The sequence below is a fragment of the Nonomuraea mangrovi genome (assembly GCF_042681425.1).
Taxonomy (GTDB): Bacteria; Actinomycetota; Actinomycetes; order Streptosporangiales; family Streptosporangiaceae; genus Nonomuraea; species Nonomuraea mangrovi.
This window is the reverse complement of sequence record NZ_JBHUFV010000005.1, coordinates 1-53,686: the sequence shown is the minus strand read 5'-3', so window position 1 is coordinate 53,686 and position 53,686 is coordinate 1. Positions and strand designations below refer to the sequence as shown.

Genomic DNA, 53,686 nt, shown 5'->3' with positions numbered 1-53,686 from the left:
GGCTTCGAGACCGATGTCCGGCACCTGACCGTCTTCGGCCGGTGCCGTAACTGCCGGGTAGCCTGACGACATGCGTAGCCCTCTGCTTGATCTCCCCGGCGCCGTGGCGGCCGAGGCCCCCGACGCCGACGTCGCCGCCCACTACGGTGACCTGTTCGCCGAGCAGCGCGCGCTGCTGAAGGGCGAGGCGGTCGTCGACCGCAGCAACCGTGAGATCGTGCGGATCGCCGGAGTCGACCGGCTCAAATGGCTCAACGACCTCACCTCACAGAAGCTCGACAACCTGCAGCCGGGCGTGTGGACCCAGACGTTGGTCCTCGACCTGCAGGGCAGGGTGGAGCACCACCTGACGCTGATCGACGACGGCGAGGCCGTCCTGGCGCATGTGGAGCCGGGGGCGGCGGCCGCGTTGATCGACTATCTCGACCGCATGCGGTTCATGCTGAGGGTCGAGGTGTCGCTCGTGGAGGACTTGGCCGTCCTGTCGAGCGCCGACGGAGACGTCCTCGTGCCGCGCGCCGAGCTCGCCGACCATCTGGGCAAGCCGCTGGCCGGGCTGTGGGCCTACGAGGCGCTGCGCATCGAGGGGCACCGGCCGCGGCTCGGGCTCGACACCGACCACAAGACGATCCCTCACGAGGTGGGCTGGATCGGCGAGGCCGTTCACCTCAGCAAGGGCTGCTACCGCGGGCAGGAGACGGTCGCCCGCGTCCACAACCTGGGGCACCCGCCGCGCCGCCTGGTGTTCCTGCACCTCGACGGCAGCGTCGACACCCTGCCTCCGCACAACGCACCCGTGGTGCTCGACGGGCAGGAGGTGGGCTTCGTCGGATCGTCGGCCCGCCACCACGAGCTGGGCCCGATCGCGCTCGCACTGGTCAAGCGGACGGTGCCGGTCGACGCGCAACTGCTGGCCGGTGGCGTCGCCGCCGGTCAGGAGGTCATCGTGCCCCCGGACGCGGGTCGCAACGTCGCCATCGACCCGGCCCTGCGCCGCCGCATCCGCTGACGCTTCCCGAGAGTCCCTGGGCCCGGTATCCATCCGGGGCGCCGCCTCTGCTGGTCCGGGGCGCCGCCGCGTCGGCTGCCCGTCTGGGGCAGGCGTCCCCACGTCTACCGGCGTCGCGGGAGGTTCCGCGCCCGCTGGCCGCCCGGTGCCTGCCCGGTCCGGGGTCCGCGCGTTCTACCGGCCCTCCTGGGCGGTCGAGCTTTCGCTGGCTGTGGGGGGCGTGGCCGCTTCTGTCTGGTGACGGTCCTGGGGGTCCGCGCGTCCGACCGACGGTCCCGGACGGCCGGGCGTTCGTTGGTTGTCGGGGGCGTGGCCGCTTCTTCTGTTAGGTGGCGGTCTCGGGGGGTCCGCGTGTCCTACCGACCGTCGTGGGCGGCCGGGCGTCGTTGGTTGTCGGGGTCTGCCCGCTTCTGGTGACGTCTCGGGAGTCGCCGCGTCTGCTGTTCGTCCCGGGGGTGTGGCGTCCGCTGGTCGGCCGGGGAGCCGTCGCGTCCGTTCGAGGCTCTCGCGCGGTACGGCCGGCGGGCCAGTCAGGAGTGCGGTGGTTCGGCGGTTCGCAGGTGTCTATATCCCGTCGCACATCCCGCGTGGGCAGGTGAGCGTTCGTGGACGGCCGGTCAGGAGCACCCTTGTGCCGTTGGGGACCGCGAGGGTGTAGCTCGCGCCACAGCCTTTCGTGGCGCAGACGAAGGTGGCGCGAAGCCAGCGGCCGTTCCATGACTCGCTCTGTTCGCGGGCCCCTTCGGCCCAGGTGGACTCACGCCTGATCGTCAGATTGCTGCTCTGGCCGGGAACGACCCTGATGTCGACCTCGCCCGCCACGTCCACGTACACCTCGGGTGTGGTGATCCTGTAGACGCTCTGGGTGATCTCCTTCGTGGCGGTGGAGACCAGGGAGGTGTCCGCCGCCTCGTCGGGTGGGTCGACCCCGAAGCCGAACCCCATCCCCATGCCGACGATCGAGATGAAGGCGAACGCCCCACCCCCGATGAGCCACAGCCTGCGCATTGTCGAGCTCCTTTCAGACCTTCAGGAACCGCAGCACGGCGAGCACCCGCCGGTGATCCTTGTCGTCGGCGCCGGACAGGCCGAGCTTGGCGAAGATGTTGTTGATGTGCTTGCCGACCGCGCCCTCCGAGACGACCAGGGCCTCGGCGATGCCGTTGTTGGAACGGCCCTCCGCGATGAGCGAGAGCACCTCGCGTTCCCTGCGGGTGAGCTGGTCGAGCGGGTCACTACGGCCGCGCAGCAGCAGCTGGGCGACGACCTCAGGGTCGAGCGCGGTGCCGCCCGCCGCCACCCTTCGCAGCGCGTCGACGAACTCGGCGACGTCGGCCACCCTGTCCTTGAGCAGGTAGCCGACCCCGGTGGTCTCGGTGGACAGGAGCTGGCTCGCGTAGCGCTCCTCCACGTACTGCGACAGCACCACGATCGGCAGTCCTGGCCGCTGGCGGCGCAGGACGAGCGCCGCGCGCAGCCCCTCGTCCTTGTGCGAAGGGGGCATCCGCACGTCGGTGATGACCAGGTCCGGTTTGTGCTGCTCGACGGCGCGCAGCAGCTCCTCGGCGTCGGCCACCGCCGCCACCACCTCCATGCCCGCAGAGCCGAGCACCCACGTCAGGCCCTCTCTCAGCAGGACGGAGTCCTCGGCCAGCACTACTCGCATGGAAGCTCCACTTCGATCGTCGTCGGCCCGCCCGCAGGGCTGTCGATGCGCAGCCTGCCGTCCACCGAGCCGACCCGCTGGGCCAGCCCGCGCAGGCCCGTGCCGCGCTCCGGCGCGGCCCCGCCTTTCCCGTCATCATGTACGGCGAGCCGCAACAGCTCGCCCTTGCGGGTCACCGTGATCGACGCGTTGGCCGCCTCGGCGTGCTTGGCGATGTTGGCGAGCGCCTCCGAGACGACGAAGAACGCCACGGCCTCGATCGTGGGCGAGGCCCGGTCCTTGACATCGACGCTGAGCCGTACAGGGAGGGGAGCGCGGGCCGCGAGCCCGGACAGGGCCGCGTCGAGGCCCTCGTCGGTGAGGACGGCGGGGTGGAGGCCGCGCACGAGGTCGCGCAGCTCCTTCAACGCCTGCTTGGCCTCCTCGTGAGCCTGGGCGATCACCTGGCTCGCGGGTTCGGGCAGGTCGGTGAGGGTGGCGCGGGCCATGCCGAGGTTCATGGCGAGCCAGACCAGGCGCTGCTGGGTGCCGTCGTGAAGGTCACGCTCGATGCGGCGGCGCTCGGCGTCGGCGGCGTCGATCACCTCGGCGCGGCTCTCCTGCAGGGTCTCCACCCGCTGGGCGAGCTCGTCACTGATGCTCGGGCCGAGCAGCGCCTCGCCCGCGATCACGTCCACCCAGGTGAAGGCCCTCGCCACCAGCGGCCCGGCGAAGAACAGCCCGAGGGCGATCACCGCGAACAGCAGGCCCAAGCCTTTGTTGGGCGAGAAGTCGAGGGTGCGGATCGACAGGACGGCCATGCCGACGGTGCCGCCCCACGTGATGAGCAGCGCGCCCGACCCGAGGCCGTTGAGCAGCGAGCACAGCAGGTGGTAGGCGATCTGCCGCCAGGTGCTGAGCGCCTTCGCCTGGCCGATCAGCCACTTGACCGGGTTGCGGACGGGCGGCGACGGCGGGAGGGGCGGAATCCGCAGGTCCAGATAGGCGGCGAAGCGGGCGCGCTGCAGGGCGGTGAAGTGCGGGATCAGCCAGAACAGCGCGGCGACCGCGACCACGGGCACGACCACGGTCCAGACCAGCAGCACCGCGGCGGCCAGCAGGGCGACGATCGCGCCGGCTGTGAGGAGCCCGGTGAGCAGGCCCATCGCCACGTGAAGCGTGCGCAGCCAGGTCGCCGCTCCCCAATGGGCGCGGATCCGATGCCAGATGGTCATGCGTCAACCGTAGAGAGGCCGGCGCGGGGCGGGGAATGGGCGGACTACCCCGGAAAGGGGTGGGGCTAGCACTACCGTTTCACAGGTCGATGACCAGGGTGATCGGGCCGTCGTTGAGGAGGGAGACCTTCATGTCGGCGCCGAAGCTACCGGTCTCGACATGAGCGCCGAGCGACCTGAGCTCGTCGATCACCGCCTGGACCAGCGGCTCGGCGACCGGGCCCGGCGCGGCGGCCTGCCAGGTGGGGCGCCGGCCCTTGCGCGTGTCGCCGTAGAGGGTGAACTGGCTGATGACCAGCAGCGGGGCGCCGACGTCGGAGCAGGACTTCTCACCGTCGAGGATGCGCAGGCCCCACAGCTTGGCGGCCAGCTTGCGTGCCTCGGCGGGGGTGTCGGTGTGGGTGACGCCCACCAGGACCATCAGGCCCGGCTCGTCGATCGCGCCGACCGTCTGGCCTTCGACGACGACGGAGGCGTGGCTGACCCGCTGCACGACTGCTCGCATGACACCCCATTCTGTCCCACCTCACGGCCCCCAGGTGACGGTCGCCGTCGCTTCGGGGCAGCACCGACTCGGGCGCGGCGCTCGCCGTCGACCCACGGGTGATCTCTGGTCGCGGATGTGGCGGTCGCCGTCGTCTTCGGGGGCGGTCCCTGGTTGCGGGGTGGCGTCATCCCGGTGGTGGCCGCCATTTTCGGGGTGGAGGTCGCCGTCGTCCCCTGGGTGGTCGCCGATTTCGGGAGTGGCGGTTACCGCCGTCCGCGGGTGGTTTCGGGGTGGCGGCCGCTGCCGTCTCCGGGATGCTCTCCGGTCTCGGGGTGGCGGCCGCTGTCGTCTCCAGGCAGCTTCCGGTCTCGGGGGCGAGGTCGCCGCCGTCCCAAGGGCGTCTCCGGTTTTCGGGAGCGGTGTGCCAGGATCCGGGGGCAGCGGTCGACGGCTCCGTCGGCTCCGGTTTCCGCCTCGACGGTCGCCGGCGGCGCAGGTCGTGTCCTGGTTCGGGGTGACGGTCGCCGGTGTCCCGGGTCGTGTCCTGGTTCGGGGTGGCGGTCGCCGGTGTCCCGGGTCGTGTCCTGGTTCGGGGTGGCGGTCGTCGTTGTCTCCGGGAGACTTCTCCGGTCTTGGAGGGTTCGGTCGTGCGGGAACGGGATGCCGCCTGGGGCCGGTTCTTCGGGGGTGCGAGGCGTCGGTCACGGAGTGCGGCCACGGCTAGACTCATCGGCGAAAGGGAGGGGAAATGTCGCTTGTTGTGGAGGTTGTCCGTTCCGGGTTCGTGGAGTCCACGCACCAGGCCCGGATGCTGGCGGTGTCCGCCGACGGAACGCCGGTCCGCGCGCACGGTCCCGTCGACGCGCTGGCCTCGCCGCGTTCCTCGATGAAGCCACTGCAGGCGCTCGGCATGCTGCGCAGCGGGCTAGACCTGGACGGCGAGTTGCTCGCGCTGGCCTGTGCCTCCCATTCGGGCGAGCCGTACCACGTCGACGGAGCCAGGAAGATCCTCGCCGGTGTGGGACTGGACGAGAGCGCCCTGCTCTGCCCTGAGGACTATCCGGAGGACAGGTCCGTGCCCACCAAGGCGCGGATCTTCATGAACTGCTCGGGCAAGCACTCGGCCATGCTCGCGACCTGCGTCGTCAACGACTGGCCGCTGGAGACCTACCTGGAGCCCACGCACCCGTTGCAGCGGGCGATCAGGGAGACCGTCGAGGAGCTGACGGGCGAGCGGGTGGCCGCCACCGGCGTGGACGGCTGCGGCGCGCCGCTGTTCTTCGTCTCGATGGTCGGGGTGACGCGCGCGTTCAGGGCGTTCCCGCTGGGGGAGCAGGGCTCGCCCGAGCGGCGCGTCTACGAGGCGGTGACCGCCCACCCCGAGTGGACGTCGGGTACCACCCGGCCCGAGGCCGCGCTGATGCGGGCGGTGCCCGGGCTGATGGTGAAGGTGGGCGCCGAGGGGTTCGACGCCTTCGCCTTCGCCGACGGCCGCGCGGGGACCGTCAAGATCGAGGACGGGTCGTCGCGAGCCCGCGTCTCCGTGACCGTGGCCGCGCTGCGGGCGCTCGGGCTCGACGCGCCCGAGTTCGACGCGCTTGCCGTCACGCCGCTGCTCGGCGGTGGCCACCCCGTCGGAGAGGTACGGCTGCGCGCCTGACGGCCTCATGAGAGCCCGCCACGCGCGGGCGGCCGACGGCCTGCGAACAGGGTGGCCGATGGCCTGCGAGCAGGGTGGCTGACGGGCCTGCGAGCAGGGTGGCTGACGGGCCTGCGAGCAGGGTGGCCGATGGCCCGCGAGCAGGGTGGCTGACGGGCCCGCGAGCAGGGTGGCGGTGGGTCGGCGCCTGTCGCGGGGCTCATGGGGCGGCTCAGGCGCGACGGAGGATCTCGGCGACCTCCCGCTGACCCTTCTCCTCCGCGTGCCGCAGCGCGGTCACCCCGTTCGCGTCGGCCAGGTCGGGGTCGGCGCCCGCGGCGAGCAGCAACCTGACGATCTCCTGGTACGGCCGGCTCCCGTCGCCGAGGATGACCGCCTCCAGCAGCCCCGTCCACCCCAGGTCGTTGACGTGGTCGACGGCGATCCCCGTCTTGAGCACCTCGCGCACGTAGTCGACGTGGCCCCGCTCGCAGGCGGGGATGAGGGAGATCCCGCCGTAGCGGTTCCTGATCGTCAGGTCGGGGTGGGCGGGCAGGAGGGCGCGCATCATGGCCACGCTGCCCGTCACGCCGGTGACCAGCCACGGGGTGTCGTGCTGGGCGTCGAGGGCGTTCGGGTCGGCGCCCGCGGCGACCAGGATCTCGGCGACCTCCACGTGGTCGGCGGCGCTGGCCAGGAGCAGGGCGGTGCGCCGCTGGCTGTCGCGCGCCTCCAGGTCGGCGCCCTCGGTGACGGCCTCCCTGACGGCGGCGGCGTCCCCTGAGGCGGCGGCTGTGAGCAGTTGTCCGTTGAACACAGTTGATCCTTTCATGCCAGGTCGCGCCGGTGACGGACGGGCTCCGGGGCCGGTGGTCCTGGGTGAAGGGTCCTGGGTCGCGCAGGCGGCCAGGCCGAGCTGGAGCGCCGCGGCCAGGATGATCCTGCGGCTGGGCTGCGTGACCGGGTCCATACCGTGAGCCTGCCTCTCCTGAAGCGGGAGGTCGTCGCACGGCCGGTGGAACTCGGGGAAGAAAACGGCTGAGCCGTACGTCAACCGAAGGGTTGATGCGAGGACAGGAGGAGTGGTGGAGCGCGTCTGGCTGAACAGGGCCATGCACGTGGGATTCTTCCTGCTGCTCGCCGCCTCGGCGTCCAGGCTGCTGTTCAGGCACGGGCTCAACCAGGAAAGCATCCGCAACGTGAGCCTTGCCGCCGGTCTCGGCGTCGTCTACGCGGCGGGCGTGGTGTTCTGGCGCCGGCTGGGTCATCGTGGGCGGCTCGCGTGGCTGGTCGTGGTGCTCCTGTTGTGGCTCGTGCTGGTCGAGCTCGCGCCGTCCTTCTCGTGGTGCGCGATCCCGCTGTTCTTCGTCTGCCTGCGCCTGCTGTCCCCGCCGCTGACGATCGTGGCCGCGACCGTGCTGACCGTCGCCGTGATCGTCGCCCAGATCTACCTGGCCGACAGCTTCGACCCGAGCCAGGTGCTCGCGCCGGTCGCGGTCGCGGCGATGACCGTGGTCATCTTCTGGGAGCTGCGTCGCGCGGGCATCCTGGAGGAGAGAGAACGGCTCAGCAGGGAGATCCACGACACGATCGCCCAGGGTCTGACCAGCCAGCGCATGCTGTTGCAGGCCGCCGACAGGGCCTGGGAGAGCGATCCGGGGCGGGCCCGCTCCTACCTCCGCCAGGCCATGGCCCAGGCGGGCGACAACCTGGAGGAGGCGCGGCGCTTCGTCAGGGACCTCGGGCCCGCCGACCTGGCCGGGCGGTCGCTGCCCGACGCGCTCAAGGCGATCAGCGACGACTTCCGCCAGGAGGGGGTGGAGTACCCTCTCGATCCGAAGACGCAGGCCGTCCTGCTGAGGGTGGCGCAGGGGGCGCTCGCCAACGCGCGCGAGCACGCCCACGCCGACAGGGTGGTCGTCACGCTGTCGTATCTGGAAGGCGAGGTCACGCTCGACGTGTTCGACGACGGAGTCGGCTTCGACCAGGCCGTCCCCGGCCCAGGGCGCGGGTACGGCCTGCGCGGCATGCGGGACAGGCTGGCGGAGGTCGGCGGCAGCCTGGTGGTGGAGAGCGTGCCGGGCGAAGGCACGGCCGTCGCTGCGAGGATTCCGTCGTGAAGCTCTTCCTGGTCGACGACCATCCCGTGGTGCGGGCGGGGATCGCGGCGCTGGTCGGCGGCGAGCCCGACATGGAGATCGTCGGAGAGGCGGGCACGTCGCAGGACGCGGTCAGGGGGATCGCGCTCAGGCAGCCCGACGTCGTGCTGATGGACCTGCAGCTCGGCGAGGGCCCCGACGGGGTGGAGACCACGCGGCTCGTTCGCGCGCTCCCGCACGCTCCGCAGGTGCTCGTGCTGACCACCTACGAGACCGACGCGGACATCGTCAGGGCCATCGACGCCGGCGCGACCGGTTACGTGCTCAAGGCCTGCCCTCCCGACGAGCTCTTCCAGGCGATCAAGGCGGCGGCCAGGGGCGAGACCGTGCTGTCGCCGAAGGTCGCGACGCGGATGATGCGCCGCATGCGCGACCCCGGCCCGGCCCTCACCACCAGGGAGATCGAGATTCTCGAGCTGCTGGCCAAGGGCGTGGGCAACAAGGAGATCGCCAGGGCGCTGTTCATCACCGAGGCGACCGTCAAGACCCACCTGGTCCACGTGTACGGCAAGCTCGGCGTCGACACCCGCACCGCGGCCGTCGCCGCCGCGGTAGAACGCGGCCTGATCCGGCGCTGACCCGAACGGCCCAGCCAGGGCCAGGCGGTCCTCCCGGCGCCCCCGTACGGGATGCCCCGCGGACACCCAGGACGCGCCCGCCGGGCGCCCGGGGATGTCCGAGGGACACCAGGGACGCCCGGCGAAGGAGGAGCGCAGGGAAGACGTCAGGTGCGGTAGCGGCGCAGGTACTCGCCGGTCAGTGACTCCGAGGAGGCCAGCAGCTCGGCCGGGGTGCCGGTGAAGACGATCTCGCCGCCGTTCTTGCCGCCGTCGGGACCGAGGTCCACGACCCAGTCGGCGTGCTGGACGACGTCGAGGTTGTGCTCGATGACCACGACCGTGTTGCCCGCGTCCACCAGCCGGTCCATCAACGCCAGCAGCGTGTCGACGTCGGACATGTGCAGCCCGGTCGTCGGCTCGTCCAGGACGTACACGCTGCTCGTCCGGTTGAGCTGGAGAGCGAGCTTGAGCCGCTGGCGCTCGCCGCCCGAGAGGCTGCTCAGCGGCTGTCCCAGCGTCAGGTAGTCCAGGCCGACGTCGATCAGCGAGTTCAGCTTGGACTTCAGCGCGGGCTCGGTGAAGAACGTGACGGCCTCCTCCGCGGGCTGGTCGAGCACGTCGGCGATCGACTTGCCGCGAACCGTGTGGGAGAGGACCGACTGCTTGAAGCGGCGGCCCTCGCAGCTCTCGCAGTGGGTGGTGACCGGATCCATGTACGCGACCTCGGTGATGATCACCCCGCGTCCCTGGCACTCCTCGCACGCGCCGGTGGAGTTGAAGCTGAACAGTCCCGGCGCGACCCCGTTGGCCTTGGCGAAGAGCTTGCGGATGGGGTCCATGAGGTCAAGGAAGGTGGCGGGGGTGGAGCGGGAGGACGCGGCGATCGCCGACTGGTCGACGAAGATGGCGGAGGGGTAGGCGGCCATGAACTCGCCGGAGATCAGCGAGCTCTTGCCTGAGCCCGCCACTCCGGTGATCGCGGTGAGGACTCCCGTGGGGATGTCCACCGAGACCTTCTTCAGGTTGTGCAGGCTCGCGTCCCTGATCGGCATGGATCCGGCGGCCTGCCGTACGGACTGCTTGACCTGGGTGGAGCGGCGCAGGCCGTGTCCTGTGAGGGTCTCGGCCTCGCGCAGCTCGGCGACCGTGCCGGTGAAGACGATCTCGCCGCCGTGGACGCCCGCGCGTGGGCCGACGTCCACGATGTGGTCGGCGATGGTGATCACGTCGGGGTCGTGCTCGACGACCAGGACCGTGTTGCCCTTGTCGCGCAGCGCCCTGAGCAGGTCGTTCAGGCGGCCGACGTCGCGGGGGTGCAGGCCGACGCTGGGCTCGTCGAAAATGTAGGTCATGCCGGTGAGCGCCGAGCCCAGGTGCCTGACCATCTTCAGCCGCTGGCCCTCGCCACCCGACAGGGACGTGGTCGCGCGGTCGAGCGAGAGGTAGCCGAGGCCGATGTCGGCGACCCGCTGCAGGGCCTCCTTCGCCCCCGCAGCGGCGGCGCCCTCGAGGCCGTCCAGCACCTCGATGAGGTCGGTGACCTGCATGCGGGCCCAGTCGGCGATGTTGCGCCCCTCGATGCGGGTCTCCAGCGCCGCGGCGTTGAGCCGGTCGCCCGCGCAGTCGGGGCAGGTGCCCTCGGTGAGGAAGCGCTGCACCTGCTCGCGGGTCCGCTCGCTCAGCGTGCTGAGGTCGCGGGTGACGCCACGCCTGGTGAAGCGGTCGACCAGGCCCTCGTACTCGGCGCTGAACGTGCCGTTCTTCATGGTCAGCTCGATCTTGACGCCGTCGCCGTGGAGGAGCGTCCGCATCTCCTCGGCGGTGTAGTCGGCGAGCTTCTTGGTCACGTCGAGCTCGGGGTGCTTGCCGTACATCTGCCACTCGAGGCCGCCGACCTTGTAGCCGGGCAGCAGGATCGCGCCCTCCTCCAGCGACTTGGCCGGGTCGAGCATGAGCGAGACGTCGGCCCTGATGGTCCTGCCGATGCCGTCGCACGACGGGCACATGCCCTGCGGGTCGTTGAAGGAGTAGGCCGAGACGTGGCGGCCGCCGGCCCTGGCGAACATCGCCCTGATCATGCCGTACACGTCGGTGATCGTGCCGACCGTGGAGCGGGCGTTGCCGCCGATGGGTTTCTGGTCGACGATCACCGGCGTGGTCAGGTTGTCGATCACGTCGGCGTGGGGCCGCTCGTACTTCGGCATCTGGTTGCGGATGAACCAGGAGTAGGTGCTGTTGAGCTGCCGCTGGGCCTCGACCGCGATGGTGTCGAAGACGATGGACGACTTGCCGGAACCCGAGACCCCGGTGAACACCGTGATCTGGTTCTTCGGGATGGTGAGGGAGACGTCCTTGAGGTTGTGCTCGCGGGCGCCGACGATCCGGATGCTGTCCATGTTCACCTGTTGAAGACGAGGTCGGCCGTGCTGAAGTCACCGGCCGAGTGGCGGTTCTTGGTCAGGGCGTAGGCGGTACGGCTGGCGGTGTCGGCGAACGCGATCGTGCCCCCGCTACCGTCCCATCCGAACATAGTGGCCGAATTCAGCGTCTGGGTCATCATTTTGATCGAATAGCCGAGAGATCGCGTCACCGGCACACCGATCACCTCGTCCATGCCGTCGACCGCCACCGAGGTGATCCCCCGCAGAACGGTGTCCGAGACCAGCCCGTCCATGAGCGCGGCGTACATGCGGGCGATCGCGCGCGCGGAGAACGTGCCGCCCGCGTTGCCCGGCTCCCACCACGGCTTGGCGGCGGCGATAGCGGCGCACATCCCGTCCCGGTCGCACAGGTCCTCCGGCGTGGTGCCCGCGGGCACGCCCGGCACGCCGGTGGAGTGGGTGAGCGCGTGCCGTACGGTCGCCGCCTGCTTGCCGTGCGCGCCGAACTCGGGCCACACCTCGGCGATCGGCGTGTCATAGGACAGGACCCCGCGGTCGACGAGGACGTTGACGACGGTCGCCGTGACGCCCTTGCCGGTGGAGGTGCTGTGGACGAGGGTGTCGGAGGTCATGGGCCGCCCGGTGGAGGGGTCGGCGGCGCCCGGCCAGGTCCGCGGCCGACGGCTCGGCCGGCCACTCGCCGCGCTCGGCCGGCAGGTGCTCCCTCAGCACGGGGCGGGCCGCTGCAGCGCGCTCTTCACCGCCGGCACGGCGATGTCGAGCGCGTCGGCCGTGGGGCGCCTCACGCGGTCGCGGCTCGCGTGGGTGCGCCCTGAGGAAGTCGAGGCAGGCGTTCGTGGCGATCGCAGCTCGCGCCTGTGAGGAGCTCGCCGAAGCCGTTCACGCCCTCAGTATGGTGTCCGTCATGAAGTACATGATGATCATCTACGGCAACAAGGAGCTGTGGGAGTCGGTCCCCAAGGAGGAGTGGCAGTCGACGATCGCCGCCTTCGACGCCTTCGTCGACAAGCACAGGCGGACCGGCGAGCTGCTCGGCGCGTACGGCGTGGCCGACGCGGCCCAGGCCAAGATGGTCAGGACGACCACGGGCGCGCCCGTCGTCACCGACGGCCCCTACCTGGAGTCCAAGGAGTACCTGGCCAGCTGGTACCTCCTCGACGTCGACAGCGAGGAGCGGGCCCTCGAACTCGCCGCCGAGCTGCCCGCCGACCAGGTCGAGGTCTGGCCGATCCTTCACGAGGCCTGAGAGATCCGCACGTCCTCCGGCCCCTTGTCCTCCCGCAGTCCGCGCCACGAGGGGTGCCTGATGCGCCCGTCCGCTGTCCACTCGGCGTAGCGGACCTCCCCGACCATGACCGGCTCCACCCAGTGCGCGCCGCGCGCGTGCTCGGGCGGCACCCCGAGCACCGATGGATCCGGCCTCTCCAACGGTCGCAGCCGCGCGCCCAGATCGGCCAGCGCGCGCTCGGTGAATCCGGTCCCCACGTGCCCCGCGAAGACCAGTCGGCCGCTCTCGTCGTGCACACCCAGCAGCAGGGAGCCGATCATCCCGGCCCTCCTTCCTTCGCCGGGCTTCCAGCCGCAGATGATGACCTCCTGGTTCTTGAAGTTCTTCACCTTGGTCCAGTCGGCCGAGCGCTGCCCCGGCCGGTAGGGCGAACCGAGCCGCTTGGCCACCACGCCTTCGAGGCCGAGCGACTTGCTCGCCTCCACCGCCTCCGTGCCCGCCCCGCGGAACCACACGGGTACCTGCCAGCGCGCCCCCGGCGTGACCGTCTCCTCCAGTAGCAGTCTCCTGTCCGTGTACGGCAGGCCGGCCGCGCTCACCGCGTCGATGTGCAGCAGGTCGAACAGCATGAACGTCACCGGCACCGACCTGACCAGCTCGGCGATCTTCACGGGGTTGCGCTGGTGCATCCGCGGCTGCAGGGCGCCGAACGAGGGCCTGCCCGAGGCGTCGAAGGCGACGATCTCGCCGTCGAGGACCACGTCGTGGCCGCCCACCGCGCCGCCCAGCATGAGCAGTTCGGTGTAGGCGACGGTGATGTCCTTGTGGTTGCGCGAGATGAGGCGGACCGCCCTGTCCTCGACGTAGGCCAGGGCCCTGACCCCGTCCCACTTCATCTCGTAGGCCCACTCGCCGGCGACCGGCAGCGATCCGGGCTTGGCGAGCATCGGCTCGTAGGAAGGCAGTGCCATCAGCACACCTCCTGCGTGGGCGCGGCCCAGGAGACGCGCGCTCCCGGCGTACCGACGATGAAACCTCGTCCGCGGCCGCGCGTACAGGGCCGCCGCCCGGCGCCGTGGTGTGCCGACAATCCCCGAACCATCACATTCCCCCTGGTCAGGGCCTACCCATTCAGAGCGTCTGCGCCAACCGCTACGATCGGCCGCCATGACGGGTATCAGGGTCGCCTTGGCCGTACTCCTGCTTGGAGCGCTCCCCATGACGGCGCCATCGGGGGCGCTCACCGACGAGGTGACGATGGAGCTCGGCAAGGGCGGCGTGCTCCACGTGAGCGAGAAGATCAGTGGGGCGGGCGGCGAGGTCAAGCGGACCTTCCTGAGCCGCACCCGCTTCGACGACTCCTTCGACCGGCTCTACCGGATCTCCAACGTCAAGGGCGGCACGCTCTCGGGCGACGTGCTCACGATGAAGGGCGACGGCACCGTCACCTACGACGTCACCGGCGCCGTCACCCAGGCCGGCGGCAACGAGGAGCTGCGCTGGTTCGCCGTCGGCGGCTGGGACGCCCCCGTGGAGAAGGCCACGGTCAAGGTCACGGGCCCCGCCTCGATCCAGAACCTCTCGTGCTTCGCGGGCGACCTGACCTCCGCGATCGGCTGCACCTCCGCGTCCATGGACCACACGGGCTCGCGCGCGGACTTCGAGCAGCAACGGCTCAACGCGGGCCAGGCGCTGACCGTCGTCGTCGGCTTCCCCAAGGGCGCCAGCGGCGGCGAGCCCATCCTGGAGCGGCGCTGGACGCTGGCCTCCGCCTTCACGGTGGACCTGGTGACGGGCGGCGCGCTGGCGGGCCTGCTGGTCCTGCTGCTGGGCGGGCTGGGCCTGCTGTGGTGGACCCGCGGTCGCGACGCCCGCGTCGTCGGCCACGAGCAGGGCGCGGTCGCCGCCGTCCAGGACGGCCACTTCACCCCGCCCGACGGGGTACGGCCCGGCCAGATCGGCACGCTGATCGACGAGCAGGCCGACGTGATCGACGTCACCGCCACCATCGTCGACCTGGCGGTGCGCGGCTACCTGCGCATCGACGAGCAGCCCCGCCAGGCCTACGACGCCCCCGACTGGCTGCTGGTCAGGCTGCCGAACGCGCCCGTCGGCTCGCTCATGCCGTACGAGCGGGCGCTGTACGACGCGATCTTCGACGGGCGCGACACGGTGCTGCTGTCGCAACTGTCCGGCTCCTTCCACGCCCACCTCGGCAAGGTCCGCGACGCCCTCTACACCGACGTCGTACGGCAGGGCTGGTTCGCCCGCCGTCCCGACGCCGTCCGCACCAGGTGGACCACCATCGGCGTCGTCCTCTGCTTCGTGGGCGTCGCGGCGACGGTGGCGCTGGCCTGGTTCACCACGTACGGCCTGCTCGGGCTGGCGGTCATCATCGCAGGGGCGGCCATGGCGGTGGGCGGGCAGTCGATGCCGGCCAAGACCGCCAAGGGCTCGGCCGCGCTGGCCCACACGCTCGGGTTCCGGCAGTACCTGCTGACGGGCGACCTCGGCAGCGTGCCCGAGCAGCACAGGGTCGAGTTGTTCTCCCGCTACCTGCCGTACGCGGTGATCTTCGACGGGGTGGAGCACTGGTCCCGGGTGGTCGCCTCGGTGACGGGCAACGGGCAGGAGGCCGACAACCTGTACTGGTACCACGGGCCCGCGGAGTGGGACCTGTCGAAGTTCGCGGGGTCGATGCGCACGTTCACGACCACGACCTCGGGGGCGATCTCCTCCACCCGCCAGTTCCGCTCCCTCTGAGCCGCTCCGCCCGAGTACCTCGGGCATCGGCCTGGTCTCCCCCGGCGTTCGAACCCGGGGGAGCCCGGGTGTCATAGGGTGATGGCGTTCTTCGCCTTCTCCACCGACTCGTCGGAGGCGGGGCCTCCGGGGTTCTCGGTGGCGAGCGCCTGGTTGAGCTCGACGAAGCCCCGCATCCGCTGCTCGTAGCGGTCGAAGCCGCCGTCCACCGACCTGCCCAGCTCCTCGGCCAGGACGTACGCCCCCACCATGGCCAGGCTGGTGCCCTGGCCTGACATCGGCGAGGCGCAGTAGCCCGCGTCACCCACCAGCGCGACCCGTCCCTGCGACCACCGGTCCATCTTGATCTGCGCCATCGCGTCGAAGTAGAAGTCGGTCGACTTCCACATGGCCTCCAGCAGCCTCGGCGCCTCCCACCGCAGGTCGCCGCAGTGCTCGGCGACCAGCCGCTTCTGCTGGTCGATGTCGCGGTGGTCGTACTCCACGGGCTGGCCGCCGAAGCCCAGGTTGACCTTCAGTTCCGTGTTGCCGCGCACGGGGAACAGCCCGAGCCCGGCGTCGCCGTCCCTCATCCAGATCTGCCAGTCCTCGAGTGCCAGCAGGTTGTCGGTGGTGAAGATGCAGAGGTGCATCCCCAGGTGGTGGATGAACCGCGACTCCTCGCCGAAGGTCAGGCGGCGGACGTTGGAGTGCAGGCCGTCGGCGCCGATCACCAGGTCGAAGCGGCGGGGCGCGCCGTTCTCGAAGGTGACCTCGCCTGTGGAGCCGATCGAGGTGATGGAGTCGCCGAAGACGAACTCCACGTCGCCGTCCAGCCCGTCCCGGATGATCCGGGTCAGGTCCTCCTTGAGCAGCTCGACGTCCCCGCTGTCGAACCGGCCGCCGCTGTACGTGCCCTCGGTGTCGCGCATGATCTCGTTGCCGTCGCCGTCGAGCATCGACATGCCGCGCCAGGTGGTGCGGACCCGGCGGAGCTCGTCCGCGATGCCCATCCGCTCGGCGACCGTGAACGCCGCTCCTCGCACGTCGACGGCCTGGCCGCCGGGGCGCAGGCCGGGGGCGCGCTCGACGATGGTGGGGTGGAGGCCGTGGCGGCGCAGCCAGTGGGCGAGGGTGAGGCCCGCGATGCTGGAACCGGAGATCAGGATGTTCGTCATGCTCTGAATGTACGGTGTATTGTGTACTAGTGCAGTCGCCTTATCTGGAAATCGTCGAAGACATCAAGCGCCGCATCGCCACGGGGAAGCTGAAGCCGGGCGACCGGCTGCCGCCCGTCCGGCAGGTCGCCAAGCGGTGGGGAGTGGCCCTGGCGACCGCGACCAAGGCCATGAACACGTTGCAGCAGCAGGGGATCGTCCAGGCGAAGCCGCGTGTGGGCACGATCGTGGCCACCCCCGGCTTCGCCGCCGCGCCCTCCGGGGAGCTGACCCGCGAAGGGATCGTGCGGGCCGCGATCGAGATCGCCGACGCCGAGGGGCTGGGCGCGCTGACCATGCGCGGCGTCGCGGCCAAGCTGGGCGTGGCGCCCATGTCGCCCTACAAGTACGTCGGGAGCAAGGAGGAGCTGATCCTGCTCATGGCCGACACGGTCTACGGCTCGCTGGTCTATCCCGACCGGCACCCTGCGAGCTGGCGGGCGGGGCTTGAGGAGGCCGCGCGCACCATGTGGGCGCTCCACAAACGTCATTCGTGGCTCGGGCAGGTCACCTCGCTCAACCGGCCGCTGGCGCTGCCCAACCTGGCGATCCACGCCGACCGGGTGCTCGGCGCGCTCGAACGGCTCGGCCTCGACCCGGTCATGACGCTCAACGTGCATGTCGTGTTCTACGCCTACCTCCAGGGGCTGGCGGCCAACCTGGAGCGCGAGGCCCAGGCCGAGGAGGCCAGCGGCATGTCGGAGGAGGAGTGGATGGACGTTCAGGAGCCGAGGCTCGTGGAGCTCGCCGCGTCGGGCGCCTATCCCGCGTTCGCGAGGGTGCTGGACACCCTCGACGGCGGATACGACCTGGATCTGGACGAGATCTTCGAGGTCGGACTCAGGCTGCACCTCGACGGTCTGGCCGCGATGATCGAGGATGGACGCCATGGACGTTGACGCCCCGATCGCCGTCGCCGTCGTGGCGGCCATCCACGCCGGTGACACCGCCGAACTCGACCGCCTGCTGACCGAGCACCAGGGGCTCGCCCGCGAGTGGCTGGAGGGCGACGACGGGACGATGCGTTCGCTCCTGCACGTGGCCACCGACTGGCCGGGCAACTTCCCCGCGGTGGGGCGGACGATCGCGACGCTCGTCGCGCACGGGGCGGACGTCAACGCCCGCTTCGTCGGCCCGCACACCGAGACGCCGCTGCACTGGGCGGCCAGCAACGACGACGTCGAAGCGCTCGACGCGCTGCTCGACGCGGGCGCCGACATCGAGGCCACGGGAGCGGTCATCGGAGGCGGCTCGCCGATCGCCGACGCGGTGGCCTTCGCGCAGTGGAAGAGCGCGCGGCGCCTGGTCGAGCGGGGCGCGTCCGTGGAGGCGCATGAGGCGGCGGCGCTGGGGCTGCTGGATCGCATGGCCGAGCCGTACGACCTGGATCTGGCCTTCTGGTGCGCCGCGCACGGAGGGCAGCGCGACATCGCCGAGTATCTCCTGCGCCGGGGCGCGGACCCCGCCTGGGTGCCCGACTGGGAGCCGCTGGACGCGGCGGGCGCGGCCAGGCGCAACGGGTTCGGCGAGGTGGCCGACTGGCTCAGTCGGAGATCGTGATCCGCAGGCGGCGGAAGCCCCTGCCCTTGCTCTCGATCTTCGCCACCTTGATCCGGCCGATCTGCTTGGTCGAGGCGACGTGCGTGCCGCCGTCGGCCTGGGTGTCGAGGCCCACGATGTCGACGATGCGGACGTCCTCCACGGTCTCCGGCACCAGGTTGGTGGCGGTGCGGATGATGTCGGGGATCGCGAAGGCCTCCACGCGGGGCAGCACCCGCACGTCGATGCGCCGGTCGGCGGCGATCTCGGCGTTGCAGGCGTCCTCGACCGCCTCCTTGAAGCCCGGCGGCACCTCGGGCAGGTTGAAGTCCATCCTGGCGGAGAACTCCTCCATGTTGCCGCCGGTGACCAGCGAGCCGTAGTCGCGGAAGACCACCCCGCACAGCACGTGGAGTCCCGAGTGGGTACGCATCAGCGCCGAGCGTCGATCGTCGGCCACGGCCGCGGCGACGACGGTGCCCACAGGGGGAACAGGGTCGCCTTCTGCCGGGATCAGGTGGAGATCGTCGCCTTTGCGCACCCCGACGATCCTGGTTTCCACCCCCTGCCAGAGAAGAACTCCGTGATCGGCCGGCTGGCCGCCGCCGCCCGGATAGAATGCCGACTTGCTCAAGACGATCCCCTCTGGCGTCGAGTCCAGGACGACCGCCTCGAAAGAGCGCAGGTTCTGGTCGGAGAGTTCGAGCCGTTGCGTGCGCCCGTGGAGATCGAAGGTCATGTCGGCAGCTTAAAGCCCCCTGAGGTGGTCATGCGCGGCGTGCTGCGTAGTCGTCTGCTCGCATCGGCCGCCACGATAATCGGGATTTGTCCCGCTATTGCGGGGTGCAACAGCGCTGCCGCCTCGCGACCGCCCGCGCGCGTGCCCGCCGTACAGAAGGCGGTGCCGGTGATCATGTTCGTCGGCGACAGCTTCACCGTCGGCTCGGGGCCCGTGCGGACGTGGGAGACCTACGCCACCGAGACCGCCAGACGGCTCGGCTGGCAGCCGGTGGTCGCGGGCGCGGGCGGCACCGGTTTCGTCAACCAGGGCAGGGTGGGGCGCACCTTCGAACAGTCGTACGTGGCGGAGCTGGCCTGGCGGCCCGCCCCCGACCTGCTGGTCATCTCCGGCGGCCACAACGATCGCAGGTGGACGGGCCCCACGGTACGGCAGGCCGCCGCCAGGCTCGTCTGGTCCGTCAAGGCCCACTGGCCGGACACCAGGATCGTCATGATCGGCCCCATCTGGATGGACGGCGCTCCGCGCCAGGCCTACGTGGTGCGCGACGCGCTCGCCGAGGTGGCCGGCCGCGAGCGCGTCACCTTCCTCGACCCGCTCAAGCAGCGCTGGACCTCGGGCGGCCGGGCGGCCGTGCTGCTGCCCGACGGGGTGCACCCCACGGCGGCGGGGCACGTCAGGCTGGCGCAGTGGCTGGTCAGCGCGCTGCGGGCCACTCCCGTGCCCTCTTGATCTGGCGCTCGTAGAGCTCGCGTGACTCCCGCAGGAACCGGGTGATCGCGTCGACCTGCTCGTCGGTGTACTGGGACAGGATCGCCTCACCTTCGACGATGAAGGGGCCGTACAGCTCCTGCGCCTTGGAGACGATCTTCTCGGTGGGCCTGACCACCACCTTGCGGCGGTCCTGGGGATCGGGGGAGCGGGTCAGGTAGTCGAGCTTCTCCAGCCGGTCGAGCATGGCCGTGACGCTGCCCGTGGTCAGGCCGAGCGCGGGGCCCAGGATGCCGGGGGTGATCTCGCCGTGTTGCAGCAGGATCTCCAGGCACCGGGTGTCGGTCCTGTTGATACCCAGCACGCGGGCCGCGGCCGTGTCGAAGTCGTCGACGGCGGCCTGGAAGGCCTGCATCTCGGGGCCGATCATTTCTCTTGACATTCAACCCTCTTGAAGTTCAAGTTAAATGCCAGGGTAGCAAACACCGGCGCACGCCACACCACCCGGACCGGCCAGACATGTCTGGGGCCGGGCCGGTCCTCGGTCAGGCGTCAACGGGTCAGTACGGCCGTCACCAGGGCCCGTAGGGGCCGTTGTTGCCGCCCTTGCCCATGCCCTGCACCGCGGGCTTGACGTCGGCGAGGTAGACGCCGGCCGCGATGACCGAGGCGATCGCGAAGATGTTGAGCCGCGCCAGACCGCTGGCGCCGAAGTAGCCCCATGCCGTGGCGAACGCGAACAGCGTGCCGAGGCCGAGGATCAGCAGCCACCATTTCTTCTGGAGCTTGCCCGCCGCGATGAAGGCGTTGGTCGGGGTGCGAAGGGCGTGGACGAGCGCCCAAACCGACATGCCGAACGCGATGATCGCGAGAATCGCGAAGATGAGGTCAAGGCCAAAGGTGATCATGTCCGCTCCGCCCAATGCCGCGATGTCGCAACCCACCCTAATCCATTCACCCTCAAACCTGTTTCCGTACGGCCAGCCCCCTTTGGCGCCTGCCTGGTCACGGGGTCCCCTCCACCGCGGGCGCGCCGCCCGGCGGGACTCCGCTCCCCGCCGTCACGACGTCCCCCGTACCCCAGCCTGCCCGCGGCCCTTTCCCGGCAAAGGGCCTGGGCAACCGCCGGAGCCGGCGTTTCGGAGGATCCGGGGAAACGCCGGAGCCGGTGTACCGGAGAGATCCGGGGAAACGCCGGAGCCCACGCCGTCTGGAGGGTTGGAGATACGGCGGAACCCCCGCCGTCTGGAGAGTCGGAGATACGGCGGAACCCCCGCCCGAGGAGATCGGGCGGGGGTTCCTGGTGCGCGGGTCAGGCCTTCGGGGTGGCCTTGGTGGTGCGGGTGGTCTTCTTGACCGGGGTGGCGACGGGCGGCTCGGCGGCCTCGGAGACCTCCTCCAGCTCCAGCGCGGCCTCGCCGCTCACCTTGCTGACGACCTTGCGGCCGCGGTTGGCGAACTCCTCGTAGACCTCGGTGGCCCTGGTGCCGAGGTGGTCGGCGTAGTCGCGCGCCTTCTCGGGGAACTCGCGGGCGAAGCCCTCGGCCTTGATGCGGGCCTCGCGCGCCTTCTCCGGCAGCTCCTTGGCGATCTCGGAGCGGCGCGACTGCAGCTTCAGCAGCTGCTCGGGCAGCTCACGGAGCTTCTCGACGGCGTAGTCGCCGGCCCCGGCGACGGCGTAGAACGGCTTGGACTCGGTGAGCTTCTTGACCTCGGTGGCGAGCGTCATGGGTTAACCTTCCTTGGTTTCCTGGGTGACGGTGCCGTTGTTCGAGGAGCTGGGTGGATCCGCCGCAAAAGGCGCGAGCGCGGCGAGAAATTCCTCTGGCAGCGGCTGCTCGTCGTCCGTTTCGGAGTCGCGCTGGGGATGAGCTTTCTGGGAGGTCTGCTCGTCCTCGGCGCGGTTCTCCTTGCGGAACGACTCGTAGATGTCGATCAACACCTGGCGTTGCCGCTCGGTGATGAGGTTGTCGGCCCTGATCGAGGCGATCACGTCGCTCGGCGGTTCGCGGTCCTCGATCAGTCCCGCTTGCACGTAGAGCGCCTGTGACGAGATGTGCAGGCCCTTGGCTATCTGGTTCAGGATCTCGGCACTCGGCTTTCGCAGTCCGCGCTCGATCTGGCTGAGGTAGGGGTTGGAGACCCCTGCCGCCGCCGCGAGCTGGCGCAGCGAGATCTTCGCCTGCTGCCGCTGCTCGCGGATGTATTCGCCGATCGATCCGACCTTGGGTAGTGCCATACCGATAGTCTGCACCCAAGGTGCTTGCAATTGCAAACGGAGTAGCTAACAGCTGCAAGCAGCGAATCGTGAGGTCAGAAGGGCAGCGCCCACAGGAAGGGCGCAGACGTGGCCAATGTCACACTCAGCGCGACCAGACCGTAGCGCCGCGAGCGCGACAGCTCGGGGGTCGGCTTGATCAGCCTGTCGACCCTGGCCATCACCTGGGAGTGGGCGGCGCCGAGCATGCCCTGAGGGGCAGGGACGGCGCCTGCCGTACCGAACCTGAGCAGGGCGGTGGCCAGGCGGCGCGGCGAGCAGTAGCGGCGGGCCCTGTCGTCGGCGGCCATCTCGACCAGCAGCTCGACCTGCGACTGCGCATCACGGGCGACCTTCGAGAACGGCAGCGCCCTGCGCAGCGCCCCGAACGGCAGCAGCACCAGGTCGTGGCGCTCGCGGACGTGGGCGGACTCGTGGGCGAGCACCGCGGTCAGCTCGTCCTCCGACAGCAGTTCGAGCGTGCCCGAACTGACCACGACGTGCGAGCGCAGTCCGGGAACGCAGTAGGCGGCGGCGCCGGGGTGGTCGAGGACCCGCACACCGGGGATGCGCGGCTCCTCGCGGGCGATCAGCGTGAGCAGCATGCGGTGGCGGCGCCTGGCGCGCAGCGTCTGCACGCCCGCGGCCAGCAGGACGACGACCAGGACGGCCAGCATGGTGAGCCCCGCGATCATCGCGAGCGCGTGGAGCAGGTCCCACCGCTCGTGCGGCGCCTCACCGGCGGCGAAGGCGACCAGTCCCTGGATCACGCCCCTGTCGTACGGCATGACGGCGAAGGCGAGCAGCGCGCCGGTGCTGGCGAGGCCCCACGCGACGCCGAGCGACTGCCACAGGGCGATGGCGAGGCGAGGAGCGCGGAAGGTCCAGCGCGCGGCGGTGAAGCGCCAGGCGCCGATCGCGCATGCCGCGGCGAGCGCTGCCAACGCCGCCGCCGTGATCACTCGTCCTCCAGCTCCGTGAGCGCCTTGCGCAGGATCTCCGCCTCGGTTCCAGAGACGGCCTGGGCGAATCGGGTGAGGGCGGCCGAACGGTCGCCCGTCATGTCCAATGCTTCCAGCATAAGCTCGGCGACGTAGCTGTCACGGGTTTCGGCTGGTTCGTATCTCCAGGCCCTGCCGTCCCTGGTCCGCTCGAGGAAGCCCTTGCGGGTGAGCCGGTCGAGAACGGTCATGACGGTGGTGGGGGCCAGGTCACGGTCTTCTATGAGCCTGCCGACCTCACGGGCGGTCAGGGGGACCTTCTGCGCCCAGAGGATGTCCATGATGCTGCGTTCGAGTTCGCCAAGACCCTTCACACGTACCAGCGTAGTACTACAGGCTGTCGAGCTGAGATCCGGGCCGCCGATGAGAGGGACGTCACGCGTTCTCGGGCAGGAACGTCACCATGTAGATCTCGTCGCGGTCGTCGCCCTCCGCCACTCTGATGGCGCGCGGCACCCGGCCGACCTCGCGGTAGCCGTGCCTGGCGTAGAACTGCTCGAGCCCGAGACCGCCCCTGGCCGTCAGCCTCAGCGACTCGAGGCCCAGCCGCGTGCCCGCCTCCGCCACGGCCCGCATGAGCTCGCCGCCGTAGCCCTCGCCCTGGTGCTTGGGGTGCACCATGACCCGCATCACGGTCCGCCAGTGCGTCATGAGCGAGTGGCCCGTCGAGACGAGGACCGCCCAGCAGGCCACCCGCCCGTCGTCGTCGAAGCCGACGACCAGCGTGTCGGGGCCGCCGTCGGCGCAAGCGGCGAACGTCGTGGTGGCGGTGGGCCCGATGTCGTCGGCCGACACGGGCGGCACCCATCCGACCGCACCGCCCGCGTTCGTCACGTCGACCCAGCAGTCGAGCAGGTCGTCGAAGAGCTCGGGCGAAATTTCAGGAGAAATCACGAAACGCGGCATGGGCGGAAGGTTATCCGCCGACCGGATGGACGGCCGACCAGGGGATCGACAGCTCACCCAGCCGCCACCTGGCGGTGCCGCCCAGCGGCGCCACGCGGTGGACGGGCCAGCCGCCCGCGAGGATCTCGACGGCCCTCAGCCACCGCTGCCGCAACCCGTGCGCCCCGTACGGCGCGGCCACCGCCCACGCCCTGTCGAAGTCGCGCAGGAAGGCGTGGACGGGCTCGCCGGGGACGTTGCGGTGGATGAGCGTCTTGGGCAGCCGGTCGGCCAGGTCGGACGGCCGCTCGAAGGCGTTGAACCTGGCCGAGAGCGTCAGCGTCAGCGGCCCTTCGGCCGACAGGCACGCCCAGACCGCCCGGTGCCCGATCTCCGAGCAGGTCCCCTCCACGACGATCCCGCCAGGAGCCAGGCGCGAGGCGAGGACGTCCCAGTAGTGCCACGCCTCCGCCTCGCCGTACTGCCTGAGCACGTTGAAGGCCCTGATCACCGTGGGCGGCCGGGGGACGGGAAGCTCGAAGCCGCCGAGCGCGAACGACAGCCCTTCACGCTCGTAGGGCTTGGCGAGCGCCACGCGGGCAGGGTCTATCTCGATGCCGACGACCTCCACCGAGGGCGACACCCGTCGCAGGCGGGTGAACAGCTCGAGCGTCGTCGTATGCGACGCGCCGTACCCCAGGTCGACCACCAGGGGGCGGTCGGTGGCGCGCAGCAAGCGGCCGTGGACGGCGGTGAGCCACCTGTCCGCGCGACGCAGCCTGTTGACGCCGGTCGTCCCCCTGGTGACGCTGCCGACCGGCCGGCCGGCGGAGGACGGGCTCATGGAACCGCCACGTTCTTCATGGGGAGGTGACTCGGTGGACCTTGTGCTGGGCGGCCTGGGCGCGGGGGCGGATGACCATCCTGTCGACGTTGAAGTGCGCGGGCCTGGTCACGCTCCACGCGATCGCGTCGGCCACGTCGTCGGAGGTGAGCGGGTTCTCGACGCCCGCGTAGACCTTGGCGGCCGCCTCGGCGTCGCCGCGGAAGCGGGTCACGGCGAAGCCCTCGCTGCGCACCATGCCGGGCGCGATCTCCACGATCCTGACCGGCTGCCCCACGAGCTCCAGCCGCAGCGTCTCCACCATGGCGGTCTGGGCGTGCTTGGCCGCCACGTACCCGCCGCCGCCCTCGTAGGAGACCAGTCCGGCGGTCGAGGTCAGCATCACGAGCACGCCGTCGCCGGATTCGACCAGCTTCGGCAGCAGCGCCTGCGTGACCCGCAGCGAGCCGAGCACGTTCGTGTCGTACATCCGCTGCCAGTCCTCGACACGCCCCTCCGCCACCGACTCCACGCCGAGCGCGCCGCCGGCGTTGTTGACCAGAACGTCGCACCGCTCCAGCGCGGCCGCGAGCGCGTCCACCGACTCCTGGGAGGTGACGTCGAGGGTCACGGGCGTGATGCCGCCGACCTCCGCTGCCAGCTTGTCGAGCCGATCCCTGCGCCTGGCACCCGCCACGACCTCGTATCCTTCGGCGGCCAGCCGCCGCGCGGTCGCCTCCCCGATCCCGCTGCTCGCACCGGTCACCACTGCCGTCTTCGTCATGGGCCCATCCTGCCAGGGCGGCGAAAGCTGATCTTGCGTCGGGGAATGTCGGAATGTTCTTGCCAGTTATAAACGCTCTGGAGGTGATGTCTGTTGAGGCGACGCGTCAACAGGGTCGCGACGGTGAGCATGCACACGTCTCCGCTGGACCAGCCGGGCACCGGCGACGCCGGCGGAATGAACGTCTACATCGTCGAGACCGCCAAGCGACTCGCACAGCTGGACGTCGAGGTGGAGATCTTCACCAGGCAGACGGCCCGCGATCTGCCGCCGGTGGCGGAGCTGGCACCTGGCGTGCTGGTCAGGCACATCACCGCAGGTCCCTATGAGGAACTGGACCGCCGCGAGCTGCCGGGACAGCTGTGCGCGTTCCTGTCAGGCGTGCTGCGCACCGAGGCGATGTACGAGCCGGGCCACTACGACCTCATCCACTCCCACTACTGGCTGTCGGGCCAGGTCGGCTGGCTGGCCAAGGAGCGGTGGGGCGTTCCTCTCGTGCACACCATGCACACGATGGCCAAGGTGAAGAACCTGCTCCTGGCGGAGGACGACAAGCCCGAACCGCAGGCGCGGGTGCTCGGCGAGGAGCAGGTCGTGGAGGTCGCCGACCGCCTGGTCGCCAACACGGAGGCCGAGGCCGGCGAGCTCGTCGACCTGTACGGCGCGCCGGCCGACCACGTCGCCGTCGTCAACCCGGGCGTCAACCTGACCGTCTTCCAGCCCGCCTCCCAGGGCGCCGCGCGCCACCGCCTCGGCCTGCCGCAGGACGCCCACGTGCTGCTGTTCGTGGGCAGGATCCAGCCGCTGAAGGCCCCCGACGTGCTGCTGCGCGCCGCGGCCAGGATGCTGATCGAGGACCCCTCGCTGCGCGATCGCCTGGTGGTCGCCGCCGTCGGAGGGCCCTCGGGCAACGGCCTCGCGCGCCCGTCGATCCTCACCGAGATGGCGGCGGAGCTCGGCATCTCCGACGTCGTACGGCTGGTGCCGCCCGCGCCCCAGCGCGAGCTCGCCGACTGGTACCGCGCGGCCGACGTGACGGTCGTGCCCTCCTACAGCGAGTCGTTCGGCCTGGTCGCGCTGGAGTCGCAGGCGTGCGGCACGCCGGTGGCGGCCGCGTCGGTGGGCGGGCTGCGCACCGCCGTGCACGACGGGGTCTCCGGGGTGCTCGTCGACGGCCACGACCCCGACGACTGGGCGCGGGTGCTGCGCAGGTTCGTCACCGAGCCGCTCTGGCGGGACGAGCTGTCGCAGGGGGCCAGGGCCCACGCCAACGCGTTCGGCTGGTCGGCCACGGCGGCGCGGCTCATGGACGTCTACGGCGGTGCGGTGTCGCATCTGCACGCCATGTCTAGGCTTGCCGTATGAGGGAAGTGGTCGAAGCCGCGCTCAAGGCAGCCGATGTCTCCTACGACGAGCCCCGCGAGGGCGCGTTCCTGGTGAAGCTGCCCGGCCAGCACAAGCTGGCCACGATGACCTGGCTCATCGTCGGCGACCACGCCCTGCACGTGGAGGCGTTCTTCTGCCGGCAGCCCGACGAGAACCACGCCGAGTTCTACAAGTGGCTGCTGAGCAGGAACGGCGGCATGTACGGCGTGCACTTCGCCGTCGATCCCGTCGGCGACGTCTACCTCGTCGGCAGGATCCCGCTGTCGGCCGTCGGCGACGAGGAGATCGACACCGTGCTCGGTTGCGTCCTCACCTACGCCGACGAGTGGTTCGACCGGGCGCTGGAGCTCGGTTTCGCCTCCTCGATCAGGCGGGAGTGGGAGTGGCGGGCCAAGCGCGGCGAGTCGCTGGCCAACCTGCGGGCGTTCGCCCGGTTCGCCGATCCTGATCGGTCGCCTCAGGACGCGGCACCACCCGCTTCCTGATCGGTCGCCTCCGGACGCGGGACCACCCGCTTCCTGATCACCAGGCCGAAGGCGGCCACGCACATGCCGCTGCGACAACCCGGAGTTCGCGCCGTGCAAGGACGCGGGGCCCTGTTTCCTGTGTGGTGTGGCACGCGAGCCCGCTCGCTAGGCTTGTCCGCATGGCGACTTTGGTGCTTGTACGGCACGGTGAGAGCGAATGGAACGTCAAGGGCCTGTTCACCGGGTGGGTGGACGCCCCGCTGTCACCCAAGGGTGAGGAGGAGGCCCGCAGGGGCGGCGAACTGCTGGTCGAGGCGGGCATCAAGCCCGACGTCGTGCACACCAGCGTGCTGAACCGTGCGATCCGCACCGCGAACCTCGCGCTGGAGGCCGCCGACCTGGCCTGGCTGCCCGTCACGCGCTCGTGGCGGCTCAACGAGCGCCACTACGGCGCGCTCCAGGGCAAGAACAAGGCGCAGACGCGCGAGGAGTTCGGCGAGGAGCAGTTCATGCTGTGGCGCCGCTCCTACGACGTGCCGCCGCCGCCCATCGCCGACGACGACGAGTACTCCCAGCGGGGCGACACCCGCTACGCGATGCTGCCCTCGGAGCTCATGCCGAGGACGGAGTGCCTCAAGGACGTCGTGGACCGCATGCTGCCGTACTGGTACGACGCGATCGTCCCCGACCTGGCGCTGGGGCGCACGGTCATCGTCTTCGCCCACGGCAACTCGCTGCGGGCGCTGGTCAAGCACCTGGACGGGATCTCCGACGAGAAGATCGCCGGGCTGAACATCCCGACGGGGATCCCGCTGCGGTACGAGCTCGACGCGGACTTCCACCCGCTGGTCGCCGGCGGGGAGTACCTCGACCCCGAGGCGGCCAAGTCGGCGATCGAGGCCGTGGCGAACCAGGGCCGCTGACCTCTTCGCGCGGCGCCACGTCCGTGGCGCCGCGCCGCGCAGGCCCCGCGCGCTTCCGGTTTCCGACGGCACCGAGCTGAGACCGGACACGTGCGTTAATCTCGGGCGCAACGTCCAAAGGGAGCGCGGGAGCCGTGACCATGGAGCATCCGAAGGAGAATCCAGAGGCCTTCCTGCGGCTGACCCGCACCGTTGACGGGCCCGCCGATGCCGTCTACGCCGCCTTCACCGACGCGGCACTGCTGCGGCGCTGGTTCGCCCCGCGCGACCACGAGGTCGCCGAGGCGGAGGCCGACGCCCGCGTGGGTGGCCGCCACCGCACCGTGGTCGAGGGACCAGACCCCGACCCGCACGTCCTGACCGGTGAGTACCGCGAGCTGGTCCCCGGCGAGCGGATCGTCATGACCTGGGCCTACGACGGGCCGGACCGGGCGGTCGACCGATCGGAGTCCCTGGTGACCGTCGAGCTCAGAGCGGCGGGACCGCGCTCCACCAAGGTGATCCTGCGCCACGAACGGCTGGACACCCCCAGGAGCAGCGAGCGGCTGCGGGCCGGCTGGGCCGAGTGCCTGGACAAGCTCGCCTCGCTCCTGGCCGCGCCCGCGCCCGTGTGCCCGCCCGACCTGTCGTCAAGGCCGTTCGACCTGGCGGTCGAGCGGACCATGGCCGCGCCGCCCGACGTCCTGTTCAGGGCCTGGACCGAGCAGTTCGACCGCTGGTTCGCGGCGCAGGGGACGGTCCTGATGCGGGCCGAGGTCAACGCCCCCTTCTTCTTCGAGACCGTCCACCGGCCGGAGGGGGCCGCCGAGGCGCGGCGCCACCCGCACTACGGCCGGTTCCTCCGGCTGGAGAGGGACAGACTCGTCCAGCTGACCTGGGTCACGGGCGCGGGCGGCACCAGAGGCGAGGAGACGGTCGTCACGGTCGAGCTGACGCCCGGTCACGGCGGGACCCTCCTCAGGCTCACGCACGCAGGATTCCCCGACGCGGACGCCCGCGACGGCCACGAACAGGCATGGCCCGAGGCGCTCGCCCACCTCGACCGGCAGACCGCCAAGGACTGACGCCCGCGCCGGCCGGTCAGCCGCGGCCCGACCAGTAGGCCTTCGCGCGGTCCCACGCGGCGCTGCCCACCGCGCGGCCGAGGGAACGGCCCTGCAGGTCGCCCGCACGGAAGTGGATGCCGCCGTACCTGCGCGACAGCCCCGCCTGGTCGGCCGCCTCGGTGAAGGTGGGCCAGCGCAGCGTCACGTCGTACGCGGGGCTCACGCCCGGCTCCACCTGCGACGAGCCCTTCGCGATCGCCGCGCCGCCGCCGAACGCGTCGCCGCCGGTGAAGCGCCGCAGCACCTCGGCGGCGGCCGCGCTGAACGTGCTGTGGCCGGAGACGTACTCGGCGAACGGCGGGGTCGGGAACGTCGGCACCTGGTAGGGCACCCACGTGGCGCCGTCGATCGTCCTGCCGCCCCAGGTGCGGATCTGCCGGCCCTGGTAGAGGAAGCGGATCGCGGTGATCGGGCGGGCCGAGTCGTGATCGCGCTTGACCTCCCACGAGGCGATTCCCGCGTCCATGACCGAGTTGGCCAGCGCGAAGAACATCTTCACGTCCGCGTCGAGGCCGTGCCGGTCGCGCGCCGACACCTGCTGGGCGAACAACGACCAGTGGCCCGGCGGGGTCTCGCTGCTCGGGCCGTCGGCCCAGTACTCGGCGATCGCCTTCTGCCTGTCGGTCAGCACCGCCGTACCCGACACGATCTCGGCGGCCTGCGCGCGGAAGGCGGGCGTGCCGTCCTGGGCGGGGGCGGGCACGCGGTCGGCGAGGTCGCGCGCTCGTCCGGAGAAGGAGGTGACCGCGCCCCAGTGCGGCGCCAGGAACGGCGGCGTGACGACCGCGCCCGCCTTGTTGCGGTAGGTGAGCGGCTGCCAGCGGCCGGGGTCGTCGACCGAGGCGAGCGGGTCGGCGACGACCATCGGCGCGTTGACGGGCGCGTAGCCGGTGGTGTCGGCGTAGCCGCCGAGCTGGTTGGAGCCGTCGGCGTGCCGGTGGTCGAGCACCGCCGTGCACGCGGCGAGCCCGGTGCGGGCGGGCAGGCTCGACGGGTCGGCAGGGTCGTGGCCGAGCTCGGCCATCAGCGCGTCGAAGCTCGCCCGCTGGGCCGGATAGAGGTCGACGGCGGCCAGGTGAGCGGCGTAGCTGATGGCCTCGGCCTTGTTCGCCTCCGTGCGCTCGGCCTCGGGCCGCCGCAGTGAGCCGCCGAGCCTGGTGCCGACGGCGACCGGGTCGTAGGCGGCCCACGCGTCATAGGCGCAGGTGTGGACGACGGCCAGCGCCCTGGCCACCATCGGCGGGCCGAGCGTGCCCGTGCGGATCGCCGACAGCAGCGCCTCGTTCCAGCGCACCACCACGGTGCGCGCCGCCGGCTCCGACTGGGCCGGTACGGCGGGCACGACGAGCGCTCCCGCGGCCGCGAAGGCGACCGTGAGCGCGCGTAAGGAAGGGTTGACGGGCATGGCGGATTCTCCTCGCGTCAGCGGGCCCCCGTGTGCTGGGCAGGACGTCGAAGATCTCACGACTCGAACTGGTGAGCGGACTATCGGGGAGGTAAGAGTTCCCTGTTACCGTCGCGGACGCCAAAAAGGGGATGGAAGCCTCCATCCCCTTGCCCCGCAGGCGTGCTCAGGCGGTACGCGACCCCGTCACCAGGTAGATCACGTCGCCGGCCACCCGCACCGCGTGGTCGGCGTAACGCTCGTAGTAGCGCCCGATCAGCGTGATGTCGATCGCGGGCTCGACGCCGTGCTTCCAGTCCTTGTGCAGGATCTCCTTGAACAGGCGGCGGTGCAGGCGGTCCATCGCGTCGTCGTCGGCTTCCAGCTCCTTGGCCGCCTCAACGTCACGGGAGGCCACGCACGCGCCCGCCTTGGTGACGAGGTTCTCGGCGATCTGGCCCATCTGCAGGATCGTGGAGCGGATCTCCGGCGGGATCGCCGACTCGGGGTGACGCAGCCTGGCGACCTTGGCCACGTGCTCGGCCAGGTCGCCCATGCGCTCGAGGTCGGTGCCCATGCGGAGCGCGGTGATGACCATGCGCAGGTCGATGGCGACGGGCTGCTGGCGGGCCATCAGCTCGTAGATCGACTCCTCGACGTCGGCGAAGATCCGGTCGATCTCCTCGTCGTGGGAGATGACGCTTTCCGCGAGCGGCAGGTCGGCGTCCAGGAGCGCGGTGGTGGCGCGCGAAATGGCCGAACGGACGAGTCTGGTCATCTCGACCAGCTTGTCGGTGAGCGAATCGAGATCTTCGTGGTAAGCGTCACGCATGTCGTTACCGTACGGGCAGCGCGATGAACGAACCCCGACCGAGAGATGAACTTTCCGGGAAACAGAGCGTTCAGCCCCTGGTGAGGGGTCTGTAACCAGGACAAGCCCACCTACCATCGACAGTGTAGGACTGCAGGAAAGGATGCGCATGGGTGAGATGGCCATGAGCTTCGCGGCTCTGGCCGGCTTCGTCGTCGGGGCCGTCGCCGTCCTTGTCTACCGGAACCAGATCGAGGTCCGGCACAGGGGCGAGAACGCCGACGACGCGGAGACCGGCGCGCTGCCGCAGGGCGTGGCCTCCGTGCTGGCCGTACTGCCCTCCTCCGCGGTAGTGCTGGACGCGCACGACCGCGTGCTGCGCGCCAGCTCGGCCGCGAGGGCCTTCGGTTTAGTGAAGGGTGACCGGCTGATGGCGGCCGAACTCCTCGCACTGGCCAGGCAGGTACGGCGCGACGGCGAGATCCGCGAGAGCGAGATCGACGTCGCGGGGCACAAGTTCGGCCAGGAAGTGACCAACTTCGCGGTGCGCGTGGCGCCTCTCGGCTCCCACGGCCAGGTGCTGGTGCTCGCCGAGGACCAGACCGAGCGGCGCAGGGTCGAGGCGGTCAGGCGTGACTTCGTCGCCAACGTCAGCCACGAGCTCAAGACCCCCGTCGGCGCGCTCAGCCTGCTGGCGGAGACGATCCAGGACGCCGCGGACGACCCCGAGGCGGTGACCCGCTTCGCCGGTCGCATGCAGCACGAGGCGGCCAGGCTGACCTACCTGGTGCAGGACCTCATCACGCTGTCCAGGATCCAGGGCGCCGAGCCCATCCCCACGCCAGGACAGGTGGCGATCGACGAGGCCGTCCACGACGCCATAGACCACTGCAACACCAAGGCCATCGCCAAGGACATCACGCTGGTGGCGGGCGGCACCGAGGGGCTGCGCATCTGGGGCGACGACGAGCTGCTCGTCACCGCGCTGCGCAACCTCATCTCCAACGCCATCGCCTACAGCCCCGAGCACACCAGAGTCGTCGTCAGCGCCCGCCCTGCGGGCGACTGCGTCGAGATCAGCGTCAGCGACCAGGGGATCGGCATCCCCGAGGAGTCGCTGGAGCGCATCTTCGAGAGATTCTTCAGAGTCGACGCCGCCAGGTCGCGCGCGACCGGCGGGACAGGTCTCGGCCTCGCCATCGTCAAGCACGTCGCCGTGGCCCACGCCGGGGAGGTGAGCGTGTGGAGCAAGGAAGGTTCAGGCTCCACGTTCACGATGCGCCTTCCCGCGTTCGGCGGCTCCGCCGTCCCCGTTCAACGACCTCTGGAGGCCGCCAATGGCTGAGCGTCGCGAAGCCACCGACAAACACCGCACCACCGCTCGGGTCACCAACCCGGCCAAGGAGGGATCGTGACCCGAGTGCTCGTCGTGGAGGACGAGGAGTCGTTCTCCGACGCACTTTCCTACATGCTCCGCAAGGAGGGCTTCGAAGTCTCGGTCGCGGCGACGGGGCCCGAGGCCCTCGACACCTTCGACCGCAGCGGCGCCGACCTGGTGCTGCTCGACCTCATGCTCCCCGGACTGCCCGGCACCGAGGTCTGCCGCTCGCTGCGGCAGCGCTCGAAGGTGCCCGTCATCATGCTGACCGCCAAGGACAGCGAGATCGACAAGGTGGTCGGTCTCGAACTGGGCGCCGACGACTACGTCACCAAGCCGTTCTCCTCCCGCGAGCTGGTCGCCAGGATCCGCGCGGTACTGCGGAGGCAGGGCGACACGGTGGAGGAGGTGGAGTCGGCGGTCCTCGCGGCCGGTCCCGTCCGGATGGACGTGGACAGGCACATCGTGGCCGTGCGCGGCGAGCAGGTGCAGCTTCCGCTGAAGGAGTTCGAGCTGCTCGAGGTGCTGCTCCGCAACGCGGGACGGGTGCTCACCCGCGGCCAGCTGATCGACAGGGTGTGGGGCGCCGACTACGTGGGCGACACCAAGACGCTCGACGTCCACGTGAAGCGGCTGCGGGCCAAGGTCGAGGCCGACCCGTCCAATCCCCGGTGCATCCTGACGGTCCGCGGGCTGGGCTACAAGTTCGACCCCGTGGACGACTGACGCTTCCCCCGAGACGAGAAACCCCGCTTGCCGTACGGCAGGCGGGGTTTCGCTCGTCAGGATGGGGCTGCGAGGGCCTGAGAGGGCCTCTGGAGCCCCTGCCGTCCCGCCCAGCCCGTCCAGGGCCGTTCGGGGTGGTGCGGGAGCTCTCCGGGGATCATGTTCGTACCGCGTCCGGCGCCGGAACTCCCGGCCCGCTGTCCGCCGTTACACGCGGCGCCGGAGAGACTCCCTGACCGGTGTCCGCCTTCGTGTGCGGCGCCGTAGGGACTCCCCGCACCGGTGTCCGTCTTCGTGTGAGGTGCCGGAGAGATTCCCTGACTGGTGTCCCGCCTTCGCGTGTGGCGCTGAAGGGACTCCGGCGCCGCTGATCGCGGGGCTTGGCCGGCGACCTTCGCCACCCGCCCGCGAAAGCTCGCGGGGGAGCGGTGTAGGGGACCCACGGGCCCCGGCCCTGCGGCGCCCGGCGACGGCTTCTCCGACGCCTGGGAGCCGGTCATACGACGCCCCCAGGACGGGGTCCTACGACGACTGGGGCCGGTCCTGCGTCCCCGGGCCGTACCGACGGGGCGACCGGGGCCGGTTCTGCGTCCCCCAGGGCCAGGCCGTACGGACGGGACGCTGGGGCCGGTTCTGCGCCCGCCGGGGCGTCAGTGGCCGGACCCGGCGGGACGCCGGCGGGGCGTCAGTGGCCGGATTCGGCGGTGTGCGTCTCGGTCGGCGTCGGCGTGGGCGGGGCGGGGGTGGCGCCCGGCGCGCTCGGGTACGGGGTGAACTCCCGGCTGCGGGTGACCACGGGCACGGTGACCGACACCGAGCCCGCGTTGGCGAACTGCAGCGCGAGCTTGACGCTCTCGCCGCCGCTGAGCGGCTTGGTGAGGCCCTCGATCATCAGCTGGGGCGATGGCTTGCCCGTGTTGACGCCCTCGTTGCTCGGCAGCGCGATCGGCGCGGCCATCTTCACCGTGCCGAGGCCCTCGGCGGTGACGCCCACGAGCGAGTCGGCCTCGCCGTTGGTGTTGACGAAGTGCAGGTAGATCGGGGCGGAGCCGCCCTGGGCGAGCCTGGCGCCCGAGTCGGGGCCGAGGACGAAGGCCTGCGGTATCTTGACGCCGCGTGCGCCGTACGAACCGTCCTGGATGAGGGCCGCGGCCTCGTTCGGCGCGTACGGCTTGTTGGTGTTGGCGTCGAATCCGGCGGCACAGCCGGCCAGTACCGGTGCGGCAAGGAACGCAGCGGCGGCGATAATCCAGCGACGGCTGGTCACGGGCGGGTTCTCCTTATGGCGCGCGTGCGAGTTGGGGCAGCGCCAACCATATCCATCCGGGTTCATGGTCATATCCGCACCCCCGCAGGTCATTCGCTATGTCAGGATCTGCGATTCACAGAGTTGAACGGTTGTCAAGTGGTAATATGCGGCTTTGACCTGCAGTTATGGTGATTTCACTGTTCCGGGAGGCTGTGGACGCGTGGTACCCTGGAGTACAGCGGAAGGGGTACTTGTCACATGACTTTCCAGGTCGGCGACACTGTCGTCTACCCCCACCATGGGGCTGCTCGGATCGAAGAAATCACGACCCGGACCATCAAGGGTGTGGAAAAGACCTACCTGGTGCTCAAGGTCGACAAGGGCGACCTTACCGTCCAGGTGCCTGCGGAGAACGCGGAACTCGTCGGTGTGCGCGATGTCGTCGGCCAAGAAGGCCTTGAGCGCGTTTTCGACGTTCTGCGCATGCCTCACACCGAGGAGCCGACCAACTGGTCGAGGCGTTACAAGGCGAATCTTGAAAAGCTCGCGTCAGGTGATGTCAACAAGGTCGCCGAAGTCGTTCGGGATCTCTGGCGGCGTGATCGTGAGCGCGGCCTGTCGGCGGGCGAGAAGCGGATGCTGGCCAAGGCCCGCCAGATACTGGTGAGCGAGCTGGCTCTCGCGGAGAAGACCAACGAGGACAAGGCCGAGGCCCTGCTCGACGAGGTCCTCAACTCCTGAACACCAATCTCCCACGGGTGGGCGTCGGAGTCGACGTCCACCCGTTCGCGTCTGGCCGTGAGCTCAACCTGGCCGGCCTCCACTGGCCGGGCGAGACCGGGCTCGAGGGCCACTCCGACGGCGACGCCGCCGCGCACGCGGCCTGCGACGCCCTGCTGTCCGCCGCGGGTCTCGGTGACCTGGGCGGACTCTTCGGCACCTCCGACCCGCGCTGGTCGGGTGCCGCGGGTGTCGTGCTCCTCGAGGAGACCGCGCGGGTCGTGCGCGCGGCCGGCTTCACGATCGGCAACGTCGCCATCCAGGTGATCGGCAACAGGCCCAAGCTGGCGCCCCGCCGTACCGAGGCGGAGAAGGTGCTGAGCGCGGCCGTCGGCGCGCCCGTGAGCGTCAGCGCGACCACCACCGACGGTCTCGGTCTGACCGGCCGCGGTGAGGGGATCGCGGCCTTCGCCACCGCTCTCGTCGTCGAGGGAGTCAACCCTCAGGGCGGGTAGCGCGTCTTTCTGGCGAGGGGTAATCCCGGCGGGTGGTGCCAAGCCCGCCGAGCCACCGAGGGTGGCGGTCTGTCACTGGCGCGGTACGGACCGCCACCTTTGGCATGCGTGATCTGCGGAAATGTCGGGTACGTCCCGTTTGGGCATGTCACCATCACGGGGGGAACTCGACATGATCGGTTCGATCATTTCCGCGATTGTCTTCGGCATCGTCATCGGGGCGATCGCCAGGCTCATCGTCCCTGGCAAGCAGCACATGTCGCTGGCCATGACCTGGATCGTCGGCGTCGTGGCGGCCCTGGTCGGCACCCTCGTCGCCTACTTCCTCGGGCTCACCAGGACCCCCGGCATCAACTGGTGGGAGCACATCCTCCAGATCCTGTTCGCCGTGGTCGGCGTCCTCATCGTCGCGCGCGCCCAGGCGACGCGCGGCACGCATTGACCTGCGACTTCGGCATCGCCGTGATTATCCGCGCACAGCCGGGTAATCGTCTCCCCGTGGGCAGTGAAAATCTCACCCCACGGGGAGGTTCTCATGACAATCGAATCCATCCTCGGTGCCATCGTCATCGGGGCCGTCATCGGCGCGATCGGTCGTCTTCTTCTTCCCGGAAGGCAGGCCATCGGCTGGATCCTGACCATCGTGGTCGGGATCGTGGCGGCACTCATCGGCACGGCTCTGGCGCAGGTCCTCGGCGTCGCGACGACCTCCGGCATCGACTGGATAGAGCTCGTGATGCAGGTGGTCCTGGCGATCGTCGGCGTCGGTATCGTCGCAGGTCTACGACGCGGAACGAGCGTCTAGACGGCGGGTGACACCGTTCCCCTTACCTCGCCGAACCCGACTCCGTCGAACGTGCGGGCGGTGAGCAGGACGGAGTCCCCGTCCGCGAGGAACGGCCCGTTCCCCGTCAGCTCCAGCAACGTCCCATTGCCCCCCACAGGGCCTGAGGCGAGAAGATCGCCGGTGCGCAGCGGCGCGCCGGCGATCGTGCTGTGCGCGAGCAGCTGCGGCCCCGTCCAGTACTGCCTCGCGTAGTCGGGCTCGGACAGCAGCTGGTCGTTGACGTTGACGCCGAGCGTGATGCGCAGGCCCGCCGGCTCGTACGCCCTGAGGTACTCCGCGGGCTCGGGCCCCGTCTCCGGCTGCTCCACCCTCGCGGCGTTCAGCGCCGCCAACGGCACCACCCACGGCGAGACCGACACCGCGAACGACTGGCCCAGGAACGGACCCAGCGCGCGCGACTCCATCGAGATCAGGTCGTAGGCCCGCCACACGTTCATCAGCACCATGCCGAACACGTGGTGCGGGAAGTCCTTCGTCCCCAGCGGGTACGGCGGAGCCGAGGGCACGCCCACCACGTAGCCAAGCTCGGCCGACAGGTCGAGGCGCTCGGCGGGCTTCAGGAAGCCGTCCCTGCGCTGGCCCGAAGGGCGCACGACGCGCGAGCCGGAGACGGCGACGGCCGACGCCCTGCCGTACTGGCCGACGGGCATCATGCGCCACGTCGGCGGCAACGGGTCGCGGCCAGGCGGATGGAACATCCTGCCGAGGTTCGTCGCGTTCTCGATCGAGGTCTGGAACAGGACCAGATCCGCCACATTGAACGGCAGATGCATCCTGACCTTCGACTGCGGCAGAAGACAGGGGAGCACCCGGTCCATGTACGACACGTCGGTCAGCAGCTCCGTCAGCCGCTCGCGCACGTGGAACCAGGCCCGAGGGCCCGCCCCCATGAAGGTGTTCAGCTTGCCCGCGGCGAACCAGTACGCCTCGGGCATGACGCCCGTGGCCGTCAGCTGGTGCAGGTCGAGCACCTGGTCGCCGATGGCCACGCCGACGCGCGGAAGCTCACCCTCACGGGAGAAGACACCGTAGGGCAGGTTGTGGATGGGAAAGTCGCTTCCCTCAGGGATTGGTACCCATGCCATGATCGCCACGGCAGGCTTGTGCCCGCATTCGAGTCAGCTCGCCACCCCTTGCGGGTCAAGCTTCGGTCTTCATTCCTCGGGCGGGAGAGGGGTACTGCGCAGACGTCCTGAGGGGGCGTCGTGGTGCGGGGCCTCGTGTTCCGAGGAGGCGTCGGCAGGCGCGGCCTCCTGCGGCTCATGGGGCTCGTCCGGGCCTAAGGCGGGCTCGGTCTCGTCGGCCGCCTCGGGGCCGTGACCCGGGTCGGGGCCCGCGGCGCGGGCGGTCACGGGACGGGCGGTCGCGGGACGGGCCTTCCGGGGACGGGCGGATGAGTCGGAGACGACCCTGACGGGCTGGGTGTCGGCGTCCTTGACGCTGTCGGAGTCGCCGGGGCGCGGGTGAACCAGCACGTCGGCCGGTCGGGTCCTGGGCAGGTCGCCCCAGCGGACGGGGCGCTGGGGCTCTTCGACGGGTTCCGCCGGTTCGCCGGTGTGGACGGGGTGGGGTGCGGTCACGACGTCGGCTTCCTGGTCGCGCGCTCCGGCCCTACTCGGCGGCTCTTCGGCGGCCAGGGGCTCGGAGTGGGCGGGCCCGGAATGGGCGGGATCGGGGCTGGTGAGATCGAGATCGACAGGCTCGGCATGGGCAGGATCGGGGTCGACGGGCCGAGCCTGGGCGGTCTTGAGATAGGCGGGCTCGGGGTCGACGGGCTGGGCCTGGGTGGTTGCGGGTGGGGCGGTCTCGGGATGAGCCGGCTCGGGATCGACCGGTTGGGTCTCGGCGGATGCGTGGACCTGGCGGTCCTGCTCGGCGGGGGCCGGGTCCTGCGGGACCGGCTCGGGTGAGCGGGTCTCGACGGCGGGTCCCGGATACAGGTCGAGCTCGGGGTCGGGGTCGGTCCTCGGCTTCGGCACGGCCTGCGGCTCCGCCGTACGGCCGGGCTCCGAGTGCCACCGGGTGACGCGCTCCGACACGGGGATCGACGGTGTCTCCAGGGCCGGCGTGGTCTCGCGCGCGGGCGTGGCGGGGACCGGTGGCGTCTCGGGGGCGGGCGTGGGGCCGACCACGGGGGTGGGCTCCTCAGGCTCCGGCTCGGCGGCCGCATCGGTCAGCGGAGGCGCTTCACGAGGGCCGCGGAACGGCACGATGTCGCGCTCCGCCGTACCCTCGACGGCGTCGGCCTGCTCCCTGCGGGCCTGCACCTGCTTGATCATCACCAGCCACAGCCACAGCGCCACCCCCAGCATCACCCACGGCGCGACCGCCACGCCCACCGCGACCGCGTCGGCGGGCAGCCGGGCGGCGCCGTTCGTGGTGACCAGCACGTTCACGGTGGCCGCGGCCGCGATGAGCAGCACCAGCACGACGGCCGCCTGGGCGCGCACCAGGAACCGCCCCGCGCGCAGCAGCAACACGCTGATCAACGCCACCGCCAGCAGGGCGTCGAAGGCCGCGGGATAGAGGAAGGCGAGGTCGGCGCGGGCCCTGCCGAGCACGGCGAGGGCGCGCAGGTCGTCGAAGGAGAGCGCGCAGGCGGCGGCGGTGAGGCCCGCGACGGCGAGCCCGGCGAATGCGATGCCGATACGGCGCAGCGCGGAGGGGGGAGTCACGTCCATGGCGTTTTCGAGCCTACAGAACAATAGTGTTCATGAACGAGGACGTGAGAAAGCTGTTCGACGGCCCCAACTTCGCGACCTTGACGAGTGTCAACCCCGACGGCGGGCCGCAGTCGACCGTGGTCTGGGTGCGGACCGACGGGGACGACATCCTGGTCTCCACCGTGAAGGGCCGTCGCAAGCCGCGCAACTTCGAGCGGGAACCGCGGGCCAGCATCCTGGTGATCGACCCCGCCGACCCCTACAGGTACGCCGAGGTGCGCGGCAGCGTGACCATGGAGGACGACCCCACGGGTGCGCTGATCGAGGAGCTGTCGCTGAAGTACACGGGCAACCCGTGGGAGGAACCGCCCGGCAACGAACGGCTGATCCTCCGCATCCATCCCCGCAAGGTCATCTTCAGGCGCTGAGCACCCCACGCATTGACACGGATTGGGCGCCATGCGTGGGATCGCTTAGCCAAAGGCCCCCGCAGTCCGTACGCTTGCCTTCGTGAGCCTGCACCTATACGACACCAGCACGCGCGCCATCCGTGAATTCGTTCCGGTCGAAGCCGGCCGGGCGTCGATTTATCTGTGTGGGGCCACCGTGCAGGCGCCGCCGCACATCGGGCACATCCGCTCCGGTGTCAACTTCGACGTGCTCAGGCGCTGGATGACGCGGTCGGGCTACGACGTGACGTTCTGCCGCAACGTCACCGACATCGATGACAAGATCATCAGGGTGGCCGCGGCCGAGGGCGTGCCGTGGTTCGTCATCGCCGAGCGCAACCAGCGGGCCTTCTCCTGGGCGTACGACACGCTCGGCTGCCTGCCGCCGACCGTCGAGCCGCGCGCCACGGGACACGTGCCCGAGATGATCACGCTGATGCAGCGCCTGATCGAGCGCGGCCACGCCTACGCCTCCGGCGGGGACGTCTACTTCAACGTCCAGTCCTACGCCTCCGAGTACGGCAAGCTGTCCAACCAGAAGCTCGAGAACATGCGCGCCGCGGGCGACACCGACGACGAGTCGTGCAAGCGCGACCCGCGCGACTTCGCGCTCTGGAAGGGCGAGAAGCCCGGCGAGCCGATCTGGCCCACGCCCTGGGGGCCCGGCCGTCCCGGCTGGCACCTGGAGTGCTCGGCCATGGCCACCAAGTACCTCGGCTCCACCTTCGACATCCACGGCGGCGGGATCGACCTGATCTTCCCGCACCACGAGAACGAGATCGCCCAGTCCCAGGCGGCCGGCGACGGGTTCGCGCGCTACTGGATGCACAACGGCATGCTCAAGATCGGCGCGGAGAAGATGAGCAAGTCGCTCGGCAACTCCCTGCTGATCCCCGACCTGATGGGCCGGGTGCGCCCCGTCGAGCTGCGCTACTACCTGGCGGCGCCGCACTACCGCTCCTCCATCGACTACTCCGAGGAGGCGCTGCTCGAAGCGGCCGCCGCCTACCAGCGCATCGAGGGGTTCGTCGTCCGCGCCGCCGAGGTCATCCACGACGTCGACGCCGACGCCCCCCTGCCCCAGGCCTTCGTCGACGCGCTCGACGACGACCTCGGCACGCCCCAGGCGCTCGCCGTGGTGCACGAGGTCGTCCGTGAGGGCAACGTCGCCCTGGCCCGCGGCGACAAGGAGGCCGTCGCCCGGCTACTGGCCGAAACCCAGACCATGCTCGACGTGCTCGGCCTCGACCCTCGCTCAGCCCAGTGGCGTACGGCGGGCTCCGACCTCACCGGGGTCGTCGACTCCCTGGTCAAGGTCGCACTGGAGCAGCGCGAGGCGGCCCGGGCCCGCAAGGACTACGCGGCGGCCGACGCGATCAGGGACGGCCTCGCCGCGGCGGGCATCACGGTCGAGGACACCCCGCATGGGGCTCGATGGGAGTTGACCCGCTAGTACCCTTGTTGGCATGGCAGCAGGTGGAAGAGCGTCAGGCAGGCCCTCCAAGAAGAAGGGCCCGTCCAAGGGCACGGGCGGCAACGTCCGTCGATCCCTGGAAGGCAAGGGCGCGACTCCGCCTGCGCACATGAGGCACTGGTACAAGGACAAGGCCCGCGGCGAACGCATCGCCCGCGAGGAGCGGGGCGGGTCGTCGTCGCGGCCCGCCGCACGGCAGAAGAAGTCCGACGACGCTCCCGAGTACATCGGCGGGCGCAACCCCGTCGTCGAGGCGCTTCAGGCGGGCGTGCCCGCCAACGCGCTCTACGTCGCCCAGCGCATCGACAACGACGACCGGGTCCGCGACGCCATCAAGATCGCCGCGGACAAGGGCATCGCGCTGCTCGAAGTCACCCGCGACAAGCTCGACCGCCTCACCGAGGGGGCCGTCCACCAGGGCGTCGCCCTCCAGATCCCCGCCTACGACTACGCCCACCCCGACGAGCTGGTCGAGCTCGCCCACGACGCCGCCGAGGTGCCGCTCATCGTCGCCCTCGACAGCGTGACCGACCCCAGGAACCTGGGCGCGATCGCCCGCTCGGCGACCGCGTTCGGCGCGCACGGGCTGCTGATCCCGTCCCGCCGCGCCGCCGGCGTGACGGGCGGGGCATGGAAGACGTCCGCCGGCACCCTCGCCAACCTGCGCGTCGCCCGCGCGGCCAACCTGACGGCGGCGCTGCGCGAGTACCGCGAGGCGGGGCTGTTCGTGGTCGGCCTGGACGGAGCGGGCACCGTCGACATCGACGAGGTGTCCCTCCTCGAGGAACCGCTCGTGGTGGTCGTCGGGTCGGAGGGCAAGGGCCTGTCCCGGCTGGTACGCGAGCAGTGCGACGTGGTCGCCCGCATCCCCATGCACGCGGCGGCGGAGTCGCTGAACGCGGGAGTGGCGGCGGGAGTGACGTTGTACGAGGTCGCTCGTCATCGGCGGCGGTAGCGTCTAGACTGTGAGGCCGCGCCGACGTAGCTCAATCGGCAGAGCATCTGTCTTGTAAACAGAAGGTCAGGGGTTCGATTCCCCTCGTCGGCTCTATGGTCAAAGGCCCTTCCGGGTGATCCGGGAGGGCCTTTTTGATCTCCGTACAGCAGCGTTGTACAGCAACCTCTCCGGCTTCTGTCGGTCTTGCCTGCGATGATCTTCCCCTCTGGCTCTGGGCTGATGGAGGTCAGCGTGGTTGATGATCAGATGGCGCGTGAGACATACCTGCACTACAGGCGGTTGCTCGATGACAGCTGGATGGGAGTGGCCATCTGCTGGACGGTGTTGGTGCCCCACGACGGGTCTCGGCTGAGTCTCACGGAGATCGGCGAACGGGTGAGTGAGACGGGGCACCACAAGGTCTACGAGACGGACACCTTCGAGCATGAGGCGGCGCTCATGCACCTGTCGGATGGCGCGCCCTGGGCGATGCTCGTCGATCCTTCTGATCGGCATGTCGCGCTTTTCGAGAACAACGGGTACTGGGGAGTTCATCCACCGGTGCTATCCCGCCTGAGCATGGGTGGGCGAGCATACAGCGCGTACTGGAACGTCAACGCCCACAATTCCGTCGGCTTTGCCGTCGATGGCGAGATGGTGCTCTCCTTCGACGCCATGTACGCCGAAGAGGCGGTGGGGCTGCCTGGTTGGGAGCGGTGGCCGCAGGTGCAGGCGGTCCTTCCCTATTTCGATTGGAGGAGGGGGGAAAGCTGGCGCGCTGCTGCTCTGACGGCTATCGAGCTCGCCACAGGAGTGAGGCTGAGCGAGGAGTGGGTTGGCGAAGCGCCGTCCTTCCTGACGGGCTGATGGAACGAGCTGGACCCTCGTACATGGGAGGAAGGTCCTGCTCCTGGGCGTCACGAGTTGGGCTGGCTGTTATCGAGGCTGGCGTTCAGCCGGTCAAGGGCCTTGCGGGTTTCCGGGCTTGGGATCTGGGTGTAACGTTCATGGTCACCGAGATCTGTGAGTGCCTGAGGATGCGCATCGCGACGCGCGGATGGACGTCGAGGGCGGCCAGGAGCGAGGCGCAGGTGTGCCGGGTGTCGTGGACGCGGATGCGAGGGACACCGGCGTTCTTGCAGTGAGCGTCGAAGGCACGGTTGAGGTTGCGCGGTTCGATGGGTGTGCCGTACTTCGTGGTGAACACGAGGTCGGAGTCCTGGGCTTGGTCACCACAACGCTGACGCCGAGGTTCATCGGACGCTCAGTGATCCGGATGGCCGCTCGTCCACGATGACGGTGGAGGTCGAGCATGACCCGGCCGCCACCAGCCAGGGCAGTGGTCTGATCTGGTCGGGCAGCACCACCAGCGCTGTCGGTCGTGGCTCCGCCGCCATGATCACCATGCCCACCGGCAAGCTGAGCGACGGGTGGAAGGTGCGCTGGCGCGCCCGGGCCACCGCCGCAGGCGTCAACGGCGCCTGGACCACCTGGCACACCCTGAGCGTGGACATCTCCAGCAACTCGCCTACTGGCACCGCGAGCCAGGCGAAGATCCCCGTAGCCTCCCGAGGCCAACTCACTACCACCGCAACGGCCAGCAAGAGGTTCCCTACCAGCACGTCACGCATGACGAATGCCTCACCAATGTGGCGAAGATGAACGACCCCACGTACTCCGGTTCTTACCATCAGACGAGCTGGTATTCGAAGAACTCCTTCAGTCTCTGCTGGGCAGGATGTGCCGGACTATCTACGAGCTACAAGAGCCCGGACAGCTGCGACGAGTTTCCTTTCGCGTCCGCGTACGAGGGCGCGGCCAGCACGAGCAATCAGTACTCGGTCGAGTTGATCGACGTGAAGGACAACTGTTCTTCGGGGTCACGCCTCGGTGTCTGGTACATGAGGAACCGGATCAGGGAAGGCTCGCCGTTCGCGGTGGACGTGATTCCGTTCGGTCAGACCCGACCGGTCAGCGGCGCGCCAGGAGTGGTCGTGACGGACCCCTTGCCAGATGAAGCCGACTACTTCAACGTTTGCACGATAGACGGCGTCGGAGAATTCGTCGGCCCCATCCAGCCGCAATAAACTCATCCGATCGAGGTCGGGGCAGGAACCCTGCCCCGACCCACCCTGTCCTTCGGACAAGGAAAGATGATGATCGACCTCTTCGCCTCCTACGCCACTACACGCGACCTACTCCCCGACCAGGGATCGATCACCTGGGTCGGCATCGCCGAGACGGAAGCCCTCGTAGAACTACTGGGAAACCCGACCAGAGAGATCTCCGGTGCCACCATGGACGACGTGTGCGCCACTGCCATGGATCTCTCCGGTGAGGAGGCAATCGTCCTCGTCTCTCAGCACGGCGGGTGGACAGTGCTCTTCGAGCCGACCCCTTTCTGTGGCTCCGATCCACGCGCCTTCCAGCAATTCTCCGCACACAGCGCTGCCCTAAATGTGAGTTGGACCGTGAATCACGACGTGTGGGTCACCTACGCGTCCGGCGGTCAAATCGTCGCCAGGTTCGATCCGCTCGACCTCGCAGCTGTCCAGCCGAAGTCCGGAGCCGTATGGCTTCGAGAACTTCCCGTAACCTCCTCGCAGTTGGCGGCCGACTGGATGGCGGCATGCCTGGCACTCGGCGAGCACCTCTCGGGGATCGGGCTCGATGCGAACTGGTTGCGAGCCGGCCACCGGGGCGTCGTTGTTCGCCGGAGCCCTGTAGTCAACACCGCAGTCTCGCATCTCGACCTCGATGACGACGAACTCGCTGCTGCCCAGCAGGACCCCCGGGTCGCGGCCGTGATCGCCGAACCCACGGAGGACAAGCTTCCGCTCATCACCGAACTCATCGCGCGGATCGCGGTCTCCTCCGCGAACCTGCCCGGACACGTACTGGTCGACAGAGCGTTTCAGCTGATCACAACGGACCCTGACCACCGTGGCGACACACCCGAGATGCGCGCTCAGCTACGTGCCTGGAGCAACGACCTGGTTAGGCAGGCAAACGCGGCCTTCGAGTCATCCGAGGCGAACGGCTCGGGACACGTGCTTCCAGGCCACGAGACCGCCCACGGCCGCCTGCTGCTGCAGGGAGCGGCCGTAGAAACGCTGATAAGGGCTCTGGCAAACGACGATCCGGCGTATGTCGCTTACAAGACCGCCAGTCAAGCCCAAGCGACCCACCCGAACACGGCCAATGGCGATGCCGGGCGTCTGCGGGCCCTGCTGCTGGCGGCTCATCACATCTACGAGCAAGGGTGAGTGTGGGAGTTCGCGAGCCATATTCGAGATGATCAAGGAGTGCTCTTCGCCGTCACCGCATGTTCCTGCAGCTCAAGCTTTCGGGCCACATCTAGCAACAGCCGCTCTCCTAATGCGGGTGTCGGATGGCTGCCGCGAGGCTTCCGCTCCTCGGGCCTGGCGGCCCTGCGGTGCGGGTCCTCTTGCCACCGGACATGAGGGCGGGCGGCCGTAGCTTGTTGCTGTACAGCAGAGCCGTACAGCAACACCGCCTTACACGATCACACACCACCGGACCACATGTACCGCCTGAGCAGGGCGGAAGGCCATAGACGAGGCACTTGCCCTTCCCTACGGATCTGGTGGTCAGGTGTCGTACAAGCCGTCCCAGGGTTCGTAGAAGCCGAGGTCGTCCGGGTAGAGCTCGGCGTGCTCGGTGCCTTCGAAGGTCTCAATGACGAGACCGAAGAGCACGTCGTCGACTTCGTGGCGGAAGGGCCGGATGGCGATGTCGCCGAAGCGGAGGCCGGGGAGGGCATTGAGCCACTGCTTCAGCCGCTGCTGCGCTGCGTCGCCGGCGGCCCGGTAGTTGTCGTCGGTCCCGGTGCGCTCGATGCGGGAGTCGAGGTGGTGGCCGGCGGCGTCGAAGGTGTGCAGGACGGCGTGCCAGCGTTTGTGCGCCTGCCAGTCGTCGGTGTGCGTGTTAGCAGGTGAGCACCGACCACAACCAAGCCGCAGGACGCGACCTGGCGGCCTTCTACGCCTGCTACCGCGTCTTCACCTCTGGCCAGCTCGAAGGCGGCGCGGGCAACTGGCCATCCAATGCCTTCTGGGTCAGAATCCGCAACGGCGCACCACCGTCATAACGTCATAGCCGGGAGAGGGCCTCGCCCTCTCCCGGCTCCTCCACCATCGGAAGGTGAGCATGCAGTCGCCGACGCACCTGCGCGATCTCCTAGTCTCGACCATCTTCACCGAGGGACTCGATGACGAGATGGACCTCTGGACGCTGGGATTCAGCGCCCTCTGGGTCAAAGGAATGGATCGCGACGCCGTCGCCGAGGCCTTCTCCCTGGACCTCGTCACCAGCACGCCGAGCCACCTGAACGAATTGCTCGACAACAGTGAGGAAGGCGGGCCCACCTGGGTCGGCGAGGCCGGAGGGTGGACCTGCATCATTCCGGGGCCGACCGACGACGATTTCCTGCTGCCGTTGACGGCGGGCGGGCGGGAGGCGCTCTGCTTCAGTATGGATATGGGCGGCCATGACCATTTCAAGTATCTGAAGGACGGGGAGGTGGTTGTCGCCTTCCAGCCCACCTGGCCCGACCCCATGCACGGGAGCGATCCGCACGCGCTCGACCACCTCATGGAAGGGCTGCGCTTCCAGACCAGCGGCGACGACGTCATCGAGGATCGCGTGGACGAGGGCGAGAGCATCAGCTCCGTCCTGACGCTGATCGGCCGGATCACGGGGACGGACATCGCCGCTGACTGGCTTGAGGCGACGCACTCGCTCATCTACCCTCGCTAAGGCCTGTCTGATAATTCGGTTTGGCGGAGCCACAGCATGAGGGAAGCGATGGTGACGCCCGCGAGATAGCGGCTGGCGAGCTTGTCATAGCGGGTAGCGACGGCTCGCCACTGCTTGAGCTTGGCAAAACACCGCTCGACCAGGTTGCGGTCCTTGTAGGCGGTCGCATCGAAGGAGGGCGGGCGGCCTGCGCGGTTGCCTTTGCGCTTGCGGTTGGCGATCTGGTCCCGTCGTTGCGGGATGACCGCCCGAATGCCGCGTCGTCGCAGATACACGCGGATCTTGCGGGTGGAGTAGCCCTTGTCGCCGATGAGCCGGTCTGGCCTGGTGCGGGGACGGCCGATGCGGCGGCGCAGCCGGAAGGTGGCCATCACCGACTCGAAGGCGAATCCTCGCCGAGTGCTGGGTGCCGGATTCGGGGTTGGTCCCGAATTCGGCACCCGGGCACTGAACCTTTCCGCGTAACCCTTGATCGGCCGCGACCGATTGAGAGTTTCTTTTGTGCTCCAGCGAGTACGAATTATGCGGAACGCAGGTCGCGCCGCAACGCCAAAGGGGGCATCAATGCGCGTATCGCAGTCGCAGCTCGTCCATTGCGAGGTCCCAGAAGGACCTGTAACGGTTAGCCCCGGGCAACCCTGCTTCGAGGTACCAGGCTTCCCACTCACCTTCAGCGGTGCGGACGTGGGGATTGAGGAGAGCCACTCCGTCAGCCCAATATCCGATCAGAAGGGTGTCGGGCACATACTCCCCTCTGTAATGGATGGAGTCCTGCTCCAGTCCGTAGACGAAGTAGAGCCCGTCGGGCACGCTCCATGAGTTCTCCCGCTTGGGTGCTGACCAGCTCTCGGCGATCGAGGGATCGACGTCGCGGAGCCAGCCGACTTCGTTGACGCGTAGCAGGCAGCAGTCATCATCGCTGCCCCACCCGTTGGCGAACAGGAGAAACTGCCGGTAACTCGGCGGCAGCTCCATGCCCAGCCGCTCTTCAAACTGGCGGACCTCTGCTTCGGTAGCCGAGGGATACAGATCGCCGAGTGGACTGACCGCCGGGTGACCGGAACTTTTGGTCACCGGATGCTTTGCAGGGAAGCGTTCAGGCCATGCGTACTGGGCACTCATGGCGAAGAAGATATCCCGTTTCGAGTGGCTGCTGCATTTGACGCACAAAGCTAGGGCTGCCCCTTCCGATAACCTCCAGGTGTGGGACATACGCGAGATGATCAAAGCATGGCTCTATCGATGCTTGGCATCCCCGCAGGTCACCCAGCACAGGAGCGCCACTTTCCTAAGACCGTGACTCATTTGGGGATTGATCGTTAGATCGTTCGTGGATGCGTTCCTTTGGCGGCTTGTGCCAGATGAGTTGTGGGAGTTGTTCCAACGGGTGGTTCCGCCGGCGCCGACGCGGCCGCAAGGTGGCGGGCGGCGGCGAGTCGACGATCGGGCGATCCTGGCGGCGATCGTGTATGTGGCCACCACCGGGTGTGCGTGGCGGCAGTTGCCGCCGGTGTTCGGCGCCTCCTGGCAGACGGTGCACCGTCGCTTCGCCGAGTGGAGCGCCGCGCGGGTGTGGGCCAAGCTGTATCGGATCCTGCTGGACGAGCTCGGCGCCCGAGGAGAGCTGGACTGGTCGCGGTGCGCGATCGACTCGGTCAGCGTGCGGGCGGTCAAAGGGGGGAGCTGACAGGTCCGAATCCTGTCGATCGCGGTAAGAAAGGGTCGAAGATCCACCTCATCACCGAGCGGACCGGTCTGCCCCTGGCTGTCGCGATCAGCGCTGCCAACACCCACGACAGCCTGGGCTTGGAACCGCTGGTGCGCAGCATCCCGCCCATCCGTTCCCGCCGTGGGCCTCGACGTCGCCGGCCGGGAAAACTCCATGGTGACAAGGGCTACGACTATCCCCATCTGCGGACCTTTCTGCGCGGCCGGGGCATCATCCCGCGCATCGCCCGCCGCGGGATCGAGTCCAGCCAGCGGCTGGGCCGCCATCGCTGGGTGGTGGAGCGCACCGTTTCCTGGCTTGCCGGCTGCCGCCGCTTACACCGGCGCTACGAACGCCGAGCCGACCACTTCGCATCCTTCGTCGCCATCGCCGCAGCCCTTATTCGCTACCGCCGACTCACCAAATGAGTCACCTTCTAAAGCGGGTGTCCTTGGCTGCCGCGGGGAGATCCTGGAGCGGGCCTTCGTGTTTGTCAGGACATCCTCGGGATCTTGCTAAAAGGTGGCTCCCGTTACTCGCCGATCGACTGGGCGGAGACGTCTGCCGCCGAGGCTTCCGCCGCGCGGATCACGTGAGCGTGGACACGCAGTGTGATGGACGGGTCGGCGTGGCCGAGGCGGGTCGCGACGACGTGGAGGGGCACGCCGGCCCGGAGGAGCGTGGTCGCGTGAGGTGGACGGGCTCACCCCAGCCGGTCGTGAAGACGTAGCCGTCGTCACCTCGCCATTCAGGGCCGACGGTCTGCTCTTTGTGCTGATTGCGGAGAACCGCGATGGTGCCGTCGTCGAGGCTGACGATGCGTTTCCTGCCGCTCTTCGTGGCTCCCCGGAGCGGCAGCAGGCCTGGCGTCCTCATCGCCGGGTGCCACGCCAGGTACTCGGCCAGCGACTCACTCTGGTCTCCGTGCCCGTTCCGGCGAGGGTGGTCGATGTCGGCTCAACCGTTGCATGCCTTTTTGGACTTGTGAGTCCATTTTTGACATCGCATGATGAGTGGACCGTGAAGTCCAGAACGGAAGCTCGCCAACTTTCTGTGGTGCCCACATCACCGAGCAGCCCGCTTGAGGCTCCGGCCGGCCGGAGCGCAGCACCGGCGGGATGTCCGCCCACATCACCGGTAGAGGGATGATCGATTATGGATGCCATTGAGCGTCTGAGCATTACTGAGGATCTTCGTCGTCTGATGGCTCGCTACGTCCGTTACGCGGATCATCAGCGCTGGCAGGACCTGGCGAATCTGTTCACGCCAGACGGCACGTTCACCCCGCACAAGCCGGACGGATCGGTGTGGTTGCACATGGAGGGCCGGGAAGGGATCGCCGCCACGGTCGGCGCCAGCGGCGGCCCCGGCGTCACCCTAGTCCACCACCTGTTCTCCGACGAGATCGACGTCGACTCGGCGATGGCCGCCCATGGCGTATGGGCGATGGAGGACATCATCACCCGGCCTGAGGACGCCGACGTGTCCGAGGACATCCCTTTCAGGGGCATGCACGGCTTCGGCCATTACCACGCACGATTCGTCATGGCGAACGGCTCCTGGTACATCGCCGAGCTCAAGCAGACCCGGGTCCGCCTGGACTTCACCAACTGACGCTACCTGCGGCCCCCTCACACCTCGCCCGGCGGCCGGTCACACCCGACCACGGCACGACCGGAACACCGGCAGTCGGCGGCACCCGCCTGCCGGACAGCAACTTCTCTTTCACCACTACGCGAAAGCAGCCTTGCCGTGAGCAACAACATCAAGTTCAGCGCGCTGGAACCGTACAAGATCGATGTCTCCCATGAGGCCCTGGACGACCTCAAGGACCGTCTGAAGAAGACCCGCTTCTTCGACGACCTGGACAACGAGGAGGAGTACTACGGGATCAGCACCGCCTACCTCAAGCCGCTCGTGGAGTACTGGGCGGACGGCTTCGACTGGCGTGCGCAGGAGAAGCGGCTGAACACCCACGACCAGTACAAGGTCGAGATCGACGGCACGCCCGTGCACTTCTACTACGTGCGCGGCAAGGGCCCGAGCCCGGTCCCGCTCGCCATTCATTCCGGCTGGCCGTGGTCCAGCGGGTTCAGCCTCCCGCTCATCGGCCCGCTGACCGACCCCGCCGCCCACGGCGGTGACCCGGCCGACTCCTTCGACGTCGTCATCCCCGACCTGCCCGGATTCGCCTGGTCCACCCCCGTCGGCAGGGGCGACCTGAACTACTGGAAGATCGCCGACATCATGCACAAGCTCATGACCGAGGTGCTGGGCTACGAGAAGTACGCAGCGGCGGGCTCCGACTACGGCGCCCTCGTCACCAGTGCGCTCGGCCACAAGTACGCCGACAGCATCATCGGCCTGCACTACGGTCACGACATGCCTCCGGGCCAGTTCGCGAACGAGCGGTTCTGGGACCTGACCGACGGCGCCAAGATTCCCGAGGACGCCACTCCGGAGCTGCGGGCAGGCCTGGAGAACCTCGTCAGCACCTACGTCTCCCACGTCGCGGTCCACATGCTCGACGCGTCGACCCTCACCCACGGCCTGAACGACTCTCCCATCGGCATGCTCGCCTGGCTCCTGCGGAGGTGGAAGAAGTGGAGCGACAAGAGGGGTGACTTCGACGAGAATTTCCCCCGCGACTTCATCCTCACCGAGGCCACCGCCTTCTGGGTGAACCAGGCCATCGGCTCCTCCATCCGCATGTACCGCAACGCGGTGCGCTACCCATGGGTGCCCTCCCACGATCGCCGGCCCGTCGTCGAGCCGCCGACCGGCTTCACCTTCCTCCTTGGCGACGCCTACCCGCCCGGCGTCGACACCGTCGAAGCGCGTATCGCCGCCTTTGAGAACGGCCCCACGCGCAGCTCCTTCAACGTGATCAACGTCAACGCCCACATGAAGGGCGGCCACTTCGTCCACTACGAGAACCCCGAAGCCTTCACCGACGACGTCCGGGAGACCTTCCGAAAGCTGCGCTGACCATGTAGCCGTTCGGGCCATCCACCGGCGCCACAGGTGGAGAATCGGCGGCGGCCAAAGGCGGCTGGATCTGTTTCGAAGACGAAGCGGGCCGGGGACTGAGGCCGCCTCGCGCCCGTCGCTGGGGCCGGCGCGGTCACACCCCGGGGGTGCACGTGCGTGGCAGCGGCACGCCGGGGTGGTCTGCTACGAATCCGGAGCCCGCTTCAGGCTGATCTACCGGCTGCACCTGTACCGCGGTCGCAAGGACGAGTCCAGAAGCTTCGCCTGGACCGACTATTGCGAGCTGCTCCTCAGGCACACCGGCAGCTGGATGCCCCGATCGTGTTGGTGTGGGACAACCTGGTCCGGCACCTGGTGCCCAGTATGAAGGCGTTCATCGAGGAGCACGCCGTAGCTGACCGTCTTCCAGCTTGTCCGGGTCATCAAGCGGGGCCTGAAGAAGATCCAGTACCGACGGATGCCTCACCGGCACCGGTCTGGCTCTCGACAGCTGACCAATTCGAGGACCTGTTGCCCCATTTCGGTAGCATCGCGTGGCCAAGATGAGGGGTTCGGCCGGACGAATCGAGTGAGCACATGAGCGACGACGTCCTCTCGGTCATCCCGACCGATCCGCACTGGCAACCCAGTAAGGCAGCCGCTGACCGCGCCGCCGCGATCGTTGCGGACCTGGCGCCCGGCACGCCTGGCGGCGTCGATGTCGAGATCGACGTCACCTGGCACGACACGCTCACTGTCGTCGACTGCGGCCAGAATCTGGAAAGGATCGGCTGTCCGCACTGCGGGGCGTCGATCGACACCGAGTGGTGGGCGGCTCTTCTGGAAGCGAACTGCGAGGACGGCTTTGCCACCCTGGCCGTCGAGGTCCCCTGCTGCGGCGTCGAGTCGACACTGGACGCGCTGGACTACGACTGGCCGTGTGGATTCGCCCGCTTCGAGATCGCCATCTGGAATCCAGACCGTATCTGGTTCACCGACGAAGAGCTGGCTGCGCTCGGGGCGGTGCTCGGGCACCCTGTGCGTCAGATCAGGGCGCACATCTGACCCTCGCCCGCCGGAAGCCAGACACCCCGATCAAGCCGACAACACGAATTCACGCTCAATACCTCTTGCCCAGGCATGCCATGGCCGTAGCCCAGGTCGGCGAGGTCCTGTCGCTCGGATGTTGGCCATGGGTGGGAGTGATCGACAGCTCGCTTCCACATGGACGATCATGCGGAATCTCGTAATGAAGATGTAGAGGCCCTGGCATTCGAGATGCTTGATCGATGAGCGTGCCGATCGGCGACAGCGAGCTACAAGAGATCGAGACCCGTGCCCAAGCCGCAACGCCTGGACCGTGGTACGTGCGGTTCCTTGACGATGACGCTGCCGCGAACCTGGTCGCTATCAGCACCGTGCCCGACGTCGGAGAGGGTAAGCGTTGGCCGGCGTGGAATGGCAGTGAGATGGTGGCGGCCACATTGGTGCAGTTTCCGAGGCCCTACGTCGCAGGTCCTGACGATCGTTGGGATGAGAACGCGACGTTCATCGCGCACGCGCGGTCCGATGTCCCGCGGTTGCTGGCCGAGATTCGGCGTCTGCGCACTCTGCTGGAAAACACGCACCGCGATGACGCCGACGACGACCGGTCTAAATAACGCTGCTGCTAACAACGTCCCTGGATGCCGATGGACGTTCATAGAAAGTGATCACGGCGGGGGTGTCCGTGAGCAGGCATTTCTGGCACTGGCCTGAAAGGGGTGGCGCCCTGCTGCCTCTTCTTGCGGAGCCGGCCTGGCTCATGTGGTTTTGGGGCGATGCGGCCGTGGCCGATGTCGTACATTCCGGGCGCCGTAATGATCTGCGGCTCCGAACGGCTCGCGGGGAGTGTCGGAACGGGAATCAGCGATAGCGGGCCGACACGTCGGCGTGGGTGACGGCCGCGACCGGGGCCGGGCACGCCGACGCGGCCATCCTGACACCACTGGTGAGGGCCGGGCGCCGACCTCGCCCTGAACGTAAGAGGCCCGACCGGACTGGACCCCGGCCGGGCTCGGCCGGCCGCTCGGTTGCGTCCACGGAAGTGGTGTACGAGTTTGACCTGCTCACAAGCGTGGCAGCCGTGAATG

The 53,686-nt window shown here is 69.3% G+C and carries 60 protein-coding genes, 1 tRNA gene and 1 pseudogene (1 of these 62 cut by a window edge); 34 read left to right on the top strand and 28 right to left on the bottom strand.

Annotated elements, in window-relative coordinates; all coding sequences use genetic code 11:
* On the top strand, positions 1–66 hold the 3' end of the coding sequence (locus ACFSKW_RS04385; protein WP_379569371.1) for a Fur family transcriptional regulator. It extends 354 nt beyond the left edge of the window; 66 of the gene's 420 nt are visible here — the last part of the coding sequence; its start codon lies beyond the left edge, outside the window; its stop codon occupies positions 64–66.
* A 4-nt stretch (positions 67–70) separates the two neighbouring features.
* Complete coding sequence (ygfZ, locus tag ACFSKW_RS04380; RefSeq protein ID WP_379569369.1) at positions 71–1,009, top strand: CAF17-like 4Fe-4S cluster assembly/insertion protein YgfZ; 939 nt, start codon at positions 71–73, stop codon at positions 1,007–1,009.
* Positions 1,010–1,573: 564 nt separating this feature from the next.
* On the opposite strand, the gene ACFSKW_RS04375 is transcribed toward ygfZ, so the two are convergent.
* From ACFSKW_RS04375 to dtd, 4 genes are all read right to left on the bottom strand, one after another.
* Positions 1,574–2,017 carry a hypothetical protein gene (locus ACFSKW_RS04375; RefSeq protein ID WP_379569367.1) on the bottom strand — a complete coding sequence of 148 codons (444 nt, stop codon included), beginning with the start codon at positions 2,015–2,017 and terminating at the stop codon, positions 1,574–1,576.
* 13 nt (positions 2,018–2,030) lie between these two features.
* Positions 2,031–2,675 (bottom strand): response regulator transcription factor, encoded by a 645-nt coding sequence (locus tag ACFSKW_RS04370; protein ID WP_379569365.1) that lies wholly within the window; start codon positions 2,673–2,675, stop codon positions 2,031–2,033.
* Complete coding sequence (locus tag ACFSKW_RS04365) at positions 2,666–3,889, bottom strand: sensor histidine kinase (RefSeq protein WP_379569363.1); 1,224 nt, start codon at positions 3,887–3,889, stop codon at positions 2,666–2,668. Before ACFSKW_RS04365 ends, ACFSKW_RS04370 begins: the two co-directional genes overlap by 10 nt.
* Before the next feature lie 79 nt (positions 3,890–3,968).
* Positions 3,969–4,394 (bottom strand): D-aminoacyl-tRNA deacylase, encoded by a 426-nt coding sequence (gene dtd / locus ACFSKW_RS04360; RefSeq protein WP_379569361.1) that lies wholly within the window; start codon positions 4,392–4,394, stop codon positions 3,969–3,971.
* Between the two features lie 730 nt (positions 4,395–5,124).
* Here dtd and ACFSKW_RS04355 point away from each other — a divergent pair.
* A complete protein-coding gene (locus ACFSKW_RS04355) occupies positions 5,125–6,036 on the top strand; it encodes an asparaginase (protein ID WP_379569359.1) in 912 nt (303 codons plus the stop codon).
* A 211-nt stretch (positions 6,037–6,247) separates the two neighbouring features.
* On the opposite strand, the gene ACFSKW_RS04350 is transcribed toward ACFSKW_RS04355, so the two are convergent.
* Positions 6,248–6,832: an ankyrin repeat domain-containing protein gene (locus ACFSKW_RS04350; protein WP_379569357.1), complete on the bottom strand. Its 585-nt coding sequence runs from the start codon at positions 6,830–6,832 to the stop codon at positions 6,248–6,250.
* 268 nt (positions 6,833–7,100) lie between these two features.
* Between ACFSKW_RS04350 and ACFSKW_RS04345 the strand changes: the two genes are divergently transcribed.
* Together ACFSKW_RS04345 and ACFSKW_RS04340 are read left to right on the top strand one after the other, a co-directional pair.
* Complete coding sequence (locus ACFSKW_RS04345; protein WP_379569355.1) at positions 7,101–8,135, top strand: sensor histidine kinase; 1,035 nt, start codon at positions 7,101–7,103, stop codon at positions 8,133–8,135.
* Positions 8,132–8,752: a response regulator gene (locus ACFSKW_RS04340; protein WP_379569354.1), complete on the top strand. Its 621-nt coding sequence runs from the start codon at positions 8,132–8,134 to the stop codon at positions 8,750–8,752. Before ACFSKW_RS04345 ends, ACFSKW_RS04340 begins: the two co-directional genes overlap by 4 nt.
* A 146-nt stretch (positions 8,753–8,898) precedes the next feature.
* Here the strand turns inward: ACFSKW_RS04340 and ACFSKW_RS04335 are convergent, their stop codons facing one another.
* Positions 8,899–11,130, bottom strand: coding sequence for an ATP-binding cassette domain-containing protein (locus ACFSKW_RS04335; protein ID WP_379569352.1), 2,232 nt, complete (start codon positions 11,128–11,130; stop codon positions 8,899–8,901).
* 2 nt (positions 11,131–11,132) lie between these two features.
* Positions 11,133–11,771, bottom strand: a pseudogene (locus ACFSKW_RS04330) (serine hydrolase domain-containing protein); the annotation flags it as partial.
* A gap of 269 nt (positions 11,772–12,040) precedes the next feature.
* Between ACFSKW_RS04330 and ACFSKW_RS04325 the strand changes: the two are divergent.
* Positions 12,041–12,382: a YciI family protein gene (locus tag ACFSKW_RS04325; protein WP_379569350.1), complete on the top strand. Its 342-nt coding sequence runs from the start codon at positions 12,041–12,043 to the stop codon at positions 12,380–12,382.
* Here ACFSKW_RS04325 and ligD read toward each other — a convergent pair.
* The gene (gene ligD / locus ACFSKW_RS04320) at positions 12,370–13,335 is read right to left on the bottom strand and encodes a non-homologous end-joining DNA ligase (RefSeq protein ID WP_379569348.1); all 966 of its coding nucleotides are present in this window, start codon (positions 13,333–13,335) and stop codon (positions 12,370–12,372) included. The genes ACFSKW_RS04325 and ligD overlap by 13 nt on opposite strands.
* Before the next feature lie 196 nt (positions 13,336–13,531).
* Between ligD and ACFSKW_RS04315 the strand changes: the two genes are divergently transcribed.
* Positions 13,532–15,127: a DUF2207 domain-containing protein gene (locus ACFSKW_RS04315; RefSeq protein ID WP_379569346.1), complete on the top strand. Its 1,596-nt coding sequence runs from the start codon at positions 13,532–13,534 to the stop codon at positions 15,125–15,127.
* Positions 15,128–15,198: 71 nt separating this feature from the next.
* Here the strand turns inward: ACFSKW_RS04315 and ACFSKW_RS04310 are convergent, their stop codons facing one another.
* Entirely contained in the window at positions 15,199–16,284 is a 1,086-nt protein-coding gene (locus tag ACFSKW_RS04310; protein WP_379569344.1) for an FAD-dependent monooxygenase, read from the bottom strand.
* A 29-nt stretch (positions 16,285–16,313) separates the two neighbouring features.
* On the opposite strand from ACFSKW_RS04310, the gene ACFSKW_RS04305 reads away from it, so the two are divergent.
* On the top strand, positions 16,314–17,222 hold the full coding sequence (locus ACFSKW_RS04305) for a TetR/AcrR family transcriptional regulator C-terminal domain-containing protein (protein WP_379569342.1): 909 nt from the start codon (positions 16,314–16,316) through the stop codon (positions 17,220–17,222).
* Positions 17,212–17,883 (top strand): ankyrin repeat domain-containing protein, encoded by a 672-nt coding sequence (locus ACFSKW_RS04300; protein ID WP_379569340.1) that lies wholly within the window; start codon positions 17,212–17,214, stop codon positions 17,881–17,883. Before ACFSKW_RS04305 ends, ACFSKW_RS04300 begins: the two co-directional genes overlap by 11 nt.
* Here ACFSKW_RS04300 and ACFSKW_RS04295 read toward each other — a convergent pair.
* Positions 17,867–18,601 (bottom strand): alanyl-tRNA editing protein, encoded by a 735-nt coding sequence (locus ACFSKW_RS04295; protein ID WP_379569338.1) that lies wholly within the window; start codon positions 18,599–18,601, stop codon positions 17,867–17,869. The genes ACFSKW_RS04300 and ACFSKW_RS04295 overlap by 17 nt on opposite strands.
* A 141-nt stretch (positions 18,602–18,742) precedes the next feature.
* Here ACFSKW_RS04295 and ACFSKW_RS04290 point away from each other — a divergent pair, with 141 nt between their 5' ends.
* Complete coding sequence (locus tag ACFSKW_RS04290) at positions 18,743–19,333, top strand: SGNH/GDSL hydrolase family protein (protein WP_379569336.1); 591 nt, start codon at positions 18,743–18,745, stop codon at positions 19,331–19,333.
* On the opposite strand, the gene ACFSKW_RS04285 is transcribed toward ACFSKW_RS04290, so the two are convergent.
* The 9 genes from ACFSKW_RS04285 to ACFSKW_RS04245 all read right to left on the bottom strand — a co-directional run bounded on the left by ACFSKW_RS04285 (position 19,299) and on the right by ACFSKW_RS04245 (position 25,062).
* The gene (locus tag ACFSKW_RS04285; RefSeq protein WP_379569334.1) at positions 19,299–19,754 is read right to left on the bottom strand and encodes a MarR family winged helix-turn-helix transcriptional regulator; all 456 of its coding nucleotides are present in this window, start codon (positions 19,752–19,754) and stop codon (positions 19,299–19,301) included. The two genes, ACFSKW_RS04290 and ACFSKW_RS04285, sit on opposite strands and share 35 nt — an antisense overlap.
* Before the next feature lie 130 nt (positions 19,755–19,884).
* The gene (locus tag ACFSKW_RS04280) at positions 19,885–20,220 is read right to left on the bottom strand and encodes a DUF2516 family protein (protein ID WP_379569332.1); all 336 of its coding nucleotides are present in this window, start codon (positions 20,218–20,220) and stop codon (positions 19,885–19,887) included.
* Between the two features lie 404 nt (positions 20,221–20,624).
* Positions 20,625–21,041 carry a hypothetical protein gene (locus tag ACFSKW_RS04275; protein ID WP_379569330.1) on the bottom strand — a complete coding sequence of 139 codons (417 nt, stop codon included), beginning with the start codon at positions 21,039–21,041 and terminating at the stop codon, positions 20,625–20,627.
* Positions 21,042–21,044: 3 nt separating this feature from the next.
* Positions 21,045–21,551, bottom strand: a complete 507-nt coding sequence (locus ACFSKW_RS04270; RefSeq protein ID WP_379569328.1) for a helix-turn-helix domain-containing protein — start codon at positions 21,549–21,551, stop codon at positions 21,045–21,047.
* Positions 21,552–21,625: 74 nt separating this feature from the next.
* The gene (locus tag ACFSKW_RS04265) at positions 21,626–22,531 is read right to left on the bottom strand and encodes a M56 family metallopeptidase (RefSeq protein ID WP_379569326.1); all 906 of its coding nucleotides are present in this window, start codon (positions 22,529–22,531) and stop codon (positions 21,626–21,628) included.
* A complete protein-coding gene (locus ACFSKW_RS04260) occupies positions 22,528–22,884 on the bottom strand; it encodes a BlaI/MecI/CopY family transcriptional regulator (protein WP_379569324.1) in 357 nt (118 codons plus the stop codon). The genes ACFSKW_RS04265 and ACFSKW_RS04260 overlap by 4 nt, the downstream gene beginning before the upstream one ends.
* Before the next feature lie 61 nt (positions 22,885–22,945).
* Positions 22,946–23,476 carry a GNAT family N-acetyltransferase gene (locus tag ACFSKW_RS04255; RefSeq protein WP_379569322.1) on the bottom strand — a complete coding sequence of 177 codons (531 nt, stop codon included), beginning with the start codon at positions 23,474–23,476 and terminating at the stop codon, positions 22,946–22,948.
* Positions 23,477–23,486: 10 nt separating this feature from the next.
* Entirely contained in the window at positions 23,487–24,299 is an 813-nt protein-coding gene (locus ACFSKW_RS04250) for a class I SAM-dependent methyltransferase (RefSeq protein WP_379569320.1), read from the bottom strand.
* Between the two features lie 16 nt (positions 24,300–24,315).
* Positions 24,316–25,062 carry an SDR family NAD(P)-dependent oxidoreductase gene (locus ACFSKW_RS04245; RefSeq protein WP_379569318.1) on the bottom strand — a complete coding sequence of 249 codons (747 nt, stop codon included), beginning with the start codon at positions 25,060–25,062 and terminating at the stop codon, positions 24,316–24,318.
* A 93-nt stretch (positions 25,063–25,155) separates the two neighbouring features.
* Here ACFSKW_RS04245 and mshA point away from each other — a divergent pair, with 93 nt between their 5' ends.
* The 4 genes from mshA to ACFSKW_RS04225 all read left to right on the top strand — a co-directional run bounded on the left by mshA (position 25,156) and on the right by ACFSKW_RS04225 (position 28,902).
* Positions 25,156–26,427, top strand: a complete 1,272-nt coding sequence (mshA, locus tag ACFSKW_RS04240; RefSeq protein ID WP_417629454.1) for a D-inositol-3-phosphate glycosyltransferase — start codon at positions 25,156–25,158, stop codon at positions 26,425–26,427.
* On the top strand, positions 26,424–26,933 hold the full coding sequence (locus tag ACFSKW_RS04235) for a type III secretion system chaperone family protein (protein WP_379569316.1): 510 nt from the start codon (positions 26,424–26,426) through the stop codon (positions 26,931–26,933). Before mshA ends, ACFSKW_RS04235 begins: the two co-directional genes overlap by 4 nt.
* A gap of 161 nt (positions 26,934–27,094) precedes the next feature.
* Entirely contained in the window at positions 27,095–27,838 is a 744-nt protein-coding gene (locus ACFSKW_RS04230) for a phosphoglyceromutase (protein ID WP_379569314.1), read from the top strand.
* Positions 27,839–27,978: 140 nt separating this feature from the next.
* Entirely contained in the window at positions 27,979–28,902 is a 924-nt protein-coding gene (locus ACFSKW_RS04225) for an SRPBCC domain-containing protein (protein ID WP_379569729.1), read from the top strand.
* 16 nt (positions 28,903–28,918) lie between these two features.
* Here the strand turns inward: ACFSKW_RS04225 and ACFSKW_RS04220 are convergent, their stop codons facing one another.
* Positions 28,919–30,349 carry a vanadium-dependent haloperoxidase gene (locus ACFSKW_RS04220; RefSeq protein WP_379569312.1) on the bottom strand — a complete coding sequence of 477 codons (1,431 nt, stop codon included), beginning with the start codon at positions 30,347–30,349 and terminating at the stop codon, positions 28,919–28,921.
* Positions 30,350–30,515: 166 nt separating this feature from the next.
* Positions 30,516–31,160: a phosphate signaling complex protein PhoU gene (gene phoU / locus ACFSKW_RS04215; protein WP_379569310.1), complete on the bottom strand. Its 645-nt coding sequence runs from the start codon at positions 31,158–31,160 to the stop codon at positions 30,516–30,518.
* A 157-nt stretch (positions 31,161–31,317) separates the two neighbouring features.
* Here phoU and ACFSKW_RS04210 point away from each other — a divergent pair, with 157 nt between their 5' ends.
* Both ACFSKW_RS04210 and ACFSKW_RS04205 read left to right on the top strand, forming a co-directional pair.
* Complete coding sequence (locus tag ACFSKW_RS04210; protein ID WP_379569727.1) at positions 31,318–32,484, top strand: sensor histidine kinase; 1,167 nt, start codon at positions 31,318–31,320, stop codon at positions 32,482–32,484.
* Between the two features lie 66 nt (positions 32,485–32,550).
* Positions 32,551–33,243 carry a response regulator gene (locus ACFSKW_RS04205; protein WP_379569308.1) on the top strand — a complete coding sequence of 231 codons (693 nt, stop codon included), beginning with the start codon at positions 32,551–32,553 and terminating at the stop codon, positions 33,241–33,243.
* Between the two features lie 685 nt (positions 33,244–33,928).
* Here ACFSKW_RS04205 and ACFSKW_RS04200 read toward each other — a convergent pair.
* Positions 33,929–34,510: a copper chaperone PCu(A)C gene (locus ACFSKW_RS04200; protein WP_379569306.1), complete on the bottom strand. Its 582-nt coding sequence runs from the start codon at positions 34,508–34,510 to the stop codon at positions 33,929–33,931.
* A 240-nt stretch (positions 34,511–34,750) separates the two neighbouring features.
* On the opposite strand from ACFSKW_RS04200, the gene ACFSKW_RS04195 reads away from it, so the two are divergent.
* The 4 genes from ACFSKW_RS04195 to ACFSKW_RS04180 all read left to right on the top strand — a co-directional run bounded on the left by ACFSKW_RS04195 (position 34,751) and on the right by ACFSKW_RS04180 (position 36,532).
* Positions 34,751–35,233, top strand: coding sequence for a CarD family transcriptional regulator (locus tag ACFSKW_RS04195; RefSeq protein ID WP_181615762.1), 483 nt, complete (start codon positions 34,751–34,753; stop codon positions 35,231–35,233).
* A gap of 17 nt (positions 35,234–35,250) precedes the next feature.
* Positions 35,251–35,727 carry a 2-C-methyl-D-erythritol 2,4-cyclodiphosphate synthase gene (ispF, locus tag ACFSKW_RS04190; protein WP_379569304.1) on the top strand — a complete coding sequence of 159 codons (477 nt, stop codon included), beginning with the start codon at positions 35,251–35,253 and terminating at the stop codon, positions 35,725–35,727.
* 172 nt (positions 35,728–35,899) lie between these two features.
* Positions 35,900–36,169 carry a GlsB/YeaQ/YmgE family stress response membrane protein gene (locus ACFSKW_RS04185; RefSeq protein ID WP_379569303.1) on the top strand — a complete coding sequence of 90 codons (270 nt, stop codon included), beginning with the start codon at positions 35,900–35,902 and terminating at the stop codon, positions 36,167–36,169.
* Between the two features lie 93 nt (positions 36,170–36,262).
* On the top strand, positions 36,263–36,532 hold the full coding sequence (locus tag ACFSKW_RS04180) for a GlsB/YeaQ/YmgE family stress response membrane protein (protein WP_379569302.1): 270 nt from the start codon (positions 36,263–36,265) through the stop codon (positions 36,530–36,532).
* Here ACFSKW_RS04180 and ACFSKW_RS04175 read toward each other — a convergent pair.
* Positions 36,529–37,659 (bottom strand): fumarylacetoacetate hydrolase family protein, encoded by a 1,131-nt coding sequence (locus ACFSKW_RS04175; RefSeq protein ID WP_379569300.1) that lies wholly within the window; start codon positions 37,657–37,659, stop codon positions 36,529–36,531. The two genes, ACFSKW_RS04180 and ACFSKW_RS04175, sit on opposite strands and share 4 nt — an antisense overlap.
* A 69-nt stretch (positions 37,660–37,728) precedes the next feature.
* Positions 37,729–39,255, bottom strand: coding sequence for a hypothetical protein (locus ACFSKW_RS04170; protein ID WP_379569298.1), 1,527 nt, complete (start codon positions 39,253–39,255; stop codon positions 37,729–37,731).
* Between the two features lie 32 nt (positions 39,256–39,287).
* Here ACFSKW_RS04170 and ACFSKW_RS04165 point away from each other — a divergent pair, with 32 nt between their 5' ends.
* The 5 genes from ACFSKW_RS04165 (at position 39,288) to ACFSKW_RS04145 (ending at position 42,964) form a co-directional block, all read left to right on the top strand.
* Positions 39,288–39,665 (top strand): PPOX class F420-dependent oxidoreductase, encoded by a 378-nt coding sequence (locus ACFSKW_RS04165; protein WP_379569296.1) that lies wholly within the window; start codon positions 39,288–39,290, stop codon positions 39,663–39,665.
* Between the two features lie 82 nt (positions 39,666–39,747).
* Positions 39,748–41,139 carry a cysteine--tRNA ligase gene (gene cysS / locus ACFSKW_RS04160; RefSeq protein ID WP_379569294.1) on the top strand — a complete coding sequence of 464 codons (1,392 nt, stop codon included), beginning with the start codon at positions 39,748–39,750 and terminating at the stop codon, positions 41,137–41,139.
* Between the two features lie 13 nt (positions 41,140–41,152).
* Complete coding sequence (gene rlmB, locus ACFSKW_RS04155; RefSeq protein WP_379569292.1) at positions 41,153–42,115, top strand: 23S rRNA (guanosine(2251)-2'-O)-methyltransferase RlmB; 963 nt, start codon at positions 41,153–41,155, stop codon at positions 42,113–42,115.
* 20 nt (positions 42,116–42,135) lie between these two features.
* Positions 42,136–42,208 (top strand) — tRNA-Thr (locus tag ACFSKW_RS04150).
* A gap of 141 nt (positions 42,209–42,349) precedes the next feature.
* Entirely contained in the window at positions 42,350–42,964 is a 615-nt protein-coding gene (locus ACFSKW_RS04145) for a DUF6461 domain-containing protein (RefSeq protein ID WP_379569290.1), read from the top strand.
* A gap of 85 nt (positions 42,965–43,049) precedes the next feature.
* Here ACFSKW_RS04145 and ACFSKW_RS04140 read toward each other — a convergent pair whose 3' ends face one another.
* Together ACFSKW_RS04140 and ACFSKW_RS04135 are read right to left on the bottom strand one after the other, a co-directional pair.
* On the bottom strand, positions 43,050–43,304 hold the full coding sequence (locus ACFSKW_RS04140; protein WP_379569288.1) for a tyrosine-type recombinase/integrase: 255 nt from the start codon (positions 43,302–43,304) through the stop codon (positions 43,050–43,052).
* 46 nt (positions 43,305–43,350) lie between these two features.
* Positions 43,351–43,728 carry a hypothetical protein gene (locus tag ACFSKW_RS04135; RefSeq protein ID WP_379569286.1) on the bottom strand — a complete coding sequence of 126 codons (378 nt, stop codon included), beginning with the start codon at positions 43,726–43,728 and terminating at the stop codon, positions 43,351–43,353.
* Positions 43,729–43,755: 27 nt separating this feature from the next.
* Here ACFSKW_RS04135 and ACFSKW_RS04130 point away from each other — a divergent pair, with 27 nt between their 5' ends.
* The 4 genes from ACFSKW_RS04130 to ACFSKW_RS04115 all read left to right on the top strand — a co-directional run bounded on the left by ACFSKW_RS04130 (position 43,756) and on the right by ACFSKW_RS04115 (position 46,876).
* Positions 43,756–44,184, top strand: a complete 429-nt coding sequence (locus tag ACFSKW_RS04130; RefSeq protein ID WP_379569284.1) for a NucA/NucB deoxyribonuclease domain-containing protein — start codon at positions 43,756–43,758, stop codon at positions 44,182–44,184.
* 66 nt (positions 44,185–44,250) lie between these two features.
* Complete coding sequence (locus ACFSKW_RS04125; protein WP_379569282.1) at positions 44,251–45,363, top strand: hypothetical protein; 1,113 nt, start codon at positions 44,251–44,253, stop codon at positions 45,361–45,363.
* Between the two features lie 408 nt (positions 45,364–45,771).
* Positions 45,772–46,056, top strand: a complete 285-nt coding sequence (locus ACFSKW_RS04120; protein ID WP_379569280.1) for a hypothetical protein — start codon at positions 45,772–45,774, stop codon at positions 46,054–46,056.
* A gap of 211 nt (positions 46,057–46,267) precedes the next feature.
* A complete protein-coding gene (locus ACFSKW_RS04115; RefSeq protein WP_379569725.1) occupies positions 46,268–46,876 on the top strand; it encodes a DUF6461 domain-containing protein in 609 nt (202 codons plus the stop codon).
* Here ACFSKW_RS04115 and ACFSKW_RS04110 read toward each other — a convergent pair.
* Positions 46,873–47,247, bottom strand: a complete 375-nt coding sequence (locus tag ACFSKW_RS04110) for a transposase (protein ID WP_379569723.1) — start codon at positions 47,245–47,247, stop codon at positions 46,873–46,875. The genes ACFSKW_RS04115 and ACFSKW_RS04110 overlap by 4 nt on opposite strands.
* A 190-nt stretch (positions 47,248–47,437) precedes the next feature.
* Positions 47,438–47,998: an SMI1/KNR4 family protein gene (locus ACFSKW_RS04105; RefSeq protein WP_379569278.1), complete on the bottom strand. Its 561-nt coding sequence runs from the start codon at positions 47,996–47,998 to the stop codon at positions 47,438–47,440.
* Positions 47,999–48,206: 208 nt separating this feature from the next.
* Between ACFSKW_RS04105 and ACFSKW_RS04100 the strand changes: the two genes are divergently transcribed.
* From ACFSKW_RS04100 to ACFSKW_RS04080, 5 genes are all read left to right on the top strand, one after another.
* Positions 48,207–49,012, top strand: a protein-coding gene (locus ACFSKW_RS04100; protein WP_379569276.1) for an IS5 family transposase whose coding sequence is annotated in 2 segments (ribosomal slippage) — positions 48,207–48,558 and positions 48,558–49,012 — 807 coding nt in all. Because the reading frame shifts where the segments join, the coding sequence is not laid out codon by codon here.
* A gap of 727 nt (positions 49,013–49,739) precedes the next feature.
* Entirely contained in the window at positions 49,740–50,198 is a 459-nt protein-coding gene (locus tag ACFSKW_RS04095; RefSeq protein WP_379569274.1) for a nuclear transport factor 2 family protein, read from the top strand.
* A 138-nt stretch (positions 50,199–50,336) separates the two neighbouring features.
* Positions 50,337–51,572 carry an epoxide hydrolase family protein gene (locus ACFSKW_RS04090; RefSeq protein ID WP_379569273.1) on the top strand — a complete coding sequence of 412 codons (1,236 nt, stop codon included), beginning with the start codon at positions 50,337–50,339 and terminating at the stop codon, positions 51,570–51,572.
* A gap of 579 nt (positions 51,573–52,151) precedes the next feature.
* Positions 52,152–52,619, top strand: a complete 468-nt coding sequence (locus ACFSKW_RS04085; RefSeq protein ID WP_379569271.1) for a hypothetical protein — start codon at positions 52,152–52,154, stop codon at positions 52,617–52,619.
* 224 nt (positions 52,620–52,843) lie between these two features.
* Positions 52,844–53,215, top strand: a complete 372-nt coding sequence (locus tag ACFSKW_RS04080; RefSeq protein ID WP_379569269.1) for a hypothetical protein — start codon at positions 52,844–52,846, stop codon at positions 53,213–53,215.
* Positions 53,216–53,686: the final 471 nt, after the last annotated feature.

Bases quoted from the DNA above. Each gene is read 5' to 3' on its own strand.
- ACFSKW_RS04280 (WP_379569332.1), bottom strand. From the start codon at position 20,220: ATGATCACCTTTGGCCTTGACCTCATCTTCGCGATTCTCGCGATCATC.
- ACFSKW_RS04370 (WP_379569365.1), bottom strand. From the start codon at position 2,675: ATGCGAGTAGTGCTGGCCGAGGACTCCGTCCTGCTGAGAGAGGGCCTG.
- ACFSKW_RS04365 (WP_379569363.1), bottom strand. From the start codon at position 3,889: ATGACCATCTGGCATCGGATCCGCGCCCATTGGGGAGCGGCGACCTGG.
- ACFSKW_RS04245 (WP_379569318.1), bottom strand. From the start codon at position 25,062: ATGACGAAGACGGCAGTGGTGACCGGTGCGAGCAGCGGGATCGGGGAG.
- ACFSKW_RS04270 (WP_379569328.1), bottom strand. From the start codon at position 21,551: ATGGCACTACCCAAGGTCGGATCGATCGGCGAATACATCCGCGAGCAG.
- ACFSKW_RS04355 (WP_379569359.1), top strand. From the start codon at position 5,125: ATGTCGCTTGTTGTGGAGGTTGTCCGTTCCGGGTTCGTGGAGTCCACG.
- ACFSKW_RS04115 (WP_379569725.1), top strand. From the start codon at position 46,268: ATGCAGTCGCCGACGCACCTGCGCGATCTCCTAGTCTCGACCATCTTC.
- ACFSKW_RS04175 (WP_379569300.1), bottom strand. From the start codon at position 37,659: ATGGCATGGGTACCAATCCCTGAGGGAAGCGACTTTCCCATCCACAAC.
- ACFSKW_RS04085 (WP_379569271.1), top strand. From the start codon at position 52,152: ATGAGCGACGACGTCCTCTCGGTCATCCCGACCGATCCGCACTGGCAA.
- ygfZ (WP_379569369.1), top strand. From the start codon at position 71: ATGCGTAGCCCTCTGCTTGATCTCCCCGGCGCCGTGGCGGCCGAGGCC.
- ACFSKW_RS04130 (WP_379569284.1), top strand. From the start codon at position 43,756: ATGAACGACCCCACGTACTCCGGTTCTTACCATCAGACGAGCTGGTAT.
- ACFSKW_RS04095 (WP_379569274.1), top strand. From the start codon at position 49,740: ATGGATGCCATTGAGCGTCTGAGCATTACTGAGGATCTTCGTCGTCTG.
- phoU (WP_379569310.1), bottom strand. From the start codon at position 31,160: ATGCGTGACGCTTACCACGAAGATCTCGATTCGCTCACCGACAAGCTG.
- ACFSKW_RS04230 (WP_379569314.1), top strand. From the start codon at position 27,095: ATGGCGACTTTGGTGCTTGTACGGCACGGTGAGAGCGAATGGAACGTC.
- ACFSKW_RS04210 (WP_379569727.1), top strand. From the start codon at position 31,318: ATGGCCATGAGCTTCGCGGCTCTGGCCGGCTTCGTCGTCGGGGCCGTC.
- ACFSKW_RS04275 (WP_379569330.1), bottom strand. From the start codon at position 21,041: ATGACGCTCGCCACCGAGGTCAAGAAGCTCACCGAGTCCAAGCCGTTC.
- ACFSKW_RS04250 (WP_379569320.1), bottom strand. From the start codon at position 24,299: ATGAGCCCGTCCTCCGCCGGCCGGCCGGTCGGCAGCGTCACCAGGGGG.
- ACFSKW_RS04080 (WP_379569269.1), top strand. From the start codon at position 52,844: ATGAGCGTGCCGATCGGCGACAGCGAGCTACAAGAGATCGAGACCCGT.
- ACFSKW_RS04195 (WP_181615762.1), top strand. From the start codon at position 34,751: ATGACTTTCCAGGTCGGCGACACTGTCGTCTACCCCCACCATGGGGCT.
- ACFSKW_RS04225 (WP_379569729.1), top strand. From the start codon at position 27,979: ATGGAGCATCCGAAGGAGAATCCAGAGGCCTTCCTGCGGCTGACCCGC.
- ACFSKW_RS04335 (WP_379569352.1), bottom strand. From the start codon at position 11,130: ATGGACAGCATCCGGATCGTCGGCGCCCGCGAGCACAACCTCAAGGAC.
- ACFSKW_RS04220 (WP_379569312.1), bottom strand. From the start codon at position 30,349: ATGCCCGTCAACCCTTCCTTACGCGCGCTCACGGTCGCCTTCGCGGCC.
- ACFSKW_RS04105 (WP_379569278.1), bottom strand. From the start codon at position 47,998: ATGAGTGCCCAGTACGCATGGCCTGAACGCTTCCCTGCAAAGCATCCG.
- ACFSKW_RS04300 (WP_379569340.1), top strand. From the start codon at position 17,212: ATGGACGTTGACGCCCCGATCGCCGTCGCCGTCGTGGCGGCCATCCAC.
- ACFSKW_RS04165 (WP_379569296.1), top strand. From the start codon at position 39,288: ATGAACGAGGACGTGAGAAAGCTGTTCGACGGCCCCAACTTCGCGACC.
- dtd (WP_379569361.1), bottom strand. From the start codon at position 4,394: ATGCGAGCAGTCGTGCAGCGGGTCAGCCACGCCTCCGTCGTCGTCGAA.
- ligD (WP_379569348.1), bottom strand. From the start codon at position 13,335: ATGGCACTGCCTTCCTACGAGCCGATGCTCGCCAAGCCCGGATCGCTG.
- ACFSKW_RS04285 (WP_379569334.1), bottom strand. From the start codon at position 19,754: ATGTCAAGAGAAATGATCGGCCCCGAGATGCAGGCCTTCCAGGCCGCC.
- ACFSKW_RS04295 (WP_379569338.1), bottom strand. From the start codon at position 18,601: ATGACCTTCGATCTCCACGGGCGCACGCAACGGCTCGAACTCTCCGAC.
- ACFSKW_RS04315 (WP_379569346.1), top strand. From the start codon at position 13,532: ATGACGGGTATCAGGGTCGCCTTGGCCGTACTCCTGCTTGGAGCGCTC.
- ACFSKW_RS04310 (WP_379569344.1), bottom strand. From the start codon at position 16,284: ATGACGAACATCCTGATCTCCGGTTCCAGCATCGCGGGCCTCACCCTC.
- ACFSKW_RS04255 (WP_379569322.1), bottom strand. From the start codon at position 23,476: ATGCCGCGTTTCGTGATTTCTCCTGAAATTTCGCCCGAGCTCTTCGAC.
- ACFSKW_RS04375 (WP_379569367.1), bottom strand. From the start codon at position 2,017: ATGCGCAGGCTGTGGCTCATCGGGGGTGGGGCGTTCGCCTTCATCTCG.
- ACFSKW_RS04125 (WP_379569282.1), top strand. From the start codon at position 44,251: ATGATGATCGACCTCTTCGCCTCCTACGCCACTACACGCGACCTACTC.
- ACFSKW_RS04135 (WP_379569286.1), bottom strand. From the start codon at position 43,728: ATGCGTGACGTGCTGGTAGGGAACCTCTTGCTGGCCGTTGCGGTGGTA.
- ACFSKW_RS04325 (WP_379569350.1), top strand. From the start codon at position 12,041: ATGAAGTACATGATGATCATCTACGGCAACAAGGAGCTGTGGGAGTCG.
- ACFSKW_RS04110 (WP_379569723.1), bottom strand. From the start codon at position 47,247: ATGGCCACCTTCCGGCTGCGCCGCCGCATCGGCCGTCCCCGCACCAGG.
- ACFSKW_RS04185 (WP_379569303.1), top strand. From the start codon at position 35,900: ATGATCGGTTCGATCATTTCCGCGATTGTCTTCGGCATCGTCATCGGG.
- ACFSKW_RS04180 (WP_379569302.1), top strand. From the start codon at position 36,263: ATGACAATCGAATCCATCCTCGGTGCCATCGTCATCGGGGCCGTCATC.
- rlmB (WP_379569292.1), top strand. From the start codon at position 41,153: ATGGCAGCAGGTGGAAGAGCGTCAGGCAGGCCCTCCAAGAAGAAGGGC.
- ACFSKW_RS04170 (WP_379569298.1), bottom strand. From the start codon at position 39,255: ATGGACGTGACTCCCCCCTCCGCGCTGCGCCGTATCGGCATCGCATTC.
- ACFSKW_RS04235 (WP_379569316.1), top strand. From the start codon at position 26,424: ATGAGGGAAGTGGTCGAAGCCGCGCTCAAGGCAGCCGATGTCTCCTAC.